The organism is Pseudoalteromonas sp. PA2MD11 (genome assembly GCF_017808125.1).
Classification (GTDB): Bacteria; Pseudomonadota; Gammaproteobacteria; order Enterobacterales; family Alteromonadaceae; genus Pseudoalteromonas; species Pseudoalteromonas simplex.
This window is the reverse complement of record NZ_JADKNF010000003.1, coordinates 1-57,671: the sequence shown is the minus strand read 5'-3', so window position 1 is coordinate 57,671 and position 57,671 is coordinate 1. Positions and strand designations below refer to the sequence as shown.

The 57,671-nt window shown below is 40.4% G+C and carries 57 protein-coding genes (1 of these 57 running past the window's edge); 7 read left to right on the top strand and 50 right to left on the bottom strand.

Annotation, left to right across the window (positions count from 1 at the left end; all coding sequences use genetic code 11):
- The 16 genes from fliR to ISP07_RS04910 all read right to left on the bottom strand — a co-directional run.
- Positions 1–601, bottom strand: the 5' portion of a protein-coding gene (fliR, locus tag ISP07_RS04985) for a flagellar biosynthetic protein FliR (RefSeq protein WP_209327005.1). The gene continues 179 nt to the left of window position 1, outside the view; only the first 601 of its 780 coding nucleotides appear in the window; the start codon lies at positions 599–601; its stop codon lies off the left edge, out of view.
- On the bottom strand, positions 602–871 hold the full coding sequence (gene fliQ / locus ISP07_RS04980; protein WP_209327004.1) for a flagellar biosynthesis protein FliQ: 270 nt from the start codon (positions 869–871) through the stop codon (positions 602–604).
- A 40-nt stretch (positions 872–911) separates the two neighbouring features.
- Entirely contained in the window at positions 912–1,652 is a 741-nt protein-coding gene (fliP, locus tag ISP07_RS04975; RefSeq protein WP_199529237.1) for a flagellar type III secretion system pore protein FliP, read from the bottom strand.
- 4 nt (positions 1,653–1,656) lie between these two features.
- On the bottom strand, positions 1,657–2,040 hold the full coding sequence (gene fliO / locus ISP07_RS04970) for a flagellar biosynthetic protein FliO (RefSeq protein ID WP_194442542.1): 384 nt from the start codon (positions 2,038–2,040) through the stop codon (positions 1,657–1,659).
- Positions 2,037–2,438, bottom strand: a complete 402-nt coding sequence (fliN, locus tag ISP07_RS04965; RefSeq protein WP_054553267.1) for a flagellar motor switch protein FliN — start codon at positions 2,436–2,438, stop codon at positions 2,037–2,039. Before fliN ends, fliO begins: the two co-directional genes overlap by 4 nt.
- Before the next feature lie 22 nt (positions 2,439–2,460).
- Entirely contained in the window at positions 2,461–3,552 is a 1,092-nt protein-coding gene (fliM, locus tag ISP07_RS04960) for a flagellar motor switch protein FliM (protein ID WP_054553268.1), read from the bottom strand.
- Positions 3,553–3,561: 9 nt separating this feature from the next.
- Positions 3,562–4,083: a flagellar basal body-associated protein FliL gene (gene fliL, locus ISP07_RS04955; RefSeq protein ID WP_054562177.1), complete on the bottom strand. Its 522-nt coding sequence runs from the start codon at positions 4,081–4,083 to the stop codon at positions 3,562–3,564.
- 72 nt (positions 4,084–4,155) lie between these two features.
- On the bottom strand, positions 4,156–6,474 hold the full coding sequence (locus ISP07_RS04950; RefSeq protein WP_209327003.1) for a flagellar hook-length control protein FliK: 2,319 nt from the start codon (positions 6,472–6,474) through the stop codon (positions 4,156–4,158).
- A 112-nt stretch (positions 6,475–6,586) separates the two neighbouring features.
- The gene (gene fliJ / locus ISP07_RS04945) at positions 6,587–7,042 is read right to left on the bottom strand and encodes a flagellar export protein FliJ (protein ID WP_209327002.1); all 456 of its coding nucleotides are present in this window, start codon (positions 7,040–7,042) and stop codon (positions 6,587–6,589) included.
- The gene (gene fliI, locus ISP07_RS04940; protein WP_054553272.1) at positions 7,042–8,376 is read right to left on the bottom strand and encodes a flagellar protein export ATPase FliI; all 1,335 of its coding nucleotides are present in this window, start codon (positions 8,374–8,376) and stop codon (positions 7,042–7,044) included. The genes fliJ and fliI overlap by 1 nt, the downstream gene beginning before the upstream one ends.
- A 17-nt stretch (positions 8,377–8,393) precedes the next feature.
- Positions 8,394–9,212 carry a flagellar assembly protein FliH gene (fliH, locus tag ISP07_RS04935; RefSeq protein ID WP_054553273.1) on the bottom strand — a complete coding sequence of 273 codons (819 nt, stop codon included), beginning with the start codon at positions 9,210–9,212 and terminating at the stop codon, positions 8,394–8,396.
- Positions 9,213–9,215: 3 nt separating this feature from the next.
- Positions 9,216–10,256 (bottom strand): flagellar motor switch protein FliG, encoded by a 1,041-nt coding sequence (gene fliG, locus ISP07_RS04930; RefSeq protein WP_054553274.1) that lies wholly within the window; start codon positions 10,254–10,256, stop codon positions 9,216–9,218.
- Positions 10,249–11,964, bottom strand: a complete 1,716-nt coding sequence (gene fliF / locus ISP07_RS04925; protein WP_054553275.1) for a flagellar basal-body MS-ring/collar protein FliF — start codon at positions 11,962–11,964, stop codon at positions 10,249–10,251. The genes fliG and fliF overlap by 8 nt, the downstream gene beginning before the upstream one ends.
- Before the next feature lie 20 nt (positions 11,965–11,984).
- Complete coding sequence (gene fliE / locus ISP07_RS04920) at positions 11,985–12,317, bottom strand: flagellar hook-basal body complex protein FliE (RefSeq protein ID WP_209327001.1); 333 nt, start codon at positions 12,315–12,317, stop codon at positions 11,985–11,987.
- Positions 12,318–12,487: 170 nt separating this feature from the next.
- On the bottom strand, positions 12,488–13,891 hold the full coding sequence (locus ISP07_RS04915; protein WP_209327000.1) for a sigma-54-dependent transcriptional regulator: 1,404 nt from the start codon (positions 13,889–13,891) through the stop codon (positions 12,488–12,490).
- Positions 13,888–15,000, bottom strand: a complete 1,113-nt coding sequence (locus ISP07_RS04910; RefSeq protein WP_209326999.1) for a sensor histidine kinase — start codon at positions 14,998–15,000, stop codon at positions 13,888–13,890. The genes ISP07_RS04915 and ISP07_RS04910 overlap by 4 nt, the downstream gene beginning before the upstream one ends.
- 127 nt (positions 15,001–15,127) lie before the next feature.
- On the opposite strand from ISP07_RS04910, the gene ISP07_RS04905 reads away from it, so the two are divergent.
- Entirely contained in the window at positions 15,128–15,715 is a 588-nt protein-coding gene (locus ISP07_RS04905; RefSeq protein WP_209326998.1) for a DNA-3-methyladenine glycosylase I, read from the top strand.
- Between the two features lie 453 nt (positions 15,716–16,168).
- Here ISP07_RS04905 and ISP07_RS04900 read toward each other — a convergent pair whose 3' ends face one another.
- Positions 16,169–17,608, bottom strand: coding sequence for a sigma-54 dependent transcriptional regulator (locus tag ISP07_RS04900; protein ID WP_209326997.1), 1,440 nt, complete (start codon positions 17,606–17,608; stop codon positions 16,169–16,171).
- A 142-nt stretch (positions 17,609–17,750) separates the two neighbouring features.
- Positions 17,751–18,536 (bottom strand): flagellin, encoded by a 786-nt coding sequence (locus tag ISP07_RS04895; protein WP_209326996.1) that lies wholly within the window; start codon positions 18,534–18,536, stop codon positions 17,751–17,753.
- 209 nt (positions 18,537–18,745) lie between these two features.
- On the opposite strand from ISP07_RS04895, the gene pseB reads away from it, so the two are divergent.
- The 3 genes from pseB to ISP07_RS04880 are packed head-to-tail and all read left to right on the top strand — an operon-like array spanning position 18,746 to position 21,777.
- Positions 18,746–19,747: a UDP-N-acetylglucosamine 4,6-dehydratase (inverting) gene (gene pseB / locus ISP07_RS04890; RefSeq protein WP_054553281.1), complete on the top strand. Its 1,002-nt coding sequence runs from the start codon at positions 18,746–18,748 to the stop codon at positions 19,745–19,747.
- A gap of 9 nt (positions 19,748–19,756) precedes the next feature.
- On the top strand, positions 19,757–20,920 hold the full coding sequence (gene pseC / locus ISP07_RS04885) for a UDP-4-amino-4,6-dideoxy-N-acetyl-beta-L-altrosamine transaminase (RefSeq protein WP_209326995.1): 1,164 nt from the start codon (positions 19,757–19,759) through the stop codon (positions 20,918–20,920).
- The gene (locus ISP07_RS04880) at positions 20,917–21,777 is read left to right on the top strand and encodes an aldo/keto reductase (protein ID WP_209326994.1); all 861 of its coding nucleotides are present in this window, start codon (positions 20,917–20,919) and stop codon (positions 21,775–21,777) included. The genes pseC and ISP07_RS04880 overlap by 4 nt, the downstream gene beginning before the upstream one ends.
- Here ISP07_RS04880 and ISP07_RS04875 read toward each other — a convergent pair.
- From ISP07_RS04875 to ISP07_RS04725, 31 genes are all read right to left on the bottom strand, one after another.
- On the bottom strand, positions 21,774–22,514 hold the full coding sequence (locus tag ISP07_RS04875) for a WbqC family protein (RefSeq protein WP_209326993.1): 741 nt from the start codon (positions 22,512–22,514) through the stop codon (positions 21,774–21,776). The genes ISP07_RS04880 and ISP07_RS04875 overlap by 4 nt on opposite strands.
- Positions 22,511–23,152, bottom strand: coding sequence for a class I SAM-dependent methyltransferase (locus ISP07_RS04870; RefSeq protein ID WP_209326992.1), 642 nt, complete (start codon positions 23,150–23,152; stop codon positions 22,511–22,513). Before ISP07_RS04870 ends, ISP07_RS04875 begins: the two co-directional genes overlap by 4 nt.
- Positions 23,133–24,068, bottom strand: a complete 936-nt coding sequence (locus ISP07_RS04865; RefSeq protein ID WP_054553285.1) for a DegT/DnrJ/EryC1/StrS family aminotransferase — start codon at positions 24,066–24,068, stop codon at positions 23,133–23,135. Before ISP07_RS04865 ends, ISP07_RS04870 begins: the two co-directional genes overlap by 20 nt.
- Complete coding sequence (locus ISP07_RS04860) at positions 24,059–24,733, bottom strand: class I SAM-dependent methyltransferase (protein ID WP_209326991.1); 675 nt, start codon at positions 24,731–24,733, stop codon at positions 24,059–24,061. Before ISP07_RS04860 ends, ISP07_RS04865 begins: the two co-directional genes overlap by 10 nt.
- Position 24,734: 1 nt before the next feature.
- The gene (locus tag ISP07_RS04855) at positions 24,735–25,691 is read right to left on the bottom strand and encodes a glycosyl transferase (RefSeq protein WP_209326990.1); all 957 of its coding nucleotides are present in this window, start codon (positions 25,689–25,691) and stop codon (positions 24,735–24,737) included.
- Positions 25,681–27,042 (bottom strand): NAD(P)-binding protein, encoded by a 1,362-nt coding sequence (locus ISP07_RS04850; RefSeq protein WP_209326989.1) that lies wholly within the window; start codon positions 27,040–27,042, stop codon positions 25,681–25,683. Before ISP07_RS04850 ends, ISP07_RS04855 begins: the two co-directional genes overlap by 11 nt.
- Before the next feature lie 2 nt (positions 27,043–27,044).
- Positions 27,045–28,100: a pseudaminic acid synthase gene (gene pseI / locus ISP07_RS04845; RefSeq protein ID WP_054553289.1), complete on the bottom strand. Its 1,056-nt coding sequence runs from the start codon at positions 28,098–28,100 to the stop codon at positions 27,045–27,047.
- Position 28,101: 1 nt separating this feature from the next.
- Positions 28,102–28,863, bottom strand: coding sequence for a cytidylyltransferase domain-containing protein (locus ISP07_RS04840; protein WP_209326988.1), 762 nt, complete (start codon positions 28,861–28,863; stop codon positions 28,102–28,104).
- A complete protein-coding gene (locus tag ISP07_RS04835; RefSeq protein ID WP_209326987.1) occupies positions 28,864–30,189 on the bottom strand; it encodes an aminotransferase class III-fold pyridoxal phosphate-dependent enzyme in 1,326 nt (441 codons plus the stop codon).
- A 116-nt stretch (positions 30,190–30,305) separates the two neighbouring features.
- Positions 30,306–30,791: a GNAT family N-acetyltransferase gene (locus tag ISP07_RS04830; RefSeq protein ID WP_054553292.1), complete on the bottom strand. Its 486-nt coding sequence runs from the start codon at positions 30,789–30,791 to the stop codon at positions 30,306–30,308.
- Positions 30,791–32,899 (bottom strand): 6-hydroxymethylpterin diphosphokinase MptE-like protein, encoded by a 2,109-nt coding sequence (locus ISP07_RS04825; protein WP_209326986.1) that lies wholly within the window; start codon positions 32,897–32,899, stop codon positions 30,791–30,793. The genes ISP07_RS04830 and ISP07_RS04825 overlap by 1 nt, the downstream gene beginning before the upstream one ends.
- Entirely contained in the window at positions 32,892–33,167 is a 276-nt protein-coding gene (locus ISP07_RS04820; protein WP_209326985.1) for a hypothetical protein, read from the bottom strand. The genes ISP07_RS04825 and ISP07_RS04820 overlap by 8 nt, the downstream gene beginning before the upstream one ends.
- Positions 33,157–33,585 carry a flagellar export chaperone FliS gene (gene fliS, locus ISP07_RS04815; RefSeq protein ID WP_209326984.1) on the bottom strand — a complete coding sequence of 143 codons (429 nt, stop codon included), beginning with the start codon at positions 33,583–33,585 and terminating at the stop codon, positions 33,157–33,159. The genes ISP07_RS04820 and fliS overlap by 11 nt, the downstream gene beginning before the upstream one ends.
- A 34-nt stretch (positions 33,586–33,619) precedes the next feature.
- Positions 33,620–35,023: a flagellar filament capping protein FliD gene (gene fliD / locus ISP07_RS04810; protein ID WP_209326983.1), complete on the bottom strand. Its 1,404-nt coding sequence runs from the start codon at positions 35,021–35,023 to the stop codon at positions 33,620–33,622.
- A 27-nt stretch (positions 35,024–35,050) separates the two neighbouring features.
- Positions 35,051–35,467, bottom strand: a complete 417-nt coding sequence (locus ISP07_RS04805) for a flagellar protein FlaG (protein ID WP_054553297.1) — start codon at positions 35,465–35,467, stop codon at positions 35,051–35,053.
- Positions 35,468–35,550: 83 nt separating this feature from the next.
- Positions 35,551–36,516, bottom strand: a complete 966-nt coding sequence (locus ISP07_RS04800) for a flagellin (RefSeq protein WP_054553298.1) — start codon at positions 36,514–36,516, stop codon at positions 35,551–35,553.
- A gap of 162 nt (positions 36,517–36,678) precedes the next feature.
- Positions 36,679–37,650, bottom strand: coding sequence for a flagellin (locus ISP07_RS04795; protein ID WP_209326982.1), 972 nt, complete (start codon positions 37,648–37,650; stop codon positions 36,679–36,681).
- Between the two features lie 421 nt (positions 37,651–38,071).
- Positions 38,072–39,037, bottom strand: coding sequence for a flagellin (locus tag ISP07_RS04790; protein WP_054553300.1), 966 nt, complete (start codon positions 39,035–39,037; stop codon positions 38,072–38,074).
- 347 nt (positions 39,038–39,384) lie between these two features.
- Entirely contained in the window at positions 39,385–40,617 is a 1,233-nt protein-coding gene (gene flgL, locus ISP07_RS04785) for a flagellar hook-associated protein FlgL (protein ID WP_209326981.1), read from the bottom strand.
- A 2-nt stretch (positions 40,618–40,619) separates the two neighbouring features.
- Positions 40,620–42,635 (bottom strand): flagellar hook-associated protein FlgK, encoded by a 2,016-nt coding sequence (flgK, locus tag ISP07_RS04780; RefSeq protein WP_209326980.1) that lies wholly within the window; start codon positions 42,633–42,635, stop codon positions 40,620–40,622.
- Positions 42,636–42,648: 13 nt separating this feature from the next.
- Positions 42,649–43,617 (bottom strand): flagellar assembly peptidoglycan hydrolase FlgJ, encoded by a 969-nt coding sequence (gene flgJ, locus ISP07_RS04775; RefSeq protein WP_209326979.1) that lies wholly within the window; start codon positions 43,615–43,617, stop codon positions 42,649–42,651.
- A 193-nt stretch (positions 43,618–43,810) separates the two neighbouring features.
- A complete protein-coding gene (locus ISP07_RS04770; protein ID WP_054553304.1) occupies positions 43,811–44,905 on the bottom strand; it encodes a flagellar basal body P-ring protein FlgI in 1,095 nt (364 codons plus the stop codon).
- A gap of 12 nt (positions 44,906–44,917) precedes the next feature.
- Positions 44,918–45,601, bottom strand: coding sequence for a flagellar basal body L-ring protein FlgH (flgH, locus tag ISP07_RS04765; RefSeq protein WP_054553305.1), 684 nt, complete (start codon positions 45,599–45,601; stop codon positions 44,918–44,920).
- A gap of 15 nt (positions 45,602–45,616) precedes the next feature.
- The gene (gene flgG / locus ISP07_RS04760) at positions 45,617–46,405 is read right to left on the bottom strand and encodes a flagellar basal-body rod protein FlgG (protein ID WP_054553306.1); all 789 of its coding nucleotides are present in this window, start codon (positions 46,403–46,405) and stop codon (positions 45,617–45,619) included.
- A 21-nt stretch (positions 46,406–46,426) separates the two neighbouring features.
- The gene (locus ISP07_RS04755) at positions 46,427–47,191 is read right to left on the bottom strand and encodes a flagellar basal body rod protein FlgF (protein WP_054553307.1); all 765 of its coding nucleotides are present in this window, start codon (positions 47,189–47,191) and stop codon (positions 46,427–46,429) included.
- Between the two features lie 160 nt (positions 47,192–47,351).
- Positions 47,352–48,719: a flagellar hook protein FlgE gene (gene flgE, locus ISP07_RS04750; protein ID WP_054553308.1), complete on the bottom strand. Its 1,368-nt coding sequence runs from the start codon at positions 48,717–48,719 to the stop codon at positions 47,352–47,354.
- A gap of 51 nt (positions 48,720–48,770) precedes the next feature.
- A complete protein-coding gene (locus ISP07_RS04745; protein WP_209326978.1) occupies positions 48,771–49,454 on the bottom strand; it encodes a flagellar hook assembly protein FlgD in 684 nt (227 codons plus the stop codon).
- A 13-nt stretch (positions 49,455–49,467) separates the two neighbouring features.
- Entirely contained in the window at positions 49,468–49,899 is a 432-nt protein-coding gene (gene flgC, locus ISP07_RS04740) for a flagellar basal body rod protein FlgC (protein ID WP_036970207.1), read from the bottom strand.
- Positions 49,900–49,901: 2 nt separating this feature from the next.
- Positions 49,902–50,312 (bottom strand): flagellar basal body rod protein FlgB, encoded by a 411-nt coding sequence (gene flgB, locus ISP07_RS04735; RefSeq protein WP_054553310.1) that lies wholly within the window; start codon positions 50,310–50,312, stop codon positions 49,902–49,904.
- Between the two features lie 135 nt (positions 50,313–50,447).
- Positions 50,448–51,278: a CheR family methyltransferase gene (locus tag ISP07_RS04730; protein ID WP_054553311.1), complete on the bottom strand. Its 831-nt coding sequence runs from the start codon at positions 51,276–51,278 to the stop codon at positions 50,448–50,450.
- Between the two features lie 21 nt (positions 51,279–51,299).
- On the bottom strand, positions 51,300–52,232 hold the full coding sequence (locus tag ISP07_RS04725) for a chemotaxis protein (RefSeq protein ID WP_054553312.1): 933 nt from the start codon (positions 52,230–52,232) through the stop codon (positions 51,300–51,302).
- Between the two features lie 142 nt (positions 52,233–52,374).
- Here ISP07_RS04725 and flgA point away from each other — a divergent pair, with 142 nt between their 5' ends.
- From flgA to flgN, 3 genes are all read left to right on the top strand, one after another.
- Positions 52,375–53,079, top strand: a complete 705-nt coding sequence (gene flgA, locus ISP07_RS04720) for a flagellar basal body P-ring formation chaperone FlgA (RefSeq protein ID WP_054553313.1) — start codon at positions 52,375–52,377, stop codon at positions 53,077–53,079.
- A 79-nt stretch (positions 53,080–53,158) separates the two neighbouring features.
- Entirely contained in the window at positions 53,159–53,479 is a 321-nt protein-coding gene (gene flgM, locus ISP07_RS04715; RefSeq protein WP_054553314.1) for a flagellar biosynthesis anti-sigma factor FlgM, read from the top strand.
- On the top strand, positions 53,472–53,903 hold the full coding sequence (gene flgN, locus ISP07_RS04710) for a flagellar protein FlgN (RefSeq protein ID WP_209326977.1): 432 nt from the start codon (positions 53,472–53,474) through the stop codon (positions 53,901–53,903). The genes flgM and flgN overlap by 8 nt, the downstream gene beginning before the upstream one ends.
- Positions 53,904–54,059: 156 nt before the next feature.
- Here the strand turns inward: flgN and ISP07_RS04705 are convergent.
- Positions 54,060–57,671: beta strand repeat-containing protein (locus ISP07_RS04705; RefSeq protein ID WP_209326976.1), on the bottom strand; the 3,612-nt coding region annotated here is incomplete at its 5' end.

Here is a 57,671-nt window from a genome sequence, read left to right as displayed (position 1 = left end):
ATGACATATTTATAATTAACATGGCAGTTAAAGGGGCGAGGGATAATACGAGAGCCGTAGTAAACATCCAACCACCCCAAGTAACGATATCCCAATAATGATCGACCGACCACCAATTGCCATCAATTGGCAGCACTTCGAAACTATGAATGACCATTTGTATCATCATTAAGTGGCCATTGAACACAAAGAAAAGCAAAGTCGCCAAGATCAGATAAAATTGCCCCACAGCGGGTACACTCAGACCATTCGATGGATCTACGACAGACGCAAAACCTAGACCTGTTTGCATCGCAAGTATTTGCCCGGCAAGGACAAAAGTATTTAGCAATAAAACAGATGCAAACCCAATTGCAACACCTATGAGCATTTGCTGAATAACCACGAAAATCATTTCAAACGAAAAAAGATTGTTGAAAGTCGCAGGGGGCAGCATAGGCACCGCAACAAAGGTTACAACCACTGACAAGCCAAGTTTAATTCGGGTTGGCACATTTTTAGCGCCAAGGCCTGCCATAATCATTATCATCGAGCTAATACGCACCAATGGCAGCAAAAAATCACTAAGCCATTGAATGATGACCGCAAAAGGAAACTCCATTTAGCCAGCAATCTCAGGAATAGACAGAATTAAACGATTAAAAAAATCCATTAATTCTTGCGTAAACCAGTGACCGCCGACAATAAGAGCGCTTATGGTAATTAGCAAACGAGGTAAAAAGCTTAAGGTTTGCTCATTGATTGATGTTGCCGCTTGGAAAACAGCCACTACAAGACCGACTAATAAGCCAGGTACTACGATTGCAGACACCAACTTTATAACTAAAAATAGCGCATCACTGAGTATATCGACAAAAATTTCGGGTTCCATTTTGTCTCTCCTACCTAATTATGTGTCTTGAATTGCATTGTCACACTCCAAGCCCAAAGCTCTTCGCCAGCGTGCCCATCACAAGGCTCCAACCATCTACTAATACAAACAGCATGATCTTAAAGGGTAACGACACAATCATCGGCGAAAGCATCATCATACCCATGGCCATTAATACGGAGGCCACTACTAAATCCACAATCAAAAATGGGATGAAAAACATAAAACCAATGATAAAGGCCGTTTGCAGTTCGCTGGTAACAAACGCTGGGATCAATACAATCAGCGGCGTGTCTTCTGGCGAGTCGAGTTTGTCGTAGCCGGCTATTTTCGCAAAGGTCTCTAAATCTTTTATACGAACTTGTGAGAGCATAAACGCTTTCATTGGCTCTTTGGCAAGCTCTAATGCTTGTACAGAGGTAACTTGTTCATTCAAGTATGGCTCAATAGCGCGCTCATTCACCTGCTGATAAATTGGCGCCATAATAAAAATACTTAAAAATAGTGACATGCCTAACAAAATTTGATTCGAAGGCGTTTGTTGTAAGCCTATTGCTTGGCGTAGTATCGCCAGAACCACAATAATCCGTGTAAATGAGGTCATCATAATGACCGCCGCTGGAATAAAGCTCAGCGCCGTCATGATCGCTAACACTTGTAGCGTCACTGAGTAATCTTGAGAGCCATCAGGGTTGGTGGTAATGGTCAGTGCTTCTATACCCTCAGCGTTAACCGACGGCAAAAACAACACACTTGCTAAAATAAGTATCCACTTGATCATAGCGTTAATTCTTTTTATTTGAAGGTGATTGTGGGTTCAGTAACTTTCCAAATTTCTTGGCAAGTTCTGGCAGTTCTTTTTCTTGTAATGGTGTTTCTAGCTTATGGAGGTAATTAATACTGTGCGGAGTCACACCAATTAAGTGTTGAGCGTTATCAATTTCAATGACCATCAAACGCTCACGAGAGCCTAAAGGCAAACTGCGCACTACTTTAAACTCCTCACTGTTGGCAAGGTTTGGGTTTAATTTTTTCACCAAAAAAGCCAAAGCAATAATAACCACCAGCACTAAAAGCAAAGACATCACCATAGACAGTAAATCTGCCGTCGGTGATGCCGTAGGAAATGCAGTGCTCGACGCACTTGTTAAAGCGACTAAAGCATTCATCGTAACTTTTTAATACGCTCAACTTGGCTGATAACGTCAGTTAAACGAATACCGAACTTATCGTTTACAACAACCACCTCACCATGCGCAATCAGCGTGCCATTAACCAATACATCAAGTGGCTCACCAGCAACTCGGTCTAGTTCTACCACTGAACCTTGGTTAAGCTGTAATAAGTTACGAATGTTGATTTTTGAACGGCCCACTTCCATCGAAATAGTAACCGGAATGTCCAAGATGGTATCAAGCTTACGTTTTTCGTCGCCCGATAGCTCATGTCTTTCATCTTTTAATTCATCAAGCTCTGCCACAGCAGCATCGCCTGAGCCACCCTCAGCCTCTTCAGCTTCGGCTAGTGCCGCGGCCCATTCGTCCATTGTATCTTGATCATCACTCATTATGTTTAACCTTATAAATCGACTACCAGTCTAAATCTACACCTTCAGATAGATGTAGATCTTCTTCTAGTTCTGCTAATTCTGCATCTGAATCCAGTTTTTTGCCACCTTTTGTGAACACGTGTAGTTCTGACTTAACTGATTCAGGGCGTTTAATTTTTTCGCTAATTTGTAGTGCTACATTGTCACGAGAGCGGCCCATTTTCGCTCTGAAGGTCGGCAGTTCTTCTACAAATACGGTGATATGCTCTGGCATTTCAACTGGGATAATATCGCCAGCTTTAAGCTCCATAATCTGTTGTAGCGTTAAATCAACCTCAAGCAATTGAGTCGATAAATCGACTTCTACATCCATGATCTCATCACGTAATGCTTTACTCCAACGTAAGTCGGTGTCTTCGGTGTCTGATTGCACACCGGCATCGAGTAATTCACGGATTGGCTCAAGCATTGAATACGGTAATGCGATATGGAAATCACCACCACCACCATCTAGCTCAATATGGAAAGAGCTAATAACAACCACTTCAGTTGGACTTACGATGTTAGCCATCGCAGGGTTAACTTCTGAGTCAAGGTACTCAAAAGACACATCCATTACCGGCGCCCATGCTTCTTTATAATCTTCGAAGATGATTTTAAGGAGCATTTGAACAATACGCCGTTCTGTTGGCGTAAATTCACGGCCTTCTATTTTTGCATGATAGCGGCCATCACCACCAAAAAAGTTATCCACTAAAATGAATACTAATCGGGCTTCCATGGTAATTAAGCCAGTGCCCTTCAACGGACGAAAACGTACCATGTTCAAACTGGTTGGCACGAATAAGGTATGGATATATTCGCCAAATTTAATCATTTGCACGCCGTTGATTGACACCTCAGCGGTGCGGCGCATCATGTTAAATAGGCTAATTCGCATATGACGGGCAAAACGTTCATTCACGATCTCCAAGGTCGGCATACGACCACGGACAATACGATCTTGTGATGAGAAGTCATACTGTAAGGTATTACTGTCTAAGTCATCACCTTCGTGAATATCTTCCTCTTCGACTTCATCAACGCCGTGTAAAAGCGCATCAATTTCGTCTTGAGATAATAAATCGCTCACGCTGACCCCTTATTGCATCACAAAGCCGGTGAATAATACCCGCTCTATCACTTTGCTACCTTCAACATCACTTAATGCTGATTGTACTTTTTCAAGTGCAGCAACACGCACTGACTCTTTACCTTCACTGGTACCTAATTCATCTGCGGTCGTTGTTGAAAGAACGCCAAGTAAAGTACTTTCGATAAGTGGAATATGCTTTTTGGCAGTTTCTTCGTTCACTTCACCGCGAACAAGTAGCTGAACTTTTATTTGCACAATACGGTCGCGACTCGCACCGGGTACATTAAATACAAATGGGCGTGGCATTGCGACATACAGAGCCGAACCAATCTGTGCGGAGCTCGATGGTGCAGCAGCCTCTGTCACTGTGGTTTCATCTGCTAGGCTTTCTTCAGGGGCATCATCGCCCATAAATAAAAAGTAACCCGCAGCAGCACCAGCAATCAACACTACTGCAGCAATGATGATAATCAGCTTCTTTTTGCCTTTACCCGTATCTTCTATTTCTAAATTTGCTTCTTCGGCCATTGTCACTTCCCTCAAAGTTACAGCAAGCTGTTTATTGCGCTGTAACTATTTTATTTCTTATAATAGCAGGACTTATGCATAGTAATCTATTGATGATGAAGATTGTTGTCGAGAAGTTTCTGCGCTTTGCGCTGTTACTTCTGGTTGTTGCTCCTCAGCTTGTTGATTTCCTGCAAGCTGCCCTTGCCCAGACTGCTTTTGTTGTTGCTCAGGGTTACCCTGCTGAATACTACTTTCACCCAGTTCAATACCTTGCTGCGCAAGCATTTCGCGCAAACGTGGCATTGATTGCTCTAAAGCTTCTTTAGCCTGCTGATTTTGAACAACAAAATTAATTTGCGCTTGTTCAGCATCGCTACGTATACGAATTTGCATACTGCCCATTTCTGGTGGGTCTAAGCGAATTTCAGCTTCTTTATTATTAATATTTAGTAACGCACTAACTCGCTCTTGAAGCATCTTTGCGGCGTCACTCTTTATAATATTGATCGCTTGCATTACACCAGGGTCAATGCTCACCGATTTAGAGTGAGCCTGAGTTTGTGCGGTTGCTTGAGTCTGCATTGTTTGTGCATCAATTGCTTGCTCATATTGCTGATGAGCCACCTCATAGGCACCCGGTTGTGTTGCTGCATTGGCTTGAGTCGTTAACTGAGTAAATAACTGAGCTACACGCGAAGGCACAGCTTCTTGTGTACGTTCAGTATTAATTTTTGTATCAAGCTCTAAAGTTACTTCTTCATTAGTTGCAGCCTTTGTAACATCGGCTGTAACCTGCGCAGTATTGTTTTGTTTTGTATTATTACTTTCAACATTCACTGTTGCTGCGGTTACTGGCATCGCATTACTGGCTGTTGCGGGGGCATTAATAGCCTCTTTGAGCACAGTTTGTGCCGCAGAAAGTTTTTCGTACTGAGCAGTACCCGGCGTTAACGTTTGCAGTTGAGTATTCACTTTATTTAACAGTGCTTGCTGCTCATCTTTCGTCAGTGCAGTGATTTGCTTTTCGATGCTAGTCGGCAGTTTAGTATCAAGCGCTTTATTATCAGCTAATTTAGCATCTTGTTTTGTCAGGCTTTCATCAGCAATGTCTTGCTCTACAGCAAATTGTGATACAGGGCTCTGTGCAGTTTGTGTTGTAGGCTTACTACTCATCACATCAGTCAATAGCGACTTGATTGTTGCCAGCTCATCAGCGCCAAGCTTATTGTCAACTTTTAGTTGATTGATTTGTTGTTCAAGTTGCTTTTGTTGATCAGTGCTGAGCGACAAACCTTTAGCGAACTCACTTACAGCCTGCCCGTCGCCACTTTGTAGTTTGGCAAGCAGCTTAACGATTGACTTATCAGTTACTGGTTTATCTGATGCTTTTGCCGCGCTTGCTTCAACGCTCTTTGGGGCTACCTGCTCAGTAGCTAGGTTTACTGCTGGCTTATCAACGTTGCCATGCGCTTGCTTTGTCGTCACTTCAGCCGCTTTTGCATCAGTTTGAACGCTATTATTTGCATCGCTAAGCATCTTGCTTAAAACAGCTTTGCTTTTATCACTCGCGCTGAGTTCATTTCCATCAGCTGTTTTTACAGCGTCTAAATCAACAGTGGTTTCTTTACTGTCAGTTGCTTGTATTGCACTGGCAAAGTTAGCTACCTGAGGTTTTGTATCCGGTGTATTAACAGCTGAAACACCCTGCTTTTCTTTGTCTGTTAATGGGCCATCAACAATAGGGGTCACGCTATCTTTTGGCGGTAAATCACCAATCGCTTTTAGTTGACTATCTACCACTGTCGCAACTTTAGACTTATGTAATAAACTTGCGATTGAGTTGTCATCTTCTGCTGCGACTTTTGAATCATCGGTTTGCGCAACGTCTGTCATAGGTGAAGGTATTACAGGTGTAATGGTATCGATTGGGGTTGGTTTTTTATCAACAACTACAGGGCTAAAGTCATTATTTTCAATCAATTTATTAACACGTGTACTCATAGCTTGAGCCGCATTAATTTGCGAAAGCAGTGAGTTATCTTCATCTTCTACAAGTGCAAGTTCATCGCTTTGTTCTTTAGTTACAGCTTCATTACGAACATCTGGATTTATTTTAGGCTGCTGATCTGTAGATGTGGGAGTAGTTGCAGCTTTAGCATCAGTCGCTGTATTCTCATCACCTGGTTTTGCATCTGATTTAGGTTCTTCAGAAGTACTGATAGCTTTAGGTTCATCAACTGAGTCAGCATCTGCATCACTTTTTGCTTGCGCGTTTGCCGCTTCACTTGCTTCTGTCAGTGAAGTTAAAAAACTTAAGCCCGATGCTTTGTTGTTAGACTCTGAGTCTTTGCCTGAAAAACCAGTACCTTGCTCAGTTTTAACCTGCAAATTGATATCACTGATCGCCATAATTCACCTAAACCTAGTCATCTAAAGTAATGAGGCAATTTGCCGCCGCAAGTGCCAAAATTAATGCTACTGGTTAGGTAAATGCAATTAACATGCCTAAAAAGGAAGTATTTTAAAGAAGTGCGTTTTTAAGTTGGCGCTGATAAAACTGATTTGCAGCAAATTCATCCAGCATTTTTTGTTCTGCTTTTGCCACTTGCATCGCTTGTTTTTCAGCTTGCTTTTCGATTAACTTCGCTACTGCTTTTGCTTTCACTTGTTGCTTTAACCACAGTGCTTTTCGCTGTGTCACAACTTGTTTTGCGGTATTCACTGTACTTGCTTGCTGGCGTATCGCTTCTTCAATTTTTGCAATAAAAGCATGATATTGGCTGAAGCCAGCACTAGACAAACCAGAGCGACCTTTCAAGTGTAACTGCTGAGAATACTCCATGCGAAAGTTATTCAGCCCTTGCAGTTTTTGTTGATTACTTTGTAAGTGCTGCTGTGCTTTTAAATAATCCATGCGTAAAGACTCTTCTTTATCGCTCTCAAGCTTTAACAATAAATCAAGTTTACTTTTAGCCATTAACCTTGCCCTAATAACTGCGCTAGACCTTGCAGACCTTCATCATAACTGATCACATCTTTCATACCTTGTTGAAGGAATTGATTGACTCGCGGCATCATATTAATTGCTTGGTCGAGCATAGGATCGGTGCCTTTTTGGTACGCTCCTAAGGTGATCATATCTTTGTTTTGTTGATACATTGAATACACTTGCTTGAGCACACGCGCTTGTTGCATATGCGCTTCAGATACAACCTGCGGCATTACACGAGAAATCGACTTTTCAATATCAATAGCCGGATAGTGACCACTGTCGGCTAAATCTCGAGATAAAACAATGTGGCCATCTAAAATAGCGCGGGCAGAGTCAGCAATTGGGTCTTGCATATCATCGCCCTCACTAAGTACAGTAAAAAACGCTGTAATGGCACCTTGCCCTTCACCACCATTACCAGCACGCTCCACCAGCGCAGGTAATTTAGCAAATACTGAAGGCGGATAACCTTTCGTAGCCGGAGGCTCACCAACCGCTAAGGCAATTTCACGTTGTGCCATGGCATAACGGGTAACAGAGTCAAGTAATAACAACACGTTAAGTCCTTGATCGCGAAAGTATTCCGCAATGGTCACTGCACTTTCACAGCCTTTTAAACGCATTAATGGTGACGCATCCGCAGGGGCTGCAACCACCACTGAGCGCTTACGCCCTTCGACTCCTAAAATTTCTTCAATGAATTCTTTTACCTCACGACCACGTTCACCCACAAGGCCAACCACGATTACATCTGCTTCAGAACCACGAGTCATCATACCTAGTAGCACTGATTTACCAACACCAGAGCCTGCAAACAGACCCATACGCTGGCCTTGACCCACGGTAATAACGGAGTTGATGGCTCGTACACCTACATCCATAGGTTGACTGATTGGTCGTCTTGCCAGCGGGTTAATTGCGTTTTGCGCAAACTTTAAGTGATGCTCAGCATTAATTGCACCTAAGCCATCAAGTGGCCGACCAAGGCCATCTACTACGCGGCCAAGCAAGCTCATGCCTACAGGCAATCCTGTTTCGTTTACTTTTGGGATAACTCGCGCACCTGGTAGTACGCCAGAGATGTGATCATTTGGCATTAAGTACAGTGTTTGGTCATTAAAGCCAACAACTTCAGCATCAACAAAGCCGTTAATGGTTTCAATTTTACATTGACTACCAACAGGTGCTCTAAGCCCTTTTGCTTCTAGCGTTAAACCAACAACACGCGTCAGAATACCGGCAACAGCCGGTTTTGGAGCCTTGATATGTTTTTCATAGCGCTGTAAGCGTTCGCTAAGAGTCATTGATTGAGCACTCATAATGAGCCTAAAAAGTGTTAGATACCACTGCTATGCAAAAAGTTTTCCAACGTTTCTTTGACGCGAGTTTTTATCGTCATATCGAGGGATGATTGCGGGGTTTTAATTTCGCAGCCACCGCGCTCTAAAGTCGGCTCTGCCACTAACTGCCAATGGTTATCTGCAATAGTTTGTTCGCCATAACTTTCGGTAATTAAAGCAATATCATCAGGATGTAAGTGAATACGTACTTTCACTTGCTCTTCACCTAACGCATCAATGGCTTGCTTCAAAGCATGTAAAATGACTTCAGGTGAGGTTTTAATTTCTTGGTAAACTAAGACCTCTGTCAGCATCACAGCTAACTGCACTAACTGCTTTTCGGCACTTTCATCGACTTTAGATAATGGTTGAGAAAGGCTATCAAGTAAGCTTCTTAAGTTGGTGAGCTGCTCTTCTAAAATAGGCTTAATTTCTTCTTGGCCTTGCTCCTTACCAAGCTCAACACCTTCTTTAAAACCAGCTTCTTTCCCCTCATGCGCGCCTTTTTCAAAACCATCTATATAGCCTTGTTCATGACCTTGCTTTAGCCCTTCTTCATAGGCATCTTGACGGATTTTTTCAAGTTCAGCCATGGTCAATGACGGAATTTCAGGCTCTTCTGGCTGCTCTTCGGCCTGCTGCTTTTGCTGCTCTTTACGATATAAGTCAGCTAAAGGCGTGCCATACGCCGTTGAGCGTCCAGCGAGTTTTGTTGTATCTTGCGTCACTTCAGGAATTGGCCAGTTTTCCAATAGTTCATCGGCTGCTTCACTGGCATGTACTGGGCGTCCTGTATGAAATGAAGACTTACTCATGGCTTACAGGAACTCCTCACCACCACCGCCACCAAGCATAATTTCGCCTGAGTCAGCTAAACGACGTGCCGTAGAAAGAATTTCTTTCTGTGCCGCTTCTACTTCGCTAATACGAACAGGGCCCATTGCCTCAAGATCATCAGCGAGTAATTCAGCGGCACGTTTTGACATATTGCCCAAAATCTTCTCTTTTAATGCTTCGTCAGTACCTTTAATTGCTTTCATTAATACATCTTGCTGTACTTCACGAAGGATCGCTTGAATACCACGGTCTTCAACATCCATTAAGTTCTCAAAGACAAACATAAGGTCTTGGATTTGCTGTGACATCTCTTCATCGTGTTCACGGATTGAATCCATTAACTGACCTTCAACATTGGTATCTAGGTAGTTCATGATATCAGCGGCCGCTTTCAAGCCACCCATTTTCGCAGCTTGCGCACCAGCTTGACCTGCGAACTGTTTCTCCATGATTTCATTCAACTCTTGCAATGCTGCTGGTTGAACTTCTTCAAGGTTTGCAATACGCATGGTTAAATCTAAACGCACTTTTTCTGGGAATTGCGACAAGATTTCCGCTGATTGCTCTGGCTCTAAATAAGATAAAACAATGGTTTGAATTTGCGGGTGCTCGTTGCGAATGATATTCGCCACTTGCTTTGAGTCCATCCACTTCAATGAATCAAGACCTTTCGCCCCTGAGCCCATAACAATTTGGTCAATAAGGCTGGCAGCCTTGTCTTCACCAAGCGCTGCTGTAAGGGCTTTTTTAATAAAGTCTTCAGACTGGAAGCCAATGGTACTGAAGCTTTGAATTTGCTCAATAAACAAATTATGGACTGCGCTAATTTTCGCTTGCGATAAATCATCTAGTGCGGCCATTGCCATACCCACTTTTTGCACTTGCTTTGGCTCTAAGTGCTTAAGGATTTGCGCAGCATCTTCTTCTGATAAGCTCAGCAATAAGATTGCCGCCTTATCAACACCGTCTAATTTATCAACATCAAACGCCGGTGGTAATTGTTTTTGTTCTTGATCAGTCATCTTCTGTTAACCACGCTTTCACTACTTGAGAAGACAGTTCTGGTTCATTTGCAACCAATGCACGAACTGCTTTGAGTAAATCTTCATCGCCATGTAAGTCTGGCAGCTGTAGTGTACCATCACTTGAGAATCCTACAGCAGCAGAGTCAAAGTCTTTATTTAGCATATCTAGCGTGCTATCACCAATATCTACACCTGCACTTAATGCATCTTCATCATATTCTTCTAGTGTATCGTCTGGGTAAATTAGACGTTTCAGCATAGGTCTTACAACAAAGACAATAAGTACGATGATAACCAGTGCACCTAATGCTAAGCGTAGCATCTTCATGAACCAATCTTGCTCCCAAAGTGGAACTTCAATCGCTTCACCTGTATCTTGTCTTACAAATGGCACTGTGACGACTTCAAGTGCATCACCGCGTTGCATATCAAACCCAACACCACCTTGTAGTAAGCGACGAATATTTGACAATGCTTCGACAGAGCGAGGAACCATAGTTGTTTCACCGTTTTCACCTACTTGTGGTACATAATCAACTGCAACTGACACACTGATGCGGCGGATAACACCGGTTTGCTGGCGCTTATGCGAAATTGTGGTATCAAGTTCGTAGTTACGTGTTGCTTCTTTATGCGAACGACTTGGGTTCGTTGCTGAACCTGCACTACCTTGGCCAGCGACCTCAGGAATATTAGAGTTAACTGGCGGCTGATTCGTTAGCGCACCTGGAATGCCCACAGCAAGACCACCAATGTTGTTTTCTTCGAACGTGGTTTCACTGCGCACAGCGGGTAAGTCTGGGTTATAACGTTTTTGTGTTTCTTCGACTGCACTAAAATCCATATTTAAGTCGACTTGCGCTGTGTAGTTACCTAAACCTACAACTGGAATAAGGATGCTATCGATTTTATTTAAGTATTCTTCTTCACGCTTACGTTCAATCTCATACTCTTTACGAGAGCGAGCAGCAAGTGAGTTTTGTGAACCTGAATTAAGTAAGCGACCATTTTGATCGGTAACAGTAACACGCTCTGGCGATAACCCTTGGACTGCTGAGGCAACAATATCAACTACTGAGTCAACTTCTTCACCGTCAAGTGTACGACCGCGTTTTAAGGTAAGCACTACCGTCGCTGAAGGTTGTTTTTCACGACGAGCAAATACGTTTTCTTTTGGAATAGCTAAAAGTACTTTGGCGCGAGTAACATTTTTTAGCTCTTCGATGGTACGTGCAAGCTGTTGCTCACGACCATGTTTTAAACGTTCACGTTCAAGGCGTTGGCTTACACCAAACCCCATGTCTTGCATGATGATGTCAGTACCTGAGCTTGGCGCTTGCTCTAGGCCTTCACGAGCCATCAATAATTTGATGTTTTGGTATTCACCTTCTTCAACAGAGATGACGTTACCATCAAGTTCGTAATCAATCTTTTGAGCGTCTAAAAAGTCCAGCGTTTGAATAAGCTCTTCCGTTGGCATTTTGCCAAGCGGACGCATATCTGGCTGACGAGCCCAAATAATAATAAAAATTGCGATAGCCAAACAGATTGCTAAAGCAATCACTAAAGTAGCCTGGCGTAAAACGTCTACACCATTTAAGGCACTTAGGTAGCCTGACTTTTGCTCTTGTTGATCGTCAGTATCGGTTGCATCGATACCGCCACCTGCTAAGGCTAGATCAGTTGATTGATTAGATTGCGCCACAATAATTCTCCACTACCTAGTTACACAGGCATGTTCATAATTTCTTTATAAGCTTCAACAAGTTTATTGCGAACCTGTACCGTCGCTTCAAAGGCAACTGATGACTTTTGCGAAGCAATCATTACGTCCGCAAGTGAAACACTGCGATCGCCCATTTCAAGCGCGGTTACCTTTTGTTTTGCTTCTTGCTGTAAGCCATTCACTGTATCAAGTGCATTGGTAAGTAAATCACTAAACTGTGCCGATGAAGTTGGCTGAGTTTGTGTTGGTAAATTATTAATTGAGTTACTACGACCAACTTCTGAAGCCATAGATTGCATTTCTTGAAATAATGCGCTGTTTTGAACTTTCATAATACTCTCTGACAATGCAGTTTACTTATGCACTGATAAAGCACAAACCGTGCCACAAAATAAAATTAATATTTTCAATAACTTAACACAATTAATTTACTTGTCAGAGTTTTGACAGCAAACAAGCTCACAAAAATGCGAGCTTGTTTGACTAACTTTTTGGAAGGAGTTTATGCAGGTAAGGCGATACCCAAGTCTCGCATTTGCGCCAGTTTATAACGTAACGTGCGCGGACTGATACCTAAGGTTTCTGCAACCTCTTTACGCTTACCATTACAGCGCGTTAAGGTTTCTAAAATAATACGATGCTCTTTGTCTTTCAGCTCGTCTTTATAATTACCCTGCTCACTCACTTGCGGTACGGTATCTAAATTAACTTCAACAGGCTGCTCTTGATAAACTGGTGCGTTGTGTGGTGGCGTAGCAACTGGCTTGATATCCGCCGTAAGCAACTCTTCAATAAAAACATCATCTTGATGAATACTATTACCATCGCATAATATCAATGCCCGTTGAATAACGTTATCAAGTTCTCGAACGTTACCTGGCCAAGCATGCAATAGCAGCTTTTGTTTCGCACCCTCACTTAGTTGAGCGATAGGCTCTTTACTTTTCAGGCAATGACGCTCTATTAAATGCTCAGCCAATACAATAATGTCGCCAGGACGCTCGGCTAATGGTTTCCACATTAACGGGAATACATTTAAGCGATAATATAAATCTTCTCTAAATAGATTTTCGCTCACTGCTTCTTTTAAATCTCGGTTACTTGTAGCTAGAACGCGAACATCAAGCTCTATGGTTTTACGACCGCCTAAGCGCTCTACTTCACGCTCTTGAAGTACACGCAGTAATTTAGCTTGCAAGCCTAAATCCATCTCAGTGATTTCATCAAGTAAGATGGTACCACCTTGAGCTTGCTCAAATTTACCCGGACAGGCTTGAATAGCGCCGGTAAACGCCCCTTTTTCGTAACCGAATAAGGTTGCTTCAAGCATGTTTTCAGGAATAGCAGCGCAGTTAATAGCCACAAAGGGGGCATCGCTACGATTTGATTTATCGTGGATAAAACGAGCCAAGACTTCTTTACCCGAGCCACTTGGGCCGAGTACCATGACACTGGCATCTGAGCGGGCAACTTTGCTCGCGAGCTCTAATAGCTTAATACTTGATGGATCGGCAACGATTGGGCCATCGGTTTCTTTTTCCTTTTCAGGTAGATAACGACTCACCATGTTAAGGAGCACTTCTGGAGCAAACGGCTTTGCCATGTAATCAATCGCGCCTAAACGCATTGCTTCTACAGCATCATCAATAGTGGCATAGGCCGTCATCATTAATACCGGCAGCTCAGGATAGTTAAGTTTAATGCTACGTAGTAGGTCAAGGCCGCTCATAGCGCCCATTTGCACATCACTAACAACCAATGAATAGCTATTTTGCTTAAGCAAGATCATCGCTTGTTCGGCGCTATCTGCAGCAACGCAATCAATACCCGACATTTCAAGGGTATCGATCAGTGCTTCTCGTAAGCCTGCGTCGTCTTCAACGACTAAAATAGAGTTAGTATTCATTTTGCCTCCGCTGACATTGGTTCTGCACTAATTGGCAAGATCAAACTAAAACATGCTCCCCCATGAGCATTATTAGTCACTTCAACCCGTCCTTGGTGCGCATTGGCGACTGAACTTACAACTGCAAGTCCAAGCCCCGTGCCTTGGCTTTTGGTAGTGTAAAAAGGTTCGAATAATTTGTTGGCATGGCGTAAATCAACACCCGGGCCATTATCACTGACACTGATACGAACACAGTTTTCGCTAGTTTCGTCACGTTCGGCACTCAGGGTTACCACAGCCTCAGAGCCAATAATTTGAATACTGTTGTGGATCAGGTTTTGAATAGCACTCGCCAGAGCAGTTTTATTACCCATAATTTCAATATCTGGCTCAGGCAAGTTCACGCTAAGTTCACTGTTATTTTGTGCAACCATAGCATCAGCACCGGCTTTTACTTCATTAAGTAACTGTTGCATTGAAACGCTTTCGACAACTTGTTGCTCACCACTTTTGGCAAATAACAGCATATCGTTCACTTGGGTTTCTAAATCTTTTAAACGCGACATTAGCTTTGTATGAAAGTTGCCACGCGAGCCTTCTGGCAATCGCTTTGAGCCTAAATTTGCGGCATACAACATGGCCGCTGATAACGGTGTTCTAACCTGATGAGCAAGCGAGGCGACCATTTTGCCAAGCGCACTTAAGCGCTGCATATGTGCTACTCGCTTTTGTAAGCGCCTGGTTTCAGTTAAGTCTGTCATTAAAATTAACTGCCCTGGCTCTGGAGCAAGCGCAGTAATATCAAGCTTAATTAAACGCCCATCCTTAAGTGATACTTCATGTCCATCGTCTTGCTGCGGTCGAAATGAGCGTTGAATTACGCTAAACCACTTTTCACCTTCAAGGGGCTCACCTAGCATATCGATGGCAATTTGATTGGCTTTTGCGATCATGCCTCGGCCATCTAAAACCACCACACCCGCAGGCATGGTATCAACCAAATGACCTAACCAACTGGCTTGTTGGCGCAGCTCACTCAATTCACCCACATACTCTTCTTGTTGTAAGCATGGGTTATATTGTTTGGCTGTGATAAATTGTGGTTTTAGGACATTTGCTAAGGCCATAATCGATACTCAAAAAATCGTGTCTACCTAGCTAAATGCACAATCCGTACCAAATTTATTTTTGTTTTATTTCAATAAATTAAAGACAAAACAACACTGACAAAAAAATGACAATCGCGAGGGAATAATGCAAAAAGAACACCATTGTCGTTGCCCATGGCTCGATACCAGCAAAGAAGATTATGTGGCCTATCATGACCAAGAATGGGGGGTGCCACTATATGATGATCACCGCTTATTTGAATTTATAACCTTAGAGTCAGCACAAGCGGGACTGAGTTGGTATACCATACTCAAAAAGCGTAATGGCTATCGCAGTGCTTTCAAAAACTTTGTTGTTGAAGACGTTGCCAAAATGACCGAAGACGACGTCGAACGGTTAATGCAGTTTGAAGGCATTATTCGTAATCGCGCTAAAATCACTGCAACTATTAATAACGCACAACGTTTTATTGAAATTCAAAATGAGTTTGGTAGTTTCTCAAATTACCAATGGCAGTTTGTTGGTGGCAAGCCTCTGGTAAACAATCTTGATAAATTAGAGGATTACCCGGCTATTACTGAAGCCTCTACAGCATTCGCCAAAGATTTAAAAAAACGTGGCTTCAAATTTTTAGGCCCGACGACGGTGTATGCCCACATGCAAGCCTGTGGCATGGTTAACGACCACAGTAATGATTGTTTTAGAAAACAAGAGATTATTGATAGTTATTAGGTGATAGGGGCTAAGCTTGGCTTCTATCTTCTCGGTGCTGCAAGCAGCCTCCGGTGGTAAAAAGCTAATTAAGTACTTATTCACAAAGAGGCTAAGAGACGCTGCGCTGATGAGGTAAAAAAAAGGTGTTAAATTTTAGGCTCTAGGCTACTCGGTGTAGCGCGCAGCACCTCGATTACCTTGGTAGTAAAAGTAATTAAGAGCATGATTCACAAAGAGGTTAAAGGAATATTGCGCTTTAACAATTAAAAAAGGGCATGGTTTCTCATTTGTTCCTCATTGTTTTCTCTTTGTGCAAAAAGCTTTTAGTGATTTATTACCACAGCAGACCCCGAATGAAAGACGGTGAGCGCGCCCGCAAGCTTAGCGCCTATAAATAAAGACACAACCCATTCTATAGGCGTAATAACCATAGTACTTAGTTAATTTTTGCCTAAAACCTGCTCTTAACTATTAATCACGCGTTAGGTTATATTTCTTCATTTTTTCGACCAGAGTGGTGCGGCGAACACCTAAAATTTCTGCTGCACGTGCAACAACATAATCGTAGCGCTCTAATGCTTGGCTGATTAAGCTGATTTCTAGCTCAGCTAGGTATTCTTTGAGCTCAATTCCTTCATCAGGGAGTAAACCTGAGTCAACCGTTGTTGCTGGTACTTCAGGTTCTTCATCATCGTAATCACTAAAGCCGGTACTGAAAATATCGTTGAAAGCATCTCGCTCCATCAACTCTTCTGGGTACTCAGGCTCATAAGCCTCAACTTCGATATAACGATATTTAGCTGGAAGGTCTGGCACATCAACCACTTTATCAGGAAACATAATTACCATGCGCTCAACTAAGTTAGCAAGCTCACGAATATTCCCCGGCCACGCATGCTCTTTTAAGCTTTGAATCGCACGCTCAGTAAATTTGGCCGTTGTACCACTTTGCTCGTTCACACGACGCATTAACTCTTTTAAAAGTAGAGGAATGTCGTCGGCACGCTCACTTAGCGAAGGGTTTTCAATTGGAAACACGTTTAAACGATAAAAAAGGTCTTCACGGAAGTCGCCCTTTTCAATCATCTCTTCAAGGTTGCGGTGAGTTGCAGCAATAATTCTTACATCAGCTTGAATGGGCTTAGTACCCCCTACTCGTTCATAGCTACGCTCTTGCAACACTCGTAGTAGTTTAACCTGCATTTGCAAAGGCATATCACCAATTTCATCTAGAAACAGCGTGCCGCCTTGTGCTAGTTCAAAACGCCCCTTTCGCGCAGAAATAGCGCCCGTAAACGCGCCCTTTTCATGGCCGAACAGCTCACTCTCAAGTAGTTCACCAGGGATAGCACCACAGTTTACTGGCACAAATGGCCCGGTATTGCGTTTAGAGAGTAAATGAACGTTACGTGCAACAACTTCTTTACCTGTGCCTGACTCACCTAAGATCAACACATTGGCATCGGTTTTTGCGACTTGCTCAATTAAAAAGCGCACATCTTTTACAGCTTCGGTTTCACCTACTAAACCATCAAATGATTTGTTAGATTTAGCTTGTTTATGGTCACCCGGTAGCATGCGCTGATATTGCTGACAATCATGCAATAGCTGAGTAGTTACATCATGGTTAAATGGCTCACAAATTAAACCTACTACATTTGCAATGCTTAGTAACGGTTTGAGTGTTTCACCAATTAATAAAAACGGAATGGCAGGAAACTGTTTGATCACAGCCTCGTGATTTAGCTGCTGTAAAGCGCCAAGAATGACCATGCATTCTTGCTGTTGATGTTTTTCGCAAAAAGACTGTAATGAAGTCTCATCAACTAATTGTGCAGTTTCACCTATGAAGGTAAGTGCTGCATGTAAACCTATCGCACGATTATTATTATTGTCTAAAATTAAGATCATTATTGGCGAACCACAGTTACCACGAGGTTAGTTAATTTCTAAATTGTAAGCGAGTTTAGGAGGGATGCAAGCGCTAAGCGGCAATTTATTGACATCAACGCCAAAAAATAGTCACTTAGCACTAAAATTTAATACTAAAGAACTAAAGTAAGCCTAATATAGATTCGGCTGAACGATTTGCCTGACCACGTAAGGCAATCGATGCTTGCGATAAAATATCATTAGCTACTTGATCAGACACAGCTTTTGCATAGTCAGTATCTTCTATTCGGCTTTGGCTCGCAGCAAGATTCTCTCGCTGGTTGCCTAAACCTTTTATCGTACTCGCTAAGGTGTTTTGAAAAGCGCCTAGCTCAGCTCTTTGCGTGTTAATTTCTTCAGCTGCTTGGTCGCTAATATCAATGGCCGCTTGCGCACCTGCTTGGGTTGAAATATCGATTCCTGCAATAACTGAAGCAATACTGCCATCAGATGGCGTCACTGATTGTGTGCTGTTGGCATCAGGACCAACTTGAAACGACACTTGCTCACCATCAAATAAAGGTTTACCACCGAATGTGGCATTTTCGAATGTTTCTGAAATTTGCGTTTGTAATTGCGACACTTCTTCTTGTAGTGCTGCCCTATCACTGTCTGTAAGTGCACCATTACCCGCTTGAATAGACAGCTCTCGAATGCGAGAAACAGCATCATTCACACCAGATAGATTTGACTCAGTTACTTGCGAGTAAGAGATGCCATCGTACGCATTATTAATTGCTTGACTGTAGCCATCTTGTTGCGATGTTAATCTATTAATAATTTGCAAGGCAGCGGCATCATCTGCCGCTGAGTTTACTTTTTTACCTGACGCTAGTTGCTCAGCAAGCTTATTACTCGTTTGCTGAGTTTGGTTTAAAAACCCGGTGTTGGGTGATTGAATTTTCATAGCGGCCTCCGACAAACCGATTGCTCAAATTATAGCTTAATTTGCCAAATTTTGTACTTTGTACCATGGTTTAGATAAATTAACTTGGCATCTGACTTGCTAGTGTATTAGTTAATAGTTAAATTACTGAGAACTGTGTCAAAATTCTCACTTTGCGTACTTCACTTTTATAAATAACTACGCCAATGATAAATAACTTAGGTAACGCTATGTTCGACAATAAAACGATTTTAATTACCGGTGGTACTGGTTCATTCGGCAAAAAATACGTCAAAACGCTACTAGAACGCTATAAACCTAAGAAGATCATTATCTTCTCACGGGACGAACTAAAGCAGTTTGAAATGCAGCAAGAGTTTGACCAACCGTGTATGCGATACTTCATTGGTGATGTACGCGATAAAGAAAGACTTCGTCGTGCCATGCGTGGCGTAAACTATGTGATTCACGCTGCAGCATTAAAACAAGTACCCGCAGCTGAATACAACCCAATGGAGTGTATCAAAACCAATATAAATGGGGCTGAAAACGTTATTGATGCTGCCCTTGATAACAACGTAGAAAAAGTAATTGCACTGTCGACTGATAAAGCAGCAAACCCAATCAATTTATATGGTGCGACTAAACTTGCATCAGACAAATTATTTGTTGCTGCCAACAATATTGCAGGCGGCCATAAAACGACCTTTTCTGTAGTAAGGTACGGTAACGTCGTGTGTTCACGTGGCTCTGTAGTGCCTATTTTCCAAAAGTTTATCGAGCAAGGCCGTGACCATATACCAATTACTCATGAAGAAATGACTCGCTTTTGGATTAGCCTGCAACAAGGTGTCGATTTTGTTTTAACTAATTTCGAGCGAATGCTGGGTGGTGAAATTTTCGTGCCGAAGATCCCTTCAATTCGTATTACTGATCTTGCCAAAGCAATGGCACCTGATTTACCAATAAAGATTATTGGTATTCGCCCAGGTGAAAAGTTACACGAAGTCATGTGCCCTGCAGATTTGTGTTTTGAAACTTATGAATATAGCGATCATTTTGTTATCGCACCTGGCATAAAATTTAGTAGCCGCAGTAACGATTTTACAGTTAATGCGATTGGTGAAAAAGGCAAAAAAGTTGCTCAAGGTTTCGAATATAACTCACTTGATAACCCTGATTATATGAGCATTGAAGAAATTAAAAACTTCAATGTCCAAGCATTACTTTAATACTGCATTATGACGAATAAGGTAATTCCTTACGGCAAACAAAATATTTCAGAGGATGACATCAACGCCGTAATTGATGTATTAAAGTCTGACTGGCTAACGCAAGGGCCTGCTGTTCCGGCATTTGAAAGTGCCATTGCAGAATATTGTGGTGCTCACTATGCCTGTGCCACTAACAGTGCGACTTCAGCGTTACATATTGCTTGCCTTGCTTTAGGCGTAGGTAAAGGTGACATTGTATGGACGTCGCCAATCTCCTTTGTCGCATCGAGTAACTGCGCCCTGTATTGTGGCGCAGAGGTCGACTTTGTTGATATCGACCTTGAAACAGGCAATATGTCTGTTGCAGCACTTCAAGAAAAACTAACGTTAGCCAAACAAAACCAGCAACTCCCTAAAGTCGTGATCCCTGTTCATTTAGCTGGTCAGTCATGCGATATGGCAACAATCAATGCACTTGCAAAAGAGTATGGTTTTAAGGTTATTGAAGATGCCTCACATGCTATTGGCGCGAAGTATAAAGATAAGCCTGTTGGCAGCTGTGTTTATTCAGATATTACTGTGTTTAGCTTTCATCCAGTCAAGATAATTACATCTGCTGAAGGGGGTATAGCGGTTACCAACTGCGCTGAGCTCAACAAAAAAATGAGCCGTTTGCGAAGCCATGGTATTACTAATATTCCTGAAGAGATGACCGAGTCAAGTCACGGCCCTTGGTATTATCAACAGTTAGAGCTTGGTTTTAATTATAGAATGACTGATATGCAAGCCGCTTTGGGAATGAGTCAGTTAAAGCAGCTAGATAACTTTGTATCAGTGCGAAACGACATTGCAACAACATATAACCATGCATTTGCAAACTCAACGGTAGCTCATTTAATACAATCGGATGAGTGTTACTCTAGCTATCATTTATATATTGTTCGTTTAACACAGTGTGATGTAGAAGAACACAAGTCAGTCATTACAGGCATGCGCGAGCAAGGAATTATTGCTCACGTGCATTATATACCTATCCATTTACAACCTTATTATCAGGCTTTGGGCTTTTCGGAAGGCGACTACCCTAATGCTGAAACCTACTACAAACAGGCTGTTACTATTCCTCTACATCCTGCTATAACAGTAGACGAGCAGCAATTCGTTATCAATACATTGATTGGTTTAATATGAAGCTTGCTCTAGGTACAGTGCAGTTTGGCTTGAACTACGGTGTCAGTAATCGCGCAGGGAAAACCCGAACCGAGGAAGTTAAGCGAATTTTAAGGCTCGCAAAAAGTGCTTCATTAAATACAATTGATACAGCTGCTGCCTACGGTGATGCTGAAGCTGTTTTAGGCAATTGCACTATTAATGATTTCAATATCGTAAGTAAAGTAAAGCCTTTACCTATTTCATGTAATGAAGAAGAGTGGGTTCACTCTTGCCTTAAACGCACACTTGCCGACTTAAATTTAAACGCTATTTATGGGCTTCTATTACATAACGCTGATGATTTAAAGAAATACCCAAGCCTTTTGGATATTTTATACAACATAAAAACTAACAATAAAGTAGCCAAAATAGGCTTATCTGTTTACTCTCCAAATCAAGTTAGTCAGCCTATTTTAGAGAAAATTGATTTAGTTCAGTTACCGGCAAATATATTTGATCAACGTTTTTTAACAGCAGATTTATTGCAAAAGTTTAAAAATAATAAAGTTGAAGTACACACTCGCTCAGCTTTTTTGCAAGGCTTACTATTAATGTCTGAAGGTGAGTGGCCTGAATATTTTAATCCTATAAAACATTCTCTTGAGAAGTTTCATTTAATTGCTAAACACTTAAATGTAACTCCTTTGGCATTGGCTATTAATTACGTTGTTGATATTGAACTAATTGATAAAGTTGTTGTGGGTGTGAACAATGAAGCTCAGCTTGAAGAAATTTTACAGGCGTTAGAAAGCAAGTTAGAACCCAATGTTTTTTATAACGAGCTTTCTATCGAAGACGAAAAATTTATCAACCCTGCCAAGTGGCAACTCGGTTAGTAGAAATCAGCGTAGTGATGCGCCTTCTTTGTTGAGCATTTTATCAGCTCATTAGCCTTGCTGGGGCCGATATTGAACAAACAATCAATCACGCTTAAATGCGACTCAAAATTACCATTTCTTTGAAGATACTCCGGGTGCTCAAAATTTTGATAGTAAACATCTATGTTGTTTTTTACCAATTGCCCACCAGGGGTAAATTCTTCAATATAATCTTTCGCCCCTATCGGCGACAGATAAACGTCACAATCTAATATGTTACACAAGGAAACTAATCGACTATCTTTTACACCTTCAACGTTAGATAGTTTTGAAGATATGAAAGTTGGCGTGTTAATACCAATGTAATCCATCAGAGCCTTAATAAGAGCTATATTAAACTCAGCTACAGTATTTAAGTTATCTTTTTCAAATACCGATGAAAGAACTGGGAATAGCTCTTCAAAATAGTCCGTTTTATTATAGTTTTCATAAATACTTTTTAGATGCTTTTTTTTCCACACGGTTTCTTTTACAAATGACGTGTTTTCAATAGTGGCAGCTAATCTCCCATTAGGAGTTGATACATGGCAACTGAGCATTAAAGGCTGGTTTTTAGCCTTAATCCTATTTCTGATATGCCAGTCACTTTTCTCTAATTTTACATCATCAAGAAATACAAACTTATCTGCGCTTTGTATCAATGCAAAGTAACCTAGCCATGGTAAATAAGTCGGCTGCATTACACTTAAAATCATACACTGAAGCTCTCTTTGTATAGGCTCAAAGTAAACTCGTAAGGATACCCACCAATTTTTGTGACATAGTCATGTTTTAAATTCACAAAAGGGGTCATTTCTTGCTTGCACATGTCAAAAATAACCATGGGATCTATATAAAATAAAGTAGGATCTTCATACTCTACATAAGTTGATAACGCATTAAAAATAACGGACTTTTCACATGCTGCAAAACTTTTAGTAAGAGCGCTTTTCATAAACGAAAAATTATCAGTTGTTTTGTTATTAAAAACACCACTGATTAAAACGTGATCATAGCCAAGAGGCATAGCATCACTGTGGATATCAAACAGTTTAAATTTAGACTTTCTATCGTTCGAAAATTTTTTTTCGGCAGAATGAATAAACTCTGGGACAAAGTCTAAACCCAGATAATCCCCTGTAAACCCATTATCGCGAAAAAATGCCAACATATCTCCAAGTCCACAACCTAGATCAACAACCCGACTTTTGTTTGATATTTGCTCAAGAAAAATTTTAAACCTAACATTTTGAGCTTCTTTAGAAACATGCTGAACAGATTGATGACTATTACCAAACTTGGCATACAAACCTTGATAATAACTTTTTAGGCTTTCACTCTGACCTGTAGTCATTTATAAATCTCACCATGTTAGTTAATTGAGTTTTAGGCGTAGCAGGCTGAACAAACAAATTTACAATTTTATTTCCGATTTCTTCCGCATTCGGGTAATGACCTTGAGTTTGCAGAAGACCTAAAGAACGGTAGTGGCTAGTGAATAATATGTTTTGTTGCTTTGCTGCATTTAAAAACCGCTCTCTATTTTCAATAAATAAAGGATATCGCCAATACGTTAATTCAGGATTGTATGTAAGCCTTTTAAATTTTTCATTAGAAACTGTTTGCTCTATAAAAGCAATGTTCGACTTTCTGATGGCTGTTAATTTATCTAGCTTTTTTAAACCTTCTAATACATGAGTTATTTGGATAAGATCAGAAAATTGAGCCATTTTATTATCATCTAAGAAGCCTCTAGCCTTGTCAGCAAAAGCCTGACAATTTGTCATTAATGCTCCACCATAGTTTTGGCTAATAGGCTTATCATAGCCAAAACTAATTACTGAGAAATCACCAAAGCTCCCTATTGGACGGCCTTTAAATTTTCCGCCATACGCAAGGCAAGCATCTTCAATTAAAATGACGCCTTTTCGCTTAGCATAATCAGCAATTTCATCAATTGCGCAAAAGTGGCCATACCCATGAACAGCAAGAATGGCCGAAATATCATCATCCATTACTGATTCAATTTGTTCAACTTCCATAGAAAGAGAGCTTAGTGAAACATCAGCTAGTACAACTGAATAACCAGCCATTTGCATAGAGAATAAAACGATAGGACAACAACTTGCAGGCATAACTACCTTACTACCTTGCTCTAAACCTGCGCACTTAAGAGCTGTGATAATTGCAAAACTGCCTGAGCGGGTTAAGATGGCATGATTTCGAACAAAGTAACCCGCTAACTCTTTTTCTAACTCGACTAAACCCAAATTCTAATATCCTTTCGGTATGTAGCAAGCACGAAAGTTTCTGGCTGAGTCAATACTTCTACCTTTGTTGTATATGCTGCTAAATCATCGATTAATTTTTTAAAGTTATAAAAGCGCCACTGCGAATAACGATGTATCAGAGGTATCGTTTTTTCATATTCTAAGTCACTATTCCCTTTAATTTCTGACTCAAAGTTCGCATCAAGAATATCACCTAGTAGAATCAAGCCGCCAGGCTTTGTGACTCGAATCATTTCTAATACCACTTCTAGGGCATAGTCATATGAAGGGAAGTAGTGAAAAATACTGTAGCAAAGCACTCTATCAAAATAATTATTCTTGAATCTTAAGCTATTTGCTTCTGACTGAGTGAATGCTCCATCTGGCAACAACATTTTTGCTTTGTCTACCATAGACTCAGAGTAATCAACCCCCACTAATTCGTTAAAATTATTAGCTATCTTAGAGAGCAACAAACCATTACCACAGCCTACATCCAAAACATTACCTTTAGAGGCTGAGTTTAACTCAAGCTTACTTAGTACATCTGCACTCAGTGCAAGCCAAGCACTGTCATCGAATGGGCGTCCAACCTGCTCTTTAAAGTCAGCACTTGCATTTGCTATTGAATCCCATTCAGCTTGTTTCGAGTCAAATTCGTTCATTTCAAACCTTCATAATTTCAAGTGCTAAGTTTCGTGTTGAATAAGTATTATAAGTTTCAATAAATGAATTTACTTGTTTTGTTTTTTGCTTGATGAAACTGGCTATCCCTTGAGTTAACTTATCAACACTTGCATTTTCAGCCAGACCTAAATCGTAAGTTAAATTACTTTTGACTAATTCTAAAGTATCTTGATGTTGTTCGCGTGTTTGTGAAATAGAACAATTAGGTATTAAACAAAATCCAGCTTCATATTTAGCTAACCCTCCACCACTAATGATTAAATCACTATCAGCAAAGTAACTCGAAATATCTTCAGTAAACCCAACTATTTCTACCTTATTATTTTCAACATTGAGTTGCGGCTTTTGTTTATCTATAAGAGTAAAGTCGATACCAGTAAAAACTTGGTCCAAAGCCGCAATAACTTTTACACCAACACCAAAAGCGTCGTAACCCCCTATAAAAATAAGCACTTTTTCAATTTCATTTTTATATGGTAATGCTAATTTTTCTCCCCTTAAAGCAACTAGTTCTGGTGAAAATGAAAAATAATTCACACCTAAGCAGCTAGGATTAGTAGTTTGATAAAATGAATCAGCATTCAAACGAAAATTAATAAGAAGGTTAACAAAATCAAAGTTGTATTGATTAAAGTCATCAATAACACATAACTTAAAACCAGCACGCTTTAAATTGAGCAGATGTTGTTGAGAAAAATCGTAGCTATCACAAATAATAGTTGTGTTTTCAGCATCACTCAATTTCTTTAGTACTTTAAAAGAGTAATAACTAATTTTTTGCTCAGCAAACAAGTCATAGTTACCATAAAAAAAGACTTTAGGATTATTCGATAGAACACTTATTTGTCTGGCAATGTTTAAACATCTTGATAAATGCCCTAAACCAGCACTTTTCGATGCATTGCAATAAAAAATAAACTTTACGTTACTTTTCATAGTTAATGATGTCTTCATATGCAAATCTGAGTACGTCATGTAAAAGCCAACAACGTCCACTAAAGCGGCCAGAAACGAGTATATTGCAATATGCTGAGGTTAGTGTCTGATAATTAACGGCGGTCGATTCTGCAAATTCATTTGTAGGTACGGGAAAAGTATTTTCAATTTGTTGAACAAAGCCACTTTGTAATGAAGCACCATCAGCAATCAACCCCATGCTCCGCAAGTCGTTAATCCCTTCACTTAAAGTGAACTCTGCTTCACTTTTATCTCTAAGCACCTCAGCAGATACAGAGTAGCTTTTCTCAGTTCGTAAATTATCATAAAGCGTAATTCTGAAAATTTCAGATCTCGGGTCCCAGTTCCATAAATAGTGAGATTTATCATTTGTAAGAGGCTTATCAAATGTTGCATGCAAAATATACGCTGTTCTAAATGTAGGACGATAACTATGAATTGGTAGTTCTCCCGCATGTAATGCAAAAACAGGAGGTGCACTCCAGAAAACAAGCTCTGTTTTAATTACATCACTATTACTTAGTTCTACAGAATCGATTTTACCATTTGATTCGGATATTTTTTTTACCTGAGTGTTAGTGATAATTTCAACGCCTAAAGCCTGTGCTTTATTCACGAGCTCTGATATCCATAACTGAACGCCATCAGTATTAGGATAAAAATAAGATGGCATTGATGAGTTTTGCGCTTTCAAATATGTGTCGTAGTCGCTGCTATTATGAAAACCTAACTTTTTATCTATTTCTGGGTGTTGTTTAAGTATTTTCGTTAAATTTTCATCAAATGCTTTTATCCGGTTAGCACCAAAGTAATTGATACTAGTGTTTGTTGATAAACGTTTCTTATCGACATCCTTACCGTACAGCTTACTAATAACTGGCTTTGCCAAGTTTTCATAAAACGTTGGTCCTAGAGTTTCTTCCAAATATGTTTCTATATCTATTGCAGAACTTGGCAGAACAGAAGATAAAAACTCACCAATACCTATATGATAAACATCTTTATTTAACTTTCTGGCATCAATAGTTTGTGTTTCTAAGTCCCAAGAACCAGCGAAATAGTTTCCTGTTTCAAGGCGTTGAAATTGATGCCACTGTATTTCATTATTCTCAAAGTTAAAGAGAATATCATCCACCTCCTGTATTCCAGTTGTAACTGGAATATGAGTTCCTTGGTCATAAATATTACCTTTGTCATCCTTGACTGAACTTAGCAGCCCTCCGACTGCAGTACCTTGCTCAACCAACAAAACTCGATCATATCTTTTTTTTAGTAATATACTCGCGGTGAGGCCACAGACGCCACCACCAACAACAACACATGTTTTCATAACTAATCACCGATACCATCTAATACATCTAAGCTTACACGGTCACCAATTTCGACTTTTCTACTAATTTGTTTACCAATAACTTGATCGAAATATTTAGTATGAAGCCCAAACCCTGGCCTTACAGACTTTATGTCATCAGCAGTAATAACATCACCTTCATCAAGTGGTTTAGCAAAGTACAAAGAACGTCGAGCTAAAATATTCTTTTGTGCTGACTTAGTTATTGAATAATCAACATTACCAAGCGCCTTCTCAGCATCTCTTACAGCACATACCAATTGACTAAATTCATTTTTATCTAACGAGAAAAAGGCATCTACTGAATCATCACTTTTATCTAAAATGAAGTGCTTTTCGATGATTTTAGCCCCAAGAGTTACACTCACAACAGGAGAGATTATTCCTTGTGTATGATCAGAAAGCCCTGCAAGGCAATTAAAGCGATCCTTTATATCTGCAATTGTCGCTAAATTACACTCTTCTAAAGGCGTAGGGTAAGCTGTAGTACACTTTAAAATCGCAAGGTCTTTACAACCACTGTCCCTCAACACTTCAACAGCAAGCTGAATATCTTCAAGATCCGCTATCCCGGTTGACAAAATTACTGGTTTTCCAGTTTTAGCAACATATTTTAAAAGGGGAATATCGGTAATTTCGGGAGAGGCTATTTTGTAAACAGGTGAACCTAGCTCTTCTAAAAGATCAACGGCAGAAAAATCAAAGGGAGAAGAAAAAATATCAATATCACAACGTTTTGCTTCAGCAAATAATTCTTTATGCCACTCCCAAGGCGTATACGCTTTTTGATATAAAGAGTGCAATGAAACATGTGATTGCCACGGATTATCGCTAGGTAAGCAGAAATCAGGTTTATCACTGTCAAGTGTGATTGTGTCTGCGGTATAGGTCTGTAACTTAATCGCATCAGCCCCCGATTTTTTGGCTTCTCTTATTATTTCCTTTGCTTTTTCTAAACTCCCACCATGGTTGGCCGACATTTCTGCAATAATGTAACAAGGACTAGTAGAGTCAATTTTTTTTCCATTAATTTTCATATTATTCTCTACCTTGTTGTTCATGTTTAAGAGAAATTAAAAGCCCCTCATTACGAATTACTTGAGCATTTATGGCTTTTATTTCAGGATGATCGTCTAAAAATTCTTTTATCTGTTTATAAGTCACATTGAGAGTATCATCATGCGCATCAGCTAGCGCATCTATAACTTGCCAATCTTCTTGTGTATCTAGAGTAAACCGATAATGACTATCATCAGTGTCATTAATCATTTCAATAACTTGATATTGCTGTTCTTTGTTTTCATAAAAATGCAAGGTGACATGCTCTAATTCAGAGGGTCTTAGTGTTTGTAACGCAAGCCCTTTTAGTGCGCTAGTTTCTACAACTTCACAGTCAACTCCTTCTGCAAACATTTCACTTAAAAAGCCATACTGAGCATGTTCATCAATTACCTTAAAACACAAGCGATCACAAATTTCAGCCTCCACAAAGGGTGTATCACCCGTAATTCGCATCACGAACTCACAAGGGTACTGCTCTGTCGCGAGCTGAAACCTTTGTAAAACGTTCTCTTCAGGCCCTCTAAAGTATTTAATCTTATGCTCTTTAGCAACAAGGCATAATTCATCGTTTTCTTGATTAGTCGATGTAAGTAAAACAATATCATCTATACAAGAAGCCTTTTTTAGCCGCTCAACAACATGAACGATCACAGGCCTACCATTTATCTCTTTAAGAACCTTGTTTGGTAGTCTTGAAGACCCCATACGAGCTTGTATGAATGCTATTACTTTAGCCATCTAATTTAACCTTTGAAAACCACTATGGCACACAGGTCCATCTATTAAGCTGGCAATATCTTGGTTACTATCAAGCGCATTTTGCAATAGCTTAAAAACGTCAGTGATAGCAGAAATATACTTTTCACAAACCTCTTCACTATGGGCAATAGAAAGATAAATCACATTACTGGCTAAAAAGCCTCTTTTAAGCATTTCCTGAGTAAACAAAGTTTTAAGTGCCAAGGCTTGATCCGTTGGAAAAATAAAAATTGGTACGCTATCAATGCCAATAATTTTTAAATCAAAGCCAGCTTTGCTAGAAGCATCTAATATTTGCCTTTTGAGTTTGTTACCAATTTCATTTAGTTTTTGAGGTACATCGTCACGCTTAAAAATTTCCAACGTTTTAAGCGCCGCGACAAAACCAACTCTTTCTGTCCAGTAAGAGCTACTAATAAAAGATTGCTGTGCAGCATCCATGACTTCTGAACGACCTATAATTGCCCCAATTGGGTGCCCGTTACCAAGCGCTTTACCTAATACACAAATATCTGGTTCTACCTCTGTTAAGAGGTGTGATGCACCTGTATTTAATCTAAATCCTGAAGAAATTTCGTCGAAAACAACCACTATATTATTTTCATGTGCAATTGCTTTAACTTCTTTTAAAAATTCAACATTTGGTTCACCGTGCCTGAATACTTCCATCATTACGACACCTAATCTGTCACGGTGCTTTTCTACTATAGCTTTAAAACCTTCAATATCACCATCCTTAAATGGAATAGCGGTATTGTGCAACTGCTTTGGCACACCTGCTGGTTTTAGTCCTGGTAAAAGTTGCTCATCTAAATTTTCACTATCACTAATATTTGTTGCTAAATACCAATCATGCCAACCGTGGTAACCGCAAAATGCGACAGTTTCTTTCTTACTAAAAGCGCGGGCAATTCGAATTGCTAACGTACAAGACTCTCCGCCAGTACGAGTGAAGCGAACAGCCCCTGACCAAGGATGCAAGTCAATCAATTGTCTTGCAAGCTCAACCTCTTCATAACAATTTAAACTACTCATTGAACCATCTTGAATAGCAGAAATAACAGCGTCATTAACCTCATCATTCGCATAACCAAGAGAACTTGTACCTATACCCATAATGGAAAAATCGTAGTAATGATTGTTGTCTAAATCCCAAACTTCACAACCTTTTGATTTTTTATAGTAAGCAGGCCATTGCTCCGGGAGAAACATTTCAGCGCGCTTTGATAATAGCTGATTACCTCCAGGGATAATTTTTTTTGCTTGTTGCCAAAGCTTTGCACCAGAGTTATTTTTTAAGGTCATGAAATACCCCTAGAAGAATATGATTAGATAATATCGATTTGTTTAGGAATATTATAGAGATAATAAATTCCCATATATAGGTTATCGGCAAGGTATCTACAAAATAAAGTGGTAATTTATGAAAGCGACCAACGCATGTAAATACCTTGATCTTTCTTATCAAAAGTACGAAAACCTAATTTCTCATAACTCTTGATCGCAGGAATATTGTTAGCATCAACACCTAAAATTATTTCACTAATAGAAAGCTGTTCCATCAAGCAGCGTGCAGTTGCAGTTATGACTTCAGCTGCAACTCCTTTACCTCGCCAAGACGGCTCACCGATTAGTATCCCCATTGTGGCTTGTCCACTTTTTTGGTCTATTGGCTCGTATTTAATATTACCGATATGATTGCCCTCAAAAAATATCCCCCAAAGAATACAATCAGAAGCCGTATTTTTTGAGTTTATATACTCTCTTAATGAGCTTATTGAGGAAGATGAGTAAGCAATATATTGCTTACTCATCTTGTCTTCAAACCAACTTAAGTAGCGTTCAGATGCATCTGATTCATTTAACAATCTCAAAGTGAAGCGGTTAGTAGAGATTGATGTATTCATTAAACTGAAGGCTTAGAGTAGTCGAAGCTATAGTCACTCAATACATTCCATCTTGTTCTGTATTGATTAGGAGCTTCAAGAATGAAGTCTTTCCACAGCTCCTTGGCTTCTTGATAATAAGGGATAATTTCTTTGTCATCACCGAAGTTGTAAAGTAATGAAATTAAAACCGAAGTTACATACAAAGATTCACCTTCTAAAAGAAGGTAAAGGTGAGTAAAGCGTGGGTGGTTTTTAAATGAGAATAAGTAACGCAGGCTTTTTAATAATTGCTGTAATGCATCTGATCGATTATTAATTTCAGAGTCTAAGATTTCAGCCATAACATTACATAATTGTTCAAACTCATTGAAGTCTAGGAACTCTTCTAGATTAATATTCTGCTCTAGTGATTTGAACGGTTCTGCTTTGATAAAATTTATAACCTCATGCTTACTGACGTTCGTAGACTCAATAAAGATGTCTTCTGATAATAATGGCATACTTCCTTTGATGGCAGTACCATCACTACAGTTATAGCAATTTAAACCTGTTCCTAACTTTGACTCTAAAAAGCGCTCCATTTGAACTTTACCGGTGTGCATAAAATGATCAGTAATGACTTCTCCACCGAAGTTACCTGGAACGACCAACTCTCCACCCATTTTTAATGGAGCATGAATCGTTTTACCTTCTCCAGAATAGTAATAACTCCCTTTTGAGTGGTGATGGTTAGGATCTTTATAGCCATTATCTGCACCAAAAAGATAAATGTTCTTAAATTCCATGCTGCCAAAAAAGCTTAACGCAGTGTTACCAACAAGCGGGTTACTAAATCCTATCGTTGTTGTTATGCGGTTATTTTTTAAATATTCAGTAATATGAAATAACGATGTACCAGCTTCGTTCCCTTTTAAAGCTACGCCACACCAACCAAAAAGGTCCAAAACACCTGGGTACATTACATTTAAAACAAGTAAGTTTATTTCTTGTCGAGTTTGTTCAGGCACAAATGCGACTAAAAAGTCCTCTGTTGCTTTTGTTCGTTCAAGAGCAACGTGAAAATCAGGGACAATGCCGTGATTTAGTAAAGAAGTGGTCGCTGAATTACATGCAACAACAATGACATCTTTTTGATATTTTTTTATCACCTCAATGTCTTTATCAAGAGAAGGCCCGTTCGCAACTATAAAGATAGGAAATTGATTAAAATCAGGTGATATTTTATTTTCTGGCTTTAATAAGTTAACAGGCTTGTGACTATTTTCAACGGTATGAGCAATACTTAACAAGGCATCATCAAAAAAGCCCCACCCCATAAAAAACTGATGAAAGTTTCCTTTAAATTCAGCTATGAGTCTATTAACAGCTTCTGAGGGATAATGTTGAAAGAAAAGTGCAGAGGCGACACTAAACGCACCTATCTGGTTTGCTCTATCATGTAACGCTTCGTACATTTCACTTTCTGAAACTCCAATGGCAAAGTAAAGAAAGCTACCAGAATCATCTACTTTTTTTAGAAATGACAGCCAATCAAATGTGAATAAACTGGCGAAAAAGTAATCTTCATTTGGCTCAAAAATACTGATGTAATCGGCAACAAAGTCGTCAAAAAAATGATTAAGGTAGTAGCCTAAACCAACACCAAATATGATCGCACTCGGTATGCGCTCATCAATTCTCTTGTTATCTTCTAAGTTACGACTAGCCTCGTTGTAAACTCGACCAATAGACTTCATTAAATCAATATGAACAAAATTAGTTTCGTTTTTCAAAAACTCAACACGACTATGATCAACTTTACCTACAATTGGATTGAGGAACATTTGCTCAATCTGTGATTTAGATTGCGCTAGAGGATCTTCTCCATATAACGGAACGCCAGTGTCATAATCAACAAAGTTAGCAGTACCGTTCTCATTAAGGAATAATTTAAATTTATCCGATGGCTGGTGAGATAAAAACTTTTCAGCTATCTCAGGAAAGTACTTTTGAAAAGCTTTGATATTAGTTTCAAAACGCTCATTAGCCTGCTCAGCAAAAAGTGATTCTTGTCTATCTTTATTAGAAATATTTTCTAACTGTGCTTCGATTTCTTCAATTTGCTGCTGTTGAGATAGTTCAGACATTTTGGTATTTCTTCAAGTTTTTTTGATTTTTTTGATACTGAGCTAATTGCTCAAAAGTTGATTGCTTTAACTCTGAAACCTGATTTATTAGCGCTTGATGTTTATCTACGATGCTTTGCAGTTGTGTAGAATCTTCAAATTGACCATGTTCAATAGACTTTTTAAATTGTATTTTAATTTCTTCATCTATTTTTAATAGCTTTTCAAAGTCGCCCATATCAATTGCAGTAGTAAACTCAGAAAACAGCTTATCGAAATTAGCCAACATTGGCATCAACACCGTTTTCGTTCAGGGTTTGTTCTCTAATATCGTGCGGAATAGCATCCCAAGCTGATTTGATCTCTTTCAGTAGGTTTGACACTTCAGTGACTATTTCAGGATCATTCTTGATACTAGCATCTAAAAGTCTATCAATCATATATGAATACAATGCGTAAAGATTTTCAGTTACTTCACCACCGACATCAAAATCTAGACAACCTCTCAACGCTTCAAGTATGGCAGAGGCCTTTGATAAATGTTCACTTTTAGCTTCAAAGTGTTTTTTTTCTATGGCTACTTTTGCATGAACCATTTTTTCTATTGCACCTGCCATAAGCATTTGAATAATCTCATAGCGGTCCGCACCTGCTACGCGAGTTTTTAGTGCTTCTTTTTGATAATTTTTTACTTTTGCGTTGTACATAAATCACCTAATAATAATCTTAACTGCTTTCAAACTATGAATTAGACTTAGTGAACCCAGGTAAACTTGATAGCTGTGCACTTAAATAAGTTTGTGTTGACTGCATTTGTGCCAACAAAACATCTAAACCTGAATACTGCTGTCTTAATCGTGTTTCAAGCTCTTCCATCCTATACTGATGATTTATAACATCATCTTCTAATTCATCTAGTTGACCGTTGAGGCTTTCTTCACGTTGTTTGATTATGCCGTCTGAATCTACATAGTTATCAAGCAGTGTTTCAAATTGTTTCGCAATACCATTTTCACCTGCAAAAGCTTTGCCAATATTATCAAAATTGTCATCCATCGCCTCATTCAAACTTCTTACCAGTGATGATTTTTCTAGATAACCTTCTTTATTAACGCCTAAACCAATATCAAAAATGCTTGTAAAAGGCCCTGCGTCAGTAAGGTTAGTTGATAGTGTATTGACGAGCTGTGAGCTTAATGAGCGTATTGTTGCATCACTATTTAATGGCTTTCCAACTCGTGATTGAAACCCAAGTTGGCCTACAACATTATTATAGTTAGCAATAAGTTCATCAACTAGCTTAGTAATACTCTCTCTATCATACTCAACAGACAGTTTTGCAGTTTCACCGTCAACACTCTGACGTTTAGCTGTAATAGTCATATCTTGTACGGCATCTTTAAACGTATTTGTATCGTTGGTGATTTCGATTCCATCAACTTTAATAACAGCATCTTTGGCTTCGTTACCAGTAGCAATCGCTATACCTCCAGCCCCTCCGCCATTAGCCACCGTAGAGACATTATCAAGTTCAGCATTATCATTAGAAATAACAAGATCATTCCCTGTACCAGTTACATTAGAGGTGAAAACTAATTTAGACTCTGACCCTGTATTGATAATGTTCGCAGTCACACCAAAGTTACTGTTTGATTCATTTATTGCGTCACGCAAATCAGCTAATGTCGCACCAGCATCAAGAGTGATATCAAAGCTTTTGTCACCTGCAGCAAACGACAATGTACCGCCAGAAGCAGTGACAACATCATCTGTTGAAGAAAATAAACCATCATTAGAGGTCGCGCGACTACCCTGCGCAAGTTCAATTACCTCGATGTTAAAATCACCTGGTGTAATATCAGAAGTAGGTGTAACAGAGATGAGATCTCCATCGTCACTTGTTGGTTGCTTTATGTTTGCGATACGTTTATCAAAGTTGTCGGGATCGGCCAATTTCTCGATAGTATCTTGCAGCTTCGATAGAGCAGACTTAACCTCCCCAAGTGCTGAAAGCTCAACCTGAAGAGACTCTTCTTTCTTCACAAAAGCATTCATTTTAGGAGTATTTTCAGCCGAGATAGTTGCCGAGATGATACTCTCAAGATCTAGGCCTGATCCGATACCTGCTGATGTAATTAATGGCATATGTAATACTCCTAATAAAACTGGCGTTTAAACTGAACTATCTACCAGTAAGCCTTTGTTAGTTAATTTATCGGCAAACTCATCCAAAGCTTTAGCTACTTCTCGAAACTCCTTGGTCGGAATCTCTCTAATTATTTCGTTACTTTCTTTATCAAACACTTTGATAACTGGAGGATCGCCAAGCTCGTCAAATTCAAATACTAAATTTGTAGCGGTAACTGGAATGTACTCATTTAACTTTTCTAGATTTTCCTTTACCTCAGCAATTAAATCACGTTTATCTTGCTGGTCTTTTTTCGCAACGTCTTGAACGTCTACAGGCTCACGTCCAGCAAGTTCTGTGCCTTTATTTTTTTTTGCATCGTCAAGTTCTGCTTTAAGTAAGCTTGGTGCTGAAGCAGCTATATTATCAGGTGCCTTTTTAAGCGAGTTAACTTCAATCATCGCATCAATCTCCTATAACAACTAAGTTAAGTATAGCCACTGTGCTAAAACTTTCCTTAGCACAGTGGAGATCAACTAACTTATTAACCCAGAAGCGATAAAGCTACTTGTGGACGTTGATTTGCTTGACTCAAGATTGAGCTACTTGCTTGTTGTAAGATTTGCATCTTAGTTAAGTTAGCTGTCTCAGTGGCAAAGTCTGTATCTTGGATACGCGAACGTGCAGCAGATAAGTTCTCAGCTATATTAGACTGATTTCGAATCGTTGATTGGAATCGGTTTTGAACTGCACCTAGCTCAGCGCGTTTTTTATCTACCACTGCGATTAATGAATCCATACCCGCTAATGTTACCTGCGCATTTACCTGGCTAGATACACTTATAGCTGTTGCGATATAAGCTGCAGCAAATGTGTCTGTCGTTAATGCTGCACCACCGATGTCTGACGCACCTTCAGCAAGGCCAGACAAACGATCACCTGTAACTGCACTTGCGATACCGGCAATACCAGATAAAGTGAAGCCACCATTCGCCGAAAGAGAACCAGTTGTAGAACCACCAACGTTTTGCATACTAAAGCTAATAGTTTGAACAGCATCAGCACCGACTTGGAAATTCGCATCATAAGAGCCATCTAATAAATTTTGGCCACCAAAGGTAGTATCTTCAGCAACACGATTTACCTCAGACATTAGTGAACGAATTTCTTCTTGAAGAGCTAAACGATCTTCATCAGTGTTTGAACCATTTGATGCTTGTTGAGCTAGTGTGCGAACACGTTGAAACATTGACGTTACTTCGTCAAGCGCACCTTCAGCTGTTTGTGCCAGTGAAATACCGTCGTTAGCATTTCGGTTACCTTGATTTAAACCATTAACTTGGCCTGTTAAACGATTAGAAATTTGCATACCAGCCGCATCATCCTTTGCGCTATTGATCCGCAAACCAGATGAAAGACGTTGGAACGAGGTGTCTAAAGAGTTGCCAGATTTCATTAACTGGCGCTGTGCGTTCAAAGAACTCACATTAGTATTTACATAGATAGCCATAATAGCCTCCGCTTTATCATTTTATAGCTAAATAGCGGGATACCCCTACCCTGCTATTTAACCGACTTAGAGTCCTAGATTGATAGTTCTCTAAATCAGTTATCGTCTGATAAAGCGAAAGCTTTAGCTTTATTTGTAAAATTTTTAACTATTTTTTAAATTTTAACCTTGTAGCAAGCTTAAGGCAGCCTGAGGTCGTTGATTTGCTTGACCTAAAATTGTTTGACTTGCTTGCTGTAAAATTTGATTTTTAGTCAATTGCGCTGTTTCAGCGGCAAAATCAGCATCTTTAATTCGTGATTTTGCTGCCGATAAATTTTCTGAAATATTTGCTTGGTTACGAATAGTTGATTGAAAACGGTTTTGCACCGCACCCAGCTCTGCTCGCTTTTTATCTACTACGGCGATTAAAGCATCCATTCCTGCAAAAACTAACTGCGCATTTACTTGAGTTGAAACTGAAACAGAAGAGGCTCTAAACACTGCATCAAATGTATCAGTTGCCAACGCCGCACCACCAATATCTGAAGCACCTTCGGCTAGACCTGAAAGCTGCTGACCACCAACGGCACTTGCTATACCTGCAATTCCTGAAAGAGTGAAACCACCATCTGCAGATAAACTATTAACAGCTGCCGTACCACCCACATTTTGCATACTAAACCCGATTGTTTGTACTGCATCTGCGCCTATTTGGAAACTAGCAGAGTAACTACCATCAAGTAGGTTTTGACCACCAAACGTAGTATCAGTCGCAATACGATTAACTTCGTCCGATAACTGTCGAATTTCTTCTTGGATAGCTAAGCGATCTTCGTCTGTATTTGAACCATTCGCAGCTTGCTGCGCTAAAGTTCGGATTCGTTGGAACGTAGATGTGATCTCATCCATCGCGCCCTCAGCTGTCTGAGCAAGTGAAATACCATCGTTCGCGTTACGGTTACCTTGATTCAAACCTAGAATTTGTGACTGTAAGCGGTCAGAGATTTGCAAACCAGCAGCATCATCAGCCGCACTGTTAATGCGAAGACCTGATGAAAGACGTTTAAAAGAGGTATCAAGATCTGTACCTGTTCTATCCAACTGTCTTTGTGCGTTTAATGCACTAACATTAGTATTTACATATAAAGCCATAATAAACTCTCTTCTTTTCTGTCAAAGTTAAGTCACTTTAAAAGTGAATTTGACAAAGTGACTTGTTACAGCGGCAAACCTGAGTCGCCTGGGGCAAAAAACTGCCACTTTGCGGATTAATTAGTTAACTTGAAAAGATAAGAGCAATTAGTAGGCCAACTATTCAAAAAAATAATGAAAAAGGCTCCATTTGGAGCCTTTTTAAGAGATAAGTTTAAGAGTGGGTTCAGTTAACACAAATTATGGCATAATTTGTGCTTTGTATTTTATGTTCTTACAAATGTTAGAACACTACTGTCAGGATTTTGAGCGCCTCCGCTTTATAATCCTAATCTAGCGCCTTTGTTAATACCCCATTAGACAAAGGCGCTTTTCTTTTAAGTCAAAGTTTTGACTTCACTTTAACTCAAACTTTCAACTATTAACCTAGTAAGCTTAATGCCGCTTGAGGACGTTGATTCGCTTGGCTTAAGATTGTTTGGCTAGCTTGTTGTAAGATCTGCATCTTAGTTAAGTTAGCAGTTTCTTGAGCAAAGTCTGTATCTTTAATACGCGATTTCGCAGCACTTAAGTTTTCAGAGATATTAGATTGGTTACGAATCGTAGATTGGAAACGATTTTGTACCGCACCAAGCTCTGCTCGTTTCTTATCTACTACCGCAATAAGTGCATCCATACCTGCTAATGTAACCTGCGCATTTACTTGGCTTGACACACTAATCGCTGTTGCGATGTATGTAGCAGCAAACGTATCAGTTGCTAATGCTGCGCCACCGATATCAGATGCACCTTCGGCTAAGCCTGATAGACGGTCACCTGTAACAGCACTTGCGATACCTGCGATACCTGACAATGTAAAACCACCGTTAGCAGACATAGAACCTGTAGCTGAACCGCCAACATTTTGCATACTAAAGCCGATTGTTTGTACAGCGTCAGCACCTACTTGGAACTCAGCGTCATATGAGCCATCTAATAAATTTTGACCACCAAATGTTGTATCTTCTGCAACACGGTTTACCTCAGACATTAATGAGCGAATTTCTTCTTGAATCGCCAAACGGTCTTCATCTGTGTTAGATCCATTCGCTGCTTGTTGAGATAGTGTACGTACACGTTGAAACATTGCTGTTACTTCATCAAGAGCACCTTCAGCAGTTTGTGCTAAAGAGATACCATCATTTGCGTTACGGTTACCTTGGTTAAGGCCGTTAATTTGTGATGTTAAACGGTCTGAAATTTGTAGACCAGCCGCATCGTCAGCTGCGCTGTTGATACGGAAACCTGATGATAAACGCTTAAATGAAGTATCTAGTGAGTTACCAGAATTCATTAATTGTCTTTGTGCGTTTAATGAACTAACATTTGTATTTACATAAAGTGCCATGATATTTCTCCCGAAGTAAACTTATCATTTACTCTCAAACTTACTCTAATTAAGCCGTAGCGGTTATTTGCTACGTTGCTTGGTTAATTAAGTTATCGGTCCGGTAAAAAAATCCTTTAGCGAATTTTTAAACAAATTTTAAAATTTTATTTAATACACTGTATTTAAAAGAGAAATATCTTATTTTTTTAACTAAACATCGCTTCTGGTTACTTTAAAAGCCGCTATCACGATGTTTTGCTAAAGATATAAATACTAAAAAGAAAGCACTAAAAGCACTTTTAAAGTGTGAATCTTAAGGAAGGTTTTGTAGGTTAAGCTCAAAAAATGAGCTTAACCTTTATAAGTTATAAGTAATCAAATAATGAGAGGTTTGCCAAACGGCCAAATGTTGCCTGTGCAGCTTGCAATGATGTTTCCTGTTTGGTGAGTTCAGTAATCGCTTCAGCCATATCAAGCTCCACCAATTCAGATTTAGCTGCTTTGTTACTCACGTCTAAATCACTATTAGACTGCTCAATTTTCTTGGCGGTATTTAAACGCCCTCCTAATCCAGCCTGAACTAATGAAACTTTATTTTTGGCATTATCGAGTTGTACAATGGCATCAGCCAAAACTTGTTCAAACTCATTCTGAGTCAAATTTGGGTTTGTCAATCCAGCAATAAGATCATCCATTGTATTGAGCGCATTCTCTTTTTGCGGCGCTTCAAGATCTACATCAATTTGCCCATTAGCAAGTGGTACAACTGATATTTCCATGCCTTGATATGCAATTTTACCATCTTCAAAGCTGCCACTATCAATTGTTACACCCGCTTGTTGTACCACATAAGTATTCGGTGTGCCTGTGGTGGTAATAAAACTTAGTGTATTGGCATTAGCCGCTGCGGCAGGATCGGCATTGTAATTAGCCTGATGGAATTTATCGAAATCAGCTTGCTCAGTAACATAAATTTTTGAGCTTGTAATCCCGCCGGAAACGGTACCGTCGTTCGAGGCCACATTTAAACGCGCGTCAACCTTCTCGAATGTATCAAAACCATTGTCACTTGATTTAATCTCTACGCCTTCAGCTACTTTGATTTTGTGTTGCCCCTGATCGCCACCATATTCATAGCGACCAGACGTACTATTGTAGCTATAAGACGGAGTATTATCTTGGTAACCCGAAAAGATAAACTTTCCATCTTCGGTTTTTGCGTTCATTAAATCCAGCATTGTACTTTGCAGCGCTTTAATTTCTTCTGCAATTCCTTCACGGTCAATATCTGTATAGGCACCATTACCTGCTTGAATTGTCAGCGTATACGCAGACTCTAATGCGCCTTTGATATTTTTTAATACACTTTCTTCGGTTGTTAATCGGCTATTCAACATAGTAATGTTTTTACTAAATTGCTCTTGCCCTTGAATGCGATCTGTATAAAGCAATGCGCGAGCTGTGGCTGATGGATCGTCAGCAGCTGTTAATACACGCTTTTGGGTATTAACCTGCTCTTGTGCTTTATTTACGTTTTGCTGTGAGTTAAGAATAGAGTTAAGGTTATTCTTATACATCATGTTATTTGAAATACGCATAATTACCTCGCCGCACTTAATAAGGTGTCAAAAATAGTACGTGCTGTTGCAAGTACTTGCGCTGATGCAGCATATGATTGTTGAAAGCGCAGCAGATTTGCAGCTTCTTCATCAAGGTTTACCCCTGATAGCGATTCATACCAAGCCTCTGACTGATCAGCCAGTGCTGTAAATGCCGCACCGTTAGTTTGGGCTTGACTAGTCACTACACCAATGTCAGTAACTAACCCAGAATACGCCTGATTAAATGTTTGATGATTATCAGCAGTACTACTAGCAACAACATTTTGACGTACTAGTTCACCATTTTGTAAATCAGCCAATTGCAAGCCATTACGGTTATCATCAAAGCCACCGGTATTGAACTCAACGGTAAAAGTGTCTCCTGTGGCAGGTGAACCTTCAATGTTAAAGTCAAACCCATAGGTATCATAAGGCGCGCCAGCTTGGGCAAGAATATTTTCAGCTGGTGGTGTAATAGTAAAGGTCGATGTACCGTTCCCGTCCGTAATTTGATATTCGTTAGCATTTGCCGTTTTCACTAATGTAATATCGCCATTAGCCAAGCTAGGAGGTGGCCCCACGGTAATACCCGTTGAGTTATCAATATCTGAAACTGTACCAGCAGAAATACTTGCATCACTGGTGTTATTAATATCAGTAGCAGTACGAATAGGTGATGCTAACGCTAAATCTTCAGGGCGCTCAGTGGCAAGCTCTAAAGTCGTTGCTGCTTGTGAATTTAGCTTAACCATAAATTGGTCACCCGTATTCGCAGTACCTGATACATTAAGCTGTAAACCAAATGAGTCACTTCCTGCAGGTGTAATTGTTGAAGAATCAATGACCCCCCCCACGATATTTGCTGTAGCAGGACTACCTAGCGGCTCACCTTTATTATCAATAGGCTGGATTTCAACTGTTGAAGCACTCGTATAAGTTACAACAAAATCACTTGCTGGCAATTCGCTGCCTTTACCTGGCTCAACCGTTGCCGTCATTGTTGATGTGCCCGTATTAGCTTGATAGCCAAACACATCTACCGTTGGAATAGCAAAGATATCACCGCCAATTTCACCATTGGCGTTCATACCTAGGCTATTTTGCTGATTAAAGGCATCGGCTAACGCTAAGCCCATTTGACCAAGTTGATTTTGCGCTGGCACTAAAATATCGTCACGAAATGCCAGTAAGCCACCAATTTTGCCTTTCAATTTACTTACATCAACATCAAGCGGCACGGCTTTGCCACCGTTTACATCAAGTTTTAATTCTTTAAAGTTCGGATCAGGGTCGCCACTGAATGAAAACAGGTTAAATGTGCCACTTTGCATGACAAGTGCTTGACCTGAGCCTAAATAAACTTGTTTTTCGCCGTTGTTGCCATCGAGTGTTTCGATATCAATCAGCTCAGATAAGTCACGAATTGCTTTATCACGTTCATTATATAAACCACTTGATACTGACTCACGATCAGTGCCATGAACAGATGCAATCTTGGTATTTAGTTCGCTGATGCTTTGAATTAAGTTATTTGCTTCATCAGAGAAGATTTCTAGCTGCTCATTTACCACGGCTTTTTGGTCAACCACAATGCTCGACAATCTGTCCATTTGATCAATTAAGTTTTGTGCATCCGTCATGACCAGTGAACGAGCTACTGTTGACGACGGTTGATTTAAGCTTTCTTGTACGTTGTTAAAAAACGAGTTGATACTGGTTGATAAGCTGTTTGACTCTTCAGAAAACAAGCTATCTACTCGGCTTGCTTCAGTTACAAACTGATCAAAGAATGCCTTATTAGAGGTATCTCTATTTAATTGCTTTTGTGCAAATTCATTCAGTAAGCGATACGTTTCACCACGACCCACTTGATTATCGATCATGGTTGTGAACTCAGTACGCTCACGCACATAGCCCTCGGTATTAACGTTGGCGATGTTTTTACTGGTGGTTTGTAAAAGCTCAGAGTTAGCTCTTACACCGGCATTTGCTATGTCATATAAGCTAAATGACATGAGGGTCTACTCCTTAACGTACCAATGAAGCAGCAACGCTTTGAAGCTCAACGCGCTTCAATACCTGCTTAATTTTATCGGCATAATTTGGATCAGTTGCATAGCCTGCTTTTTGTAACGAATCTAAAAAGGCTGCAGGCTCTGCGGTATTATTAAGTGCTTCTTGATAACGTGGATTTTCATTTAAGAAATCCACAAAGTCGTTCACACTGTCTTTAATCGATTGATAAGAGCGAAAACTTGCTTGCTTTTTAACTGGCACGCCTTGTTCAAATTCAAGCGTGACTTTGCTTGCTTTATCGCCTTGCCAGCTCCTATCCGATTTAATGTTGAATAAGTTGTTACTACTGGTGCCATCAGCTTTACTGATGATGTGTTTACCCCACCCAGTCTCAAGCGCCGCTTGAGCAACCATTACAGCAGGGTTTAAACCAATTTTTTCAGCCGCATTTTTAGCGTGCTCCCAAACAGAGCTAATGAAAGACTCTGCATCTTCAAAGCGGTTTTCTGTTTGCTCGTTCGCAGCTGTATCTGCAACAGCTTTTGGCTCAGCTTTAATCTTGTGACTGTCGCTCGTTGCACCGGTTGCGCGCTTATCACTGTCGAACTCAGCCGTCGTTCTAAGCACAGAACCTGGAGTAAACTGTTTACCATCTGGCGAGAGTTGTTGAACAATTAAGTCAGCTAGACCCAGCGAGCCGTTTGATGAAAGTTCAACCGATAACTGTTGGTCATGCATCTCTTCAAAAAACTTAACGCCGCTTGAATTAAATGGGCTATCTTTATCTTCAAACGCTTCATTTGCTTTACGCATGCTTTTCAGCAGCATTTGAGTGAAGATAGATTCAAATTGTGCCGCCGCTTTTTTCAGCGCCTCTTTTGACGCATCGCTAGAGGCATCACTTTTTAGAGCACTTTGACGTAACGAGTCTAAGTTGCCTAAATCAAAAAAGTTTTGCTTGTCGAGATGATTAGTATCCATCAGCTTTTTGACACAATAGTTAATAATGAAAATTAAAATGCAAAAATTGCGCCAATAAAAAGCTTTATAAATGAGTAGCTAATAACTGATACAGGAATGGAGTAACTTCAGGGCCAAGATTTTGGCTGATGTTTATACACTGAAGGATTAAAGGTTATAGAAACAAAAAACGCGCTCGAAAGCGCGTTTTAATTTAAATGATAACCAGTTGCCCGTTTATCGCCCCCGCTTCTTTTAAAGCTTCAAGGATTGCCATTAAATCACCCGGTGCGGCCCCGACCTCATTGATTGCGCGTACGAGATCATCAAGATTAACACCTGGATTAAATACAAAAGCACGTGAATCATCTTCGTTCACATCAATAATACTTTGATTGGTAACGGTAGTTTCACCATCACTTAAAGCATTTGGCTGTGACACATTTTGCTGCTCAGCAATCGTAACCGTTAAACCACCATGAGTTATTGCCGCAGGCTGTAGCTTCACGTTTTTGCCAATCACAATTGTACCAGTGCGGGAGTTAACAATAATTTTTGCTGCTGTGTCTGCAGGCTTAAACTCTAAGTTTTCAAGGGTAGATAAATACGCAACACGTTGAGATGCATCACGCGGTGCTAACACTCGCACTGACGCTGCATCAATTGCCTGAGCACTGTCAGGCCCCACCAAATCATTAATCGTTTGCTCTAGGCGTTTTGCTGTTGTGAAATCTGGGCGATTTAAATTAAAGGTAATATAGTCACCTTGCATAAACGGGCTCTTAATAGCACGCTCTACAATGGCACCGTTTGGAATACGACCAACAGTGGGTGTATTAATAATTACACGGCTACCATCAGCCCCTTCCGCACCTAAACCACCTACAACTAAGCTACCTTGTGCAATCGCATAGGTATTGCCATCAACCCCTTTTAAAAAGGTTTGTAATAAGGTACCACCACGTAAACTACCCGCACTACCAATAGACGAAACCGTAATATCAATGGTTTGACCCGGTTTTCTAAATGCCGGTAACTCTGCATGCACAGCCACAGCGGCAACATTTTTGATTTTAGGTTTTAAGCTATCTGGTAAGGTGATACCAAAACCATTTAACATGGCTTTAAAGCTTTGTTGAGTAAATCGGCTTTGTTCACCTGTGCCAGGCAAACCGACAACCAAACCATACCCCACTAATTGGTTAGAGCGTACGCCCTCAACCATAGATACATCTTTGACTCGCTCAGCCTGTGCAGAAAACTGCAGGCTAATTAAGCAAAGAGCGATGATGTATTTAAACCCATTCATGACTTTATTCCTCTAAAATGGGAAAAGCGAACTACTAAAGAAACGAGACAGCCAACCTGCACTTTGCGTTTCTTGAATTTGCCCTTTACCTGAGTATTGAATTCGCGCATTAGCAATACGATTGGAAGTTACCGTGTTATCTGCTTGCACATCTTCAGGACGAACTAAACCTTCTAGGCGAATAAATTCTTCACCAGTATTCAAAGTGAGCCATTTTTCACCACGAATAACCAAGTTCCCATTCGGTAAAACACGCATCACATTGACAGAAATATCACCAAATAAGCTATTTGATTGGTTAGACTTTGAATCGCCTTTAAACGATGCCCCTGAGCCAATACCAAACTGAATGCTGTCGCCACCAATGTTAACCGGGTTTCCGCCAAGCCCAATAACAGGGTCTAAACTAGCATCTGTTTCTTTGTCGGTTTCAGTTTTTGCCGCTTTAGTTGCTTGGGTAGACTCTTGCAATTTAACAGTGATGATATCGCCGGCGCGTAATGCCTTTTTATCTGAGTACAAGTCATTTGCCGAATAACTATCAAACAACGAACCTGTTGGTACCACTTGTTCAGTACTTGGTTCCGGATACATAGGCGCATAGTAAGGGTCATCCTGAACCACATGATGATTTTGCGTTGTCATACAACCACCCAGCATCAATGCTGCTGATGTGACTAAGATAATATTACGCATGCTGCCTCCTACCCATTAAAGTTGCTGATTGATGTAACTAAGCATTTCATCAACCGCTGAAATCACTTTTGAATTCATTTCATAAATTCGTTGCGTTTCAATCAAGTTAACAAGCTCTTCCGTTACATTCACGTTAGAGGTTTCAAGGGAACCTTGAACCACAGTGCCTAAACCATCGATACCAGGATTACCTTGCACAGGTGCGCCACTCACAGCGGTTTCTGTGTATAAGTTTTGCCCCATAGGCTCAAGACCCGATGGATTAATAAAATCACTAATGGTGAGCTGACCGATGACCACGTTCTCTGCTTGACCTGAAATACGCACTGACACTTCACCGTCTTGTGAAACAGTAATTGATTGTGCATCGTCTGGTACGTTCATTTCTGGCTGTAATGGAAAACCCGCGCCGGAAGTTACAATGCGACCATCTTCGTCAGTCGTGAATTGACCATTACGTGAATAGGCAATATTGCCATCTGGTAATTGCACTTCAAAAAAACCTGGGCCTGAGATCATCCAGTCCAATGAATTTTCAGTGGTAAGCATATTACCTTGTGAAAAGTTCTTTTGGTTAGCAACCACTTTGGCACCGGCACCAAGCATTAAGCCTGACGGCATTTCAGTGTCTTGCGACGAGCGGCCACCTGGCTGGTTAATGTTTTGATATAGTAAATCTTCAAATACGGCGCGGCTTTTTTTGTAGCCTACCGTGCTGGCATTCGCGAGATTATTTGAGATCACCGAAATATCGGTTTGCTGGGCGTCAAGCCCGGTTTTACTGATCCATAATGCAGGATTCATAACTCTACCCTCTCAGTCATCTTAAACAATGCGTAACAGCTGATCTTGACGCTCATCGAGCTCTTCGGCTGTTTTCATCAATTTAACTTGTAATTCAAATTGGCGTTGATTGCTGATCATATCGACCATTTCATGCACTGGGTTTACGTTCGACATTTCAAGCGTTCCCGACAATACTTTTACGTTTGGTGAAATGTCACAAAAACCACAAAGGTCATTGACCAACATGTCTTCTTTTGGTCGAAATAAACCGTCATTGCCTTTTTCAAGCTGAGTGTTATCAGCCTCAATCACTTTTAAGCGATCAACCACTTCCAAAAAGTTAGCAGGCGCACCTTGCGGGCGAACCTGAATAGCGCCATCTTCACTAAACTCAACTTTTTCAATAGGCAATGGCAAAATGATTGGACCACCTTCGCCAATTACTTGACGGCCATGGCTCGTGATCAATGCGCCATCTGGAGTAATGTTTAATGTGCCAGTTTTGGTGTACGCCTCATTGCCGGATGCATCTTGTACGCTCAACCAACCACGGTCGCTCATCGCGATATCAAGCTCACGGCCAGTTTCAACAAAACCACCCGATTCCATATTAGATCCTGGGCGTTCTTGCATTGCAAACACCCTAGATGGCAGACCTTCACCAAAGGCTTGCATAGAGCGAGCTTGTGCAAAATCAGCTTTAAAGCCAGTGGTGTTAGCATTAGCAAGATTGTTGGCCTTGAGCTCAAGACCTCGCAAACTTTGCTTAGCACCCGACATGGCAATGTAGACCATTTTGTCCATAACATTGACTCACTAAAAATACGATAATTAAGAAATGCAATAAAAGTGCCAAAGTAAAATTGACGCTAAAATAGAAGAGAAAAATGAATAGTAAGAATGAAAAAAGGCTGCCAATAGAGGAAGCAGCCTTCGTGTCGGATTAAGCTTAGAACCGTTAAGATTAACGGATCTGTAGGATGTTTTGTTGTAGTGTTGAGTTAACCTCAAGCGCACGTGAATTTGCTTGGAAGTTACGCTGAGCACTAATTAAGTCAACAAGTTCATTGGTTAAGTTAACGTTTGATTGCTCAAGCGCTGATGAGTTAATTGAACCTAGAGTACCTGAACCTGGTTCACCCGCAATCGGCTCACCTGACGTTAAACTCTTCTTCCAAGATGTATCACCAACTTGTTGCAAGCCCTGTGAATTAGAGAAGCGCACCATAGCAACTTGACCTAGGAACGACGTATCTCCATTACTGTATGACGCAACAATTTTACCGTCAGAACCGATATCAATTCCTGATAGACGACCTACAGTCGCACCATCTTGCTCTAATGCTTTTACTTCAAAGTTACTTGCGTATTGAGTTGGAACTTTATTTGCTGTTGCCGCTTCATCACGCCAGTTAATAGTCACATCATCAGGGAAACTTGCACCATTCGAAAGTAAATCAGAAAGGCCTGTCGCAGCACCTAAACCACTCGGTAACGTTAATGGATTAAATGTTGTATCAGTATTCGCTGTACCATCTGTACTTTGTGGTAAGCCACTGGCATCAAACTGAAAAGTTGATAATGGTGTATAAGGTGTTGTGGTTTGCTCAACACCTGTTGCATCAAATGGCTTTTCATCTAATGTAGCGTATACTTCCCACTCATTTTCATTACCAGTCACTGTAGAATCAGTTTTCACAAAGAAGAACTGTAGAATATGCGGTTCACCTAATGAGTCATACACCGTTGTCGATGTAGAGCTGTTATAAGTTGCACTTGTTTCTGGATCGAATGGTGTCACAGTTGGCGCAGAGGCACGTGAATCAAGGTTAAATGACGAATAGACATTAGTGGTTGCACGTGGTGAACCTGATGCATCTGGAATTTGTAGCGCAGAAGATGTACTTAAGCTTACAGAGGTTGTGTCACCGGTTGCTTCATCAACAGGGAAACCTTGTAAGTAATTACCGCTCGCATCCACAATAAAGTTATCTTTATTAAGTTTGAACGCACCAGCACGCGTGTAAGTAAAGTCTTGTGCACCTAAGTCATTCGCCATTGCGAAATAACCTTCACCAGTAATTGCTAAATCAAGTGAGTTATTTGTGAAAGAGAGTGAACCTTGGTGGAATTGTTGTGCCACCATTGTTGTTCTTACACCGTCACCATTTTTTGTTTTACCAGAACTAAATACTGATGATGCGTATACATCAGCGAACTCTGCACGAGACTCTTTAAAGCCCGTAGTGTTAACGTTAGCAATATTATTTGCTGTTACGTCTAAATCTTTTTGTGCGGCTGCTAAGCCTGTTAATGCAATATTGAAGCTCATAACTCACCTCTAACCTATCTCTTAGCCTAAGCTAACCCAAACCTTTTATACTTATGCGATTTCAGCTATATCAGTTAGCCTAACCGCACCCTCTTTTGTATTTACGATAATGCCGCTTGCGCCATTAATATTGACACTTTCAATATTCTTAAAGGTCGCCATAGGCATACTGCTGTAGTCTCCATTTACAAAGCCTTCAGCACTGATGTCATACTGGCCTTCAGGGAGCACATTGCCATCGTTATCTTTACCATCCCACTCAAAACGCAGTGCGCCCGCAGACTGAGAACCTAATTCAATGGTTCGTACTAACTGACCTGAAGAATCTGTTATTCTTAGCGTTAAAGATTCAACGGCTGTCTCAGCAACCACCGACCCTTTAGCAAGGTTTTCACCGTCAAAGTCAATGGTGTCAGACTCTAATAACGCTTGCTTACCAACCAAAGTGGAAGCCTGTAACGCAGAATTTGATGTCATTGATGCAGTCAGTGAGTCAAACTTCTCGTTTAAGTTTGAAATACCTTCAGCCATAGTAAAGTTCGTCATCTGCGCGATCATTTGATCGTTATCAGCAGGGTTACTCGGATCCTGGAACGACAACTGCTGTGTTAACAACGAAAAGAAATCTTCCTGAGAAAGTGTGTTGTTGTCTTCCTCAGTTGTTTGCGTATTGCTTTGATTCCAACGCAAGCTATCCATATAGGATGATGATGCAGAGCTGATGTCGTTACTCATAACTTATCCTCGATTACCGTTGTCCTAACAACAGTGTTTTACTTAACATTTGCTTAGCTGCATCAGCAACTTGCACATTTGTTTGGTAAGAGCGAGAGGCAGAAATCATATTTGCCATTTCTTCTACAACATTAACGTTAGGTTTGTAGATATAACCATTTTCATCCGCACTTGGGTGATTCGGGTTATATTCAATTTGTAGCGGCTTATCGCTCTCTACAATACCTAAAACTTTAACGCCTACAGAAGAGCCCTGAGGATTGCTTTGCGATGCTGACGCTTTGGTCAACTCTGCAGCAAAAACAGGATGGCGCGCTCGGTATGTCTGGTCTTGGCTAGAGCTAATCGTGTTTGCATTCGAAATATTACTCGCTGTGGTATTTAAGCGCACATTTTGTGCACTCATACCCGTGCCTGAAATATCAAAAACATTATATAAACTCATGATTAAGCTCCTTGACTACCGAGGGCTTTTTTAAGGCCTTTAATTTTACTACTCATAAATTGCAGGCTTGCCTGATACTCTAATGAGTTCTGTACATACAAGTTTCGTTCCACTTGTATATCTACAGAGTTACCATCGCCTGTATCTGCTTGATTTGGCGTACGAAACATTTCTGCACCGCCAACAAAACGGCTGCCTCCGGCAATATGTTTAGCATCGGTTCTTACCATGCTATTGCCGCCTTGTTGGTTGCTTTTTGCCGCTTTTAATGCCGAGGCAAAATCAATGTCTTTCGCTTTATAGCCCGGCGTATCAGCATTAGCGATATTGGTCGCTAATAACTCAGCGCGTTGTGAACGGATCAACATTGCATGGGGGTGAACACCAAATGCTTTATCAAAACTGATAGCCATAACCATCTCCAAAAAATTGACTCTAGAGTGATTAATGCAAAAGCTAAGCCAATAATGAAGGGGATGTTTTATTTACGTAAGATATTGAATAATAGATAAATTTAGCAACCTAAGAGCTAGGTTGCTAAGAAAGGTTTACTTTTTCTGGTAGATGATGCCTGGATTACAACGAACCATCTCAAAGCTATCACTTAAGCCCGCCATTGATTCTGACGCACCTAAAAAGAGGTAACCTTTAGGGTTTAGGGCTTGAGCAAATTGCGAGATAATTTTCGCTTTTACCTCTGGTGAGAAGTAAATAAGCACGTTACGGCAAAATATAATGTCGAACTTGCCCATTAAAGCGTATGAATCCAGTAAGTTAAGGTGTCTAAAGCTGACCATTTTACGTATAGGGTCAATGACTTGAGCCATCCCATTGCCGCTGTCTTTAAAGAACTTTTGACGGCGTTCCATCGACAAACCACGCGCAAGCGCTAGCGAGTCATACTCAGCGTTTTTGCACATATCAAGCATGGTATTAGAGATATCAGTGCCGATTATTTGCGCCCCCATCTTTAATACACCCGGGTTTTTTGACTGAAACTCGGCAACCGACATGGCAATTGAATACGGCTCTTGTCCTGATGAACTTGCCGCTGACCATATTTTTAATGGTCTACGCACATCTTTAAGCTCAGGAAATAATTTCGTTTTCAATAACTCAAACGGATACTGGTCACGAAACCAAAGCGTTTCATTGGTTGTCATTGCATCAACCACAGCGGCACGAAGCTGCCTCTCATGAGGGCTTAGTGTTTTACTTACCAACTGCGATAAAGACTCGACATTAAAACGCGCCATAAGTGGAGCGAGACGGCTTTTAACTAAATAAAGTTTATTATCGCCAAGCACAATGCCGCATTGTTGCTCTAAAAAAGAGCGAAATTGATCGTATTCGCTTTGTTGTAAATGCTTATTTTCCAAAGTAATACCACCTATAAACTATTAATCACAATGAACCCATTTTTTTACAGCAGTCGCTAGTTCATCTGGGTTAAATTTAGCAATAAAATCGTCAGCTCCCACTTTCTCAATCATTGCTTGGTTGAATACACCACTTAAAGAAGTATGTAAGATCACATGCAAAGGTGATAATTTTGGATCGGCCTTTATCTCGGCGGTTAAGGTATAGCCATCCATTTCTGGCATTTCAACATCTGAAATTAATAAGCCAACTCGCTCAGTAATATCGTTCTGGCAATCAAGTTGAGCTATTTCTCTTAGTCTTAGTAAGGCCTCTTTGCCATTTTTAGCAAGCTCAGTTTGTACACCAAGTGGCTCAAGCGCTCGTTTTACTTGATTTCTCGCGACAGCAGAGTCATCAGCAATAAAGACGATTCTTTCACCTAAATCTTTCTGAAACTCACCTTCACCAACAACATCTGCGCTAACTTCAGTGTTCACTGGGCAGATTTCATTTAGGATCTTTTCAACATCCAAAATCTCTACCAGTTCGTTTTCTATTTCTGTGACTGCTGTTAGGTAAGAATAACGTCCAGCTCCCGAAGGTGGTGGCATTATTTTTTCCCAGTTCATATTTACGATACGTTCTACACCACCAACCAAAAACCCTTGTACTGAACGGTTGTATTCGGCAATGATGATAAAGCTGTCTTTTATGTTTTCAATTGCAGGACCACCGACTGCCATTGATAAGTCAATAACAGAAATAGTTTGTCCACGAATATGCGCAACACCGCGAATATAAGCATTTGATTTTGGCATGTTCGTAAGTGGCGGGCATTGCAAAACCTCTCTTACTTTAAACACGTTAATACCAAAGCGCTGACGCCCTCTGAGTTTGAATAATAGTAATTCAAGGCGGTTTTGCCCAACCAACTGAGTTCGCTGGTTAACTGAGTCTAAAATGCCTGCCATTTCAATCTCCTAAAGATAAACAATCAGAGCTGGAACAATAATTGCCTTCTTTGTGTTAAAGCTACATAAGGTTACGAAGCGTCTGTTTTTTGACGCAAAATATTTATACCTTGTTTTCAACAATAAGCATAGTCGAAACAATATGAGTTTGTTAAAAAAAAGCCGAAGATACAGTGTTTTTTATTTTCTTTCTAGCCTGTTGTTTGCAACACAACTACAAGCAGAAGTCTATAACAACGAGCAACTTCAACAGATCGCTGTTGATTTTGTGAGTGAACACATGCCTGACTTGAACACAACACCACAGATAAGCGCTTTGCCTCTGGATAGTCGCATTCCTGATAGGTTATGTGAGTCGCCATTAAACAAAGAGTTACCAACAGAGCCTCCTTTTAATCGGCAGGTCACGGTACAACTTAAGTGCCAAGACATAAATAGTTGGACCCAATACGTTCACGTTAGAATTATAGAACTTGAGCCAGTCGTTGTTGTTACAACGAGTCTTACTCGAGGTGAAGTTATTCGTGCCGAACATTTACGCCTAGAAATGAAACCTAAGCAATTTGTTAGAACGCAATACGTACAAGATGAGTCTATACTTATTGGCAGTCGCAGTAAGCGAAATTTACGCGGTGGTACACCTATTGTTATGAGCCAAGTTTGCATGGTTTGCAAAGGCGATAACGTAACTATCTATGCTTCGTTACGGGGCTTAAGGATCAAAACCACCGGAATTGCGCTAGAAGATGGCACGTTAGACGAATTAGTACGTGTAAAAAATAAAAAATCAGGTAAAGTATTAAATGCGCGTGTGGATGGAGTCGAGTCTGTACAGGTAAATATTTAATTTTAACTATTTATGCTAAAGTATCCGCTGTGCCCGCCGATATAAAGGCATAAGTTGGGTAATGTATAGGTCAAAAATTATGGTAAGCAATGTCAATAATGGTCAACAACAGCCTTCTGTGTTGACAAATACCAAGCAAAAAAAGCTTGATTTACAAAAAGATAATGCTAATGCAGCTGCTGCTAAATCAGCCGCACCTAAAGCAAGTGCAGATTCTGTCAGTTTAACACCTCAGGCAAAGCAGCTTAAATCATTGCAAGAAAAAGCAGAGCAGTCTTCTGGTTTTGATAGCAATAAAGTGGCTGAGCTGAAAAAAGCGATCAGCGAAGGTAAATACCAAATTGATGCTGAAAAGCTAGCAAAGAACATCGCTGCATTCGAGTTTGATGTCTATGGCTGATCATAATCATTTAATAGCCAGCAAACTAACACAGCAAGTTTCGTGCTTGGAGTCTATTGCTGCGCTTTTAGATGATGAATTGACAGCCATTGCTGCAAAACGTGGCGAAGGATTAAAGAGTATTGCCCAACAAAAGATTTCTTTGCTCCAACAAATCCAAACCATAGATAAAGAAGTGCAAAAGCTTGTCGCGCACAACGAATCGCAAGATGATGACGTGAGTGTACTTATTAAGCAAGTTAACACTCTCCTAGCAAGCTGCAAAAAGAAAAACGATGTAAACGCCCATGCGGCTCACCAAGCACAGTTAAGTGTTAAACAACTTAAAGATATTCTAATCGGTGCGCCTTCATCGATGACCTACGACCAAGGCGGCAGCGTAATTCAAGGCGATAAAAAAATCGTCCACAACTTGAAAGCCTAAACCCCAATATTATTCTTTTAAAAAACGCGATAACTAAGTTAGTTATCGCGTTTTTTAATGTTTGCAGAGTTAAATGAGCCAAAAGTAATACGCAATATCACTTAATTAAGCAAGGTACTGTAAGAAAAGCGCATTTCAGCGCTTTTCTTTTATTGATTAAATATCTACAGATTTGTTTCCATCTTCGATTAGTTTCTTAATCATGTCCTCTGATTCACTTTGAATATCACTTGCAGGTTGTGAACTTATTGAGTCATTAGGATCAAAAGCTAAACTTTGCTGTTCGCTATCGATATTCAATGCCAGTACCTCACTTTGTTCGGAGTCACTTAAAACATCATCGATTGTTACTTCAAGCGGAGCAGAGTTAGAGTGCAATGTCGGTTCTGTATCCGCTTTAGCTAATATCACGCTTAAATCAATACTTTCACCGAGCTGCTCAGCGCCTGAAGTTGAACTTTCATTTTCTGGTGGCTCTTCAGAGCTCTCTAAGCCTGCTAAAACAGGTTCTTCTCCAAGAGATATGATGCCGCTATCAGGCTCTGATTCAATCACACCTGTACCGACTAAATCGTTAGAGGTGTTCTTGACGATATACTCACCAGTTTCAGTATCAACAATAGCAAAGTAATATTCATTCCCTAAATCAAGAAAAGAAAGCCCTATGCTCCAGTCACCGTCGCTATCAGTTGTGGTGCTTGGCGAAGAACTAAGAACTGAAGCGTCGATAATATTGAGTAAATTAAGGCCGATTAAGTTAGAGCCAATGGCATAAACCTCAGTTCCCGGCTCAGCAGTGCCTTCGGCGAAAGGTAAGAGTAAACCTAATATACCTGGATTATAGTTAGTAACATCAAAAGCATCTAAGCTAGGGTCATTACTATAATCAATACTCGATATAGTGGTTGTATTACCTGCAGCATCTGTCGCAGAGGCCTCAACATATGCGAGAGTTAATAAAGAGACTGACAAATTAAGCACTTGCCAATCACCATTAGCGTCAACGGTGGCCGTGTAAGGAACTCCTATGCCACCTCCAATTAGGTAGTTTGTAATGGTAATAACACTTCCTTCAGGCAAATCTGAAGTACCAGAAAGCGATACCAAGTTACCTAATAAGAATGACGGCGTGATTGATAACTCTGGAGCCACAGTGTCAACTTCTCCGCCCGTTTTACTATCAGTTCCTGTATTACCTGCGGTATCTGTGATGCTTGCAGTGACCGAGTACACTCCATCAGCTAACGCTTGACCTGCTTCAACTTGCCAATTGCCACTCGCATCGGTTGTGGTAGTAACTGTATGTTGTAAACTGCCTGCGGCAGTGAACACAATTACTACTGTACTATTTGCAGAATCAGATGTGCCGCTGATAACAGGGGTTGAGTCGTTTGTGAGTATTAAACTGCTTTGATCAATGCTCACAATCGGTGCCGTAGTATCAACCGCAGACGTTGTACTTACTGAACCATCATTCCCAGCAGTATCAGTCACAACAGCGGTTACCGTATACTGTCCTTCGGCAAGCGCTTGGGTTGCTTCAACTTCCCAGTTAAGGCTTGAATCAAGCGTTGTTTCAACACTATGACTAACACCTGCTGCATCAACGAAGGTGACAACCACTCGATTACCAGCGACTGCTCCTGTTGCACTGCCAGAAGCGAGCGGTGTTAAATCGGTTGCAACAGCAATCGTGTCTATAACAACATCAGGCGCAGTGATATCTATAATGCCAGACACCGAAGTGGTTGCGCTATTACCTGCAGCATCAGAGATACTGGCTTCAACCGTGTATGCTCCTTCAGCTATTGAGGAAGGTAATGCCACAGACCAATTACCTGATGCATTAACAATAGCAGAAGCAGTAACATCATTACCTAAACTATCAGACACAACTAACGTGACAACGGTGCCCTGAGGTGCATCACTGGTACCACTAATTGTCGGTGTAGTATCATTTGTAATTGCTGGTGCATTAACCAAGATTAATGGCGCCGTGAGATCTATCTCACCAACCTTTGATGCTGTTCCAGTTAAACCATTTTCAGTTACACTTGCATCTACCGTGTATTGTCCTTCACTGAGTACAGTAGAAAGCTCAACACTCCAAATACCACCCGTTACCGTTGTAGTTATTGTTTGTGTATTTCCAAGTGCATCTTCAACATTTATTGTAACTTGTGTGCCGTCTACTGCATCACTGGTACCTGAGATGATGGGGGTTGTATCATTTGTAATTGCCAACGTGCCAATAGATACTGTTGGTGCATTAGTGTCTAATGTTGCATTGTCTGTGGCAGTCGTCGTGTTATTTGCAGCATCAGTGATGCTTGCAGTAATAGTAACTGAACCATCGTCAAGTGGTGTAACAACATCAACTGACCAAGTACCATCAATTTGCACTGTAGCTGATAATGAATAAATATTCCCACCGTTAGAAACACTCACAGAGACTATGCTACCTGCAGGTTCATTACTTGTACCGCTAATTGTAGGTGTAGAATCATTTGTCGTTCCTAAGCTATTAATAGTGAGCGAAGGAGCAAGTGTATCAATAGAACCAGATTCAGTATCACTGCCAATATTACCCGCAACATCCGTTATTGACGCTGTTACAGTATAGTTTCCATCAGGTAACGCGGCTGGTGTAACTTGCCATGTTCCATCTCCCAACACTGTCGCAGTCAGTGTTTGGGTATCACTATTGCTGTCTGTAATCGTGACAGATACTTGAGTTCCCGGCGATTCTGTTGATGTACCTGAAATAACTGGCAAACTTGAGTTTCCAATACCCAATGCTTCAAGCAATACAACAGGCGTAACTGTATCAACTGTTATTGATGCTGTTGCAGTTTGCGTGTTGTTTGCATCATCCGTTATGCTAGCCGTAATCGTGTAACTACCATCAACAATGTCGACAGGTACTACAAGCTGCCATGTGCCATCTGAATCAACCGTCGTGGTCAGAGTTTGACCCGCTATTTCAACAACCACTAAACCACCTATCTCATTACTACTACCCGAGATAGTTGGTCGAGCTTCAGCCGTGCCATCAATAGCATTTACGCTTAAAGTTGGTGCTATACTATCCAGTACACCTGTTGTTTGTTCAGTTGTTAAATTACCCACCTGGTCTCGAACCGATGCTGTTACTGTGAATGTGCCATCAGCAAGTTCTGCTGGTACATCAACAGACCAAGTTTGATCGCTTTGCACAGTTGCAGTAAAGCTTTGCGAATCTCCATTAGCGTCTTGAACAGTCACATTAATAACCGTTCCTTGACCCATATCCGTTGTACCCGAGATAGTTGGTGTTGTGTCATTAGTAAGTGCGGCAACAGACACTGTTAGTTCAGGTGCTACATTATCAAAATCAAGGGTGCTCACCGTTGCAGTGTTACCTGCTGCATCTGTTCCACTTGCTGTTACATAAGCTAAATTAAGCAGTGGTACAGTAATATTCGCTAAAGTCCAATCTCCATTCGCATCTGTAATGGCAGTGTATGTTAATCCAATTAATCCACCGACAAGGTACTCAGTGATCGTGATCACACTTCCTTCTGGTAAGTCTGAAGTCCCAGACAAGCCAACCAAATTACCCAGTAAAAATGAAGGGATCACACGAATGTCTGGCGCTATAGTGTCGACTTCACCACTGTCACTGGCACTGCTGTTATTACCTGCTGCATCGCTGATACTGGCACTGACTGTGTAGTTGCCATCGGCTAAGGCTTGCCCTGCTTCGGCGCTCCAATTACCTGAAGCATC

Excerpts from the sequence above, each read along its gene's own strand:
- ISP07_RS04870 (WP_209326992.1), bottom strand. The coding sequence starts at position 23,152 with ATGACTACAGGTCAGAGTGAAAGCCTAAAAAGTTATTATCAAGGTTTG.
- ISP07_RS04905 (WP_209326998.1), top strand. The coding sequence starts at position 15,128 with ATGCAAAAAGAACACCATTGTCGTTGCCCATGGCTCGATACCAGCAAA.
- ISP07_RS04830 (WP_054553292.1), bottom strand. The coding sequence starts at position 30,791 with ATGAATACATCAATCTCTACTAACCGCTTCACTTTGAGATTGTTAAAT.
- pseB (WP_054553281.1), top strand. The coding sequence starts at position 18,746 with ATGTTCGACAATAAAACGATTTTAATTACCGGTGGTACTGGTTCATTC.
- flgC (WP_036970207.1), bottom strand. The coding sequence starts at position 49,899 with ATGAGTTTATATAATGTTTTTGATATTTCAGGCACGGGTATGAGTGCA.
- ISP07_RS04725 (WP_054553312.1), bottom strand. The coding sequence starts at position 52,232 with ATGGCAGGCATTTTAGACTCAGTTAACCAGCGAACTCAGTTGGTTGGG.
- fliD (WP_209326983.1), bottom strand. The coding sequence starts at position 35,023 with ATGCCATTAATTACATCAGCAGGTATCGGATCAGGCCTAGATCTTGAG.
- ISP07_RS04805 (WP_054553297.1), bottom strand. The coding sequence starts at position 35,467 with ATGATTGAAGTTAACTCGCTTAAAAAGGCACCTGATAATATAGCTGCT.
- flgE (WP_054553308.1), bottom strand. The coding sequence starts at position 48,719 with ATGAGCTTCAATATTGCATTAACAGGCTTAGCAGCCGCACAAAAAGAT.
- ISP07_RS04895 (WP_209326996.1), bottom strand. The coding sequence starts at position 18,536 with ATGAAAATTCAATCACCCAACACCGGGTTTTTAAACCAAACTCAGCAA.
- fliH (WP_054553273.1), bottom strand. The coding sequence starts at position 9,212 with ATGAGTAAGTCTTCATTTCATACAGGACGCCCAGTACATGCCAGTGAA.
- flgG (WP_054553306.1), bottom strand. The coding sequence starts at position 46,405 with ATGAATCCTGCATTATGGATCAGTAAAACCGGGCTTGACGCCCAGCAA.
- ISP07_RS04840 (WP_209326988.1), bottom strand. The coding sequence starts at position 28,863 with ATGGCTAAAGTAATAGCATTCATACAAGCTCGTATGGGGTCTTCAAGA.
- ISP07_RS04875 (WP_209326993.1), bottom strand. The coding sequence starts at position 22,514 with ATGATTTTAAGTGTAATGCAGCCGACTTATTTACCATGGCTAGGTTAC.
- flgK (WP_209326980.1), bottom strand. The coding sequence starts at position 42,635 with ATGTCATTTAGCTTATATGACATAGCAAATGCCGGTGTAAGAGCTAAC.
- pseI (WP_054553289.1), bottom strand. The coding sequence starts at position 28,100 with ATGAAAATTAATGGAAAAAAAATTGACTCTACTAGTCCTTGTTACATT.
- fliP (WP_199529237.1), bottom strand. The coding sequence starts at position 1,652 with ATGATCAAGTGGATACTTATTTTAGCAAGTGTGTTGTTTTTGCCGTCG.
- ISP07_RS04855 (WP_209326990.1), bottom strand. The coding sequence starts at position 25,691 with ATGAAAAGTAACGTAAAGTTTATTTTTTATTGCAATGCATCGAAAAGT.
- ISP07_RS04880 (WP_209326994.1), top strand. The coding sequence starts at position 20,917 with ATGAAGCTTGCTCTAGGTACAGTGCAGTTTGGCTTGAACTACGGTGTC.
- ISP07_RS04825 (WP_209326986.1), bottom strand. The coding sequence starts at position 32,899 with ATGTCTGAACTATCTCAACAGCAGCAAATTGAAGAAATCGAAGCACAG.
- ISP07_RS04745 (WP_209326978.1), bottom strand. The coding sequence starts at position 49,454 with ATGAGTAACGACATCAGCTCTGCATCATCATCCTATATGGATAGCTTG.
- ISP07_RS04755 (WP_054553307.1), bottom strand. The coding sequence starts at position 47,191 with ATGGACAAAATGGTCTACATTGCCATGTCGGGTGCTAAGCAAAGTTTG.
- flgB (WP_054553310.1), bottom strand. The coding sequence starts at position 50,312 with ATGGCTATCAGTTTTGATAAAGCATTTGGTGTTCACCCCCATGCAATG.
- ISP07_RS04915 (WP_209327000.1), bottom strand. The coding sequence starts at position 13,891 with ATGAATACTAACTCTATTTTAGTCGTTGAAGACGACGCAGGCTTACGA.
- flgM (WP_054553314.1), top strand. The coding sequence starts at position 53,159 with ATGGTAAGCAATGTCAATAATGGTCAACAACAGCCTTCTGTGTTGACA.
- fliI (WP_054553272.1), bottom strand. The coding sequence starts at position 8,376 with ATGAGTGCTCAATCAATGACTCTTAGCGAACGCTTACAGCGCTATGAA.
- ISP07_RS04820 (WP_209326985.1), bottom strand. The coding sequence starts at position 33,167 with ATGTTGGCTAATTTCGATAAGCTGTTTTCTGAGTTTACTACTGCAATT.
- ISP07_RS04800 (WP_054553298.1), bottom strand. The coding sequence starts at position 36,516 with ATGGCTATCTATGTAAATACTAATGTGAGTTCTTTGAACGCACAGCGC.
- ISP07_RS04835 (WP_209326987.1), bottom strand. The coding sequence starts at position 30,189 with ATGACCTTAAAAAATAACTCTGGTGCAAAGCTTTGGCAACAAGCAAAA.
- fliL (WP_054562177.1), bottom strand. The coding sequence starts at position 4,083 with ATGGCCGAAGAAGCAAATTTAGAAATAGAAGATACGGGTAAAGGCAAA.
- fliE (WP_209327001.1), bottom strand. The coding sequence starts at position 12,317 with ATGAAAGTTCAAAACAGCGCATTATTTCAAGAAATGCAATCTATGGCT.
- flgN (WP_209326977.1), top strand. The coding sequence starts at position 53,472 with ATGGCTGATCATAATCATTTAATAGCCAGCAAACTAACACAGCAAGTT.
- flgJ (WP_209326979.1), bottom strand. The coding sequence starts at position 43,617 with ATGGATACTAATCATCTCGACAAGCAAAACTTTTTTGATTTAGGCAAC.
- ISP07_RS04770 (WP_054553304.1), bottom strand. The coding sequence starts at position 44,905 with ATGAATGGGTTTAAATACATCATCGCTCTTTGCTTAATTAGCCTGCAG.
- flgA (WP_054553313.1), top strand. The coding sequence starts at position 52,375 with ATGAGTTTGTTAAAAAAAAGCCGAAGATACAGTGTTTTTTATTTTCTT.
- ISP07_RS04795 (WP_209326982.1), bottom strand. The coding sequence starts at position 37,650 with ATGGCTTTATATGTAAATACTAATGTTAGTGCATTAAACGCACAAAGA.
- pseC (WP_209326995.1), top strand. The coding sequence starts at position 19,757 with ATGACGAATAAGGTAATTCCTTACGGCAAACAAAATATTTCAGAGGAT.
- flgH (WP_054553305.1), bottom strand. The coding sequence starts at position 45,601 with ATGCGTAATATTATCTTAGTCACATCAGCAGCATTGATGCTGGGTGGT.
- flgL (WP_209326981.1), bottom strand. The coding sequence starts at position 40,617 with ATGCGTATTTCAAATAACATGATGTATAAGAATAACCTTAACTCTATT.
- ISP07_RS04850 (WP_209326989.1), bottom strand. The coding sequence starts at position 27,042 with ATGAAAACATGTGTTGTTGTTGGTGGTGGCGTCTGTGGCCTCACCGCG.
- ISP07_RS04950 (WP_209327003.1), bottom strand. The coding sequence starts at position 6,474 with ATGGCGATCAGTGATATCAATTTGCAGGTTAAAACTGAGCAAGGTACT.
- ISP07_RS04790 (WP_054553300.1), bottom strand. The coding sequence starts at position 39,037 with ATGGCACTTTATGTAAATACAAATGTTAGTTCATTAAACGCACAAAGA.
- fliQ (WP_209327004.1), bottom strand. The coding sequence starts at position 871 with ATGGAACCCGAAATTTTTGTCGATATACTCAGTGATGCGCTATTTTTA.
- fliG (WP_054553274.1), bottom strand. The coding sequence starts at position 10,256 with ATGACTGATCAAGAACAAAAACAATTACCACCGGCGTTTGATGTTGAT.
- ISP07_RS04900 (WP_209326997.1), bottom strand. The coding sequence starts at position 17,608 with ATGATCTTAATTTTAGACAATAATAATAATCGTGCGATAGGTTTACAT.
- fliN (WP_054553267.1), bottom strand. The coding sequence starts at position 2,438 with ATGAGTGATGATCAAGATACAATGGACGAATGGGCCGCGGCACTAGCC.
- fliO (WP_194442542.1), bottom strand. The coding sequence starts at position 2,040 with ATGAATGCTTTAGTCGCTTTAACAAGTGCGTCGAGCACTGCATTTCCT.
- fliJ (WP_209327002.1), bottom strand. The coding sequence starts at position 7,042 with ATGGCTAAAAGTAAACTTGATTTATTGTTAAAGCTTGAGAGCGATAAA.
- fliS (WP_209326984.1), bottom strand. The coding sequence starts at position 33,585 with ATGTACAACGCAAAAGTAAAAAATTATCAAAAAGAAGCACTAAAAACT.
- ISP07_RS04910 (WP_209326999.1), bottom strand. The coding sequence starts at position 15,000 with ATGGCCTTAGCAAATGTCCTAAAACCACAATTTATCACAGCCAAACAA.
- ISP07_RS04860 (WP_209326991.1), bottom strand. The coding sequence starts at position 24,733 with ATGAACGAATTTGACTCGAAACAAGCTGAATGGGATTCAATAGCAAAT.